This is a genomic window from Paraburkholderia sp. EG287B (genome assembly GCF_040965595.1).
Taxonomy (GTDB): domain Bacteria; phylum Pseudomonadota; class Gammaproteobacteria; order Burkholderiales; family Burkholderiaceae; genus Paraburkholderia.
In genome coordinates, this window is sequence record NZ_JBFRCG010000011.1 from 1 (window position 1) to 57,671 (window position 57,671).

Genomic DNA, 57,671 nt, shown 5'->3' on the forward strand with positions numbered 1-57,671 from the left:
TTACCCTCAGTGGTCGTTTTGACACCACCACTTTGGCACTCTGATGCCGTCGGGTACAGCGAGGGCTCCGCCGTTCCTACTGCCTCTCCGTTCCGACGCGGGAGGGAGGCGTCCATACCATCTCCTTGTCGTTTTACGTTCGGATGCTGCGTGCTTCTACGGCTCGTACCTTGACTGGTCTGCCCGATGCCCTCGCAGAAAAAGGGCGTTCGCCAGTGTAGCCGCACGCGTGGCGCGCGGCATCCGGCGAAACCCTTCAGCGTTTGTGTGTCACTGCTCGCCGTGCAGCGACGCCACAGCCTGATCGATCGCGCCGAAAATCGACTTGCCCGCTTCGTCGAGCATCTCGATCTTCACGCTGTCGCCGAACTTCATGAATTCGGTGCTCGCCTGCCCGCTTTCGATCATTTCGAGGCAGCGCTTCTCGGCAATGCAGCAGTAGCCGCGCTTTGCATCCTTGTTCGAGACCGTGCCCGAACCCACGATGGCGCCCGCGCGCAGATTGCGCGTCTTCGCGGCGTGCGCGATCAGCTGGCCGAAGTGGAACACCATGTCCATGCCGGCATCGGGCTGGCCGACCTTCCTGCCGTTCCAGTGCACGATAAGCGGCAGGTGCACGCGCCCTCCGCGCCAGTGCTCGCCGAGTTCGTCGGGCGTGACCATCACCGGCGCGAATGCGCTGGCCGGCTTGCTCTGGAAAAAGCCGAAGCCCTTCGCGAGTTCCGCGGGAATGAGATTGCGCAGCGAGACGTCGTTGACGAGCGTGACAAGGCGCACGGCCCGCAGCGCTTCGTCGGGGCTCGCGCCCATCGGCACGTCGCCGGTCACGACGGCCACTTCGGCCTCGAAGTCGATGCCGAACGCCTCGGACGCGCACACGATGTCGTCGCACGGCCCGATGAAGTCGTCGCTGCCGCCCTGGTACATGAGCGGGTCGGTCCAGAATTCGGCGGGCATCTCGGCGCCGCGCGCGCGCCGCACGAGTTCGACGTGATTCACGTACGACGAGCCATCCGCCCATTGGTACGCACGCGGCAGCGGCGCCATGCAATCGCGCGCGTCGAAGCTGAACGCGTTGCGCGCGCGCCCGTAGTTGAGCGCGTCGTACAGCTCGGCGAGCTGCGGCGCGTAGAAGCGCCAGTCGTCGAGCACGCGCTGCAGCGTGGGTGCGATCGCGTCGGCGATGGCGGCGCTGCGCAGGTCGCGGGAAACGACGATCAGCTGGCCGTCGCGGGTGCCGTCCTTCAGCGTGGCAAGTTTCATGGAATCAGACGTGAGTGACGATAAGGGAAATGTATTCTACGATGGTGAATCGGCGGGCCCCAAGCGGGCGCGCCACATGCCCTCAGTCGCCGTACGTTTGAACACCACAACGCATCCATGCCGCCAACCGTCCGATCCGCCTCGCCGCGCGCGAGCGCCCCAGACGCCACGAACGCCGACGATCTCGCCGACACCCTCGACACCGCCGACGCTGCGGAAGGCGCCGAAGCCGGCGAAGAAAAACTGCGCTCGGGCATCCAGTCGATCGAAGTGGGTTTTCGCCTGCTCGAAGTGCTCACCAGCGAGCCGCGCGCGATGATGCTGCGCGACCTCGCGCAGCGCGCGGGCATGAGCCCGGCGAAGGCGCACCGCTATCTCGTGAGCTTCATGCGCCTCGGCGTGGTCGCGCAGGACCCGCTCTCGGGGCGCTACGAACTGGGCGGCTTCGCGTTGCAGCTCGGACTCGCGCGCCTCGCGCGCGTGGACGGCGTCAAGCTCGCGCGCCTCGCGCTCACCGAATTGCGCGACACGCTCGACATCACCGTGGGCATCGCCGTGTGGGGCAACCAGGGGCCGACCGTCGTGCACTGGCTGGAGTCGAGCCACCCCGCGAAAGCATCGCTCAAGCTCGGCGACGTCATGCCGATGCTCAGTTCCGCCACCGGCCTGCTGTTCGCCGCCTACCTGCCGCGCAGCAAGACCGCCCCGATGATCGAGCGCGAACTCGCGGGCGCGCAGCACTACTCGTACGGCTCGACGCCGCGTACGGCCGAAGCGCTCGAACTGGCGCTCGCCGAAGTTCGCGAGCATGGTGCAGCCCGCGTGGAGGGCATGTTGCTGCCGACCATCCACGCGTTCTGCACGCCTGTCTTCGACGCGAGCGGCGAACTCGCGCTCGGGCTCATCGCGCTCGGTCACGAAGGCGCGTTCGATATCGCCTGGAACGGCGCCGTGGACACCGCGCTGCGCGCATGCGCCGAAAAAATGTCGTACGAATTGGGGTACAGTCCAACGCCGCGCTGAGGGCTGTATGTCTGGGCCGGCACACATGTGACCCCGCTCGTGCGCGTCCGCGTTTCTGCAGGCACCCGGCGGGTTGTGTCACATTAACGTACGACCGATACCGACCCACGAACCGCCGATGTCCACTCCCGCCGCCCCGCGCGAGGCACGCCGCCTCGACACCGACTCACGCACGCCGCAGCGCTTGCGCGCGTGGCGCTGGGTCGGTGTGTTCGTCGCGGTCACGGCGCTGCATTGGCTCGCGGCCGAGTGGTTCGAGCGGCATCACGGCGCGCCGGCGCCTGTCGCGCATGTGCGTGTGCCGGTGCAAGTGGCGCTGCTCAAACCCGAGCGCATCGAGCGCGAGGCCAAGCCCGCGGGGCCCGCGGCGGCGCCCGCGCATGCCGCGCCCAAACCGGCGCCCAGGCCCGCCGAGCCGCATACGCTGCACGCGGTGACGCCGCCCAAACCGCATCCCAAAGCGCCGGCCTCGCCGCCGGATACGCAGGCGGCGTCCGCGCCCGCAGCCGCATCGCCAGCCAGCGCGAGCGCCGCCGGCACCAGCGGGACAGCCAGCACTGCGCCGGGCAACGGCAAGCAGCCTTCGGCGCAAGCCACGCAGGCCTCGCATGGACTGAAGTTTTCGGTGCCCCCATCGGGCGAGCTGCAGTACGACACCTTCTATAACGGCGTGCGCAATCAGCCCGGCACGATCCACTGGTCGAGCGACGGGCAGCGCTACGAGATGATCGTGCGTGTGCCGCTGCCCTTCGTCGGCGAGTTCAGCTGGACGAGCAAGGGCCGCGTGGACGCCTTCGGCCTCGCGCCCGATCAGTACATCGAAAAGCGCGGCCATCGTCCTTCGGACGTGACGGTTTTCAACCGCACCGACAACCAGATCGTGTTCACGCGCACACCCAATTCGCTTGCGCTGCCCGATGGCGCGCAGGACCGCTTCAGCATGGTGATGCAGCTCGCGAGCCTCGTGCGCGGCGACCCCGATGCGTACAAGCCCGGCGTCACGCGCGAGTTCTATGTCGCGGACAACGACAGCGGCGAGACCTGGCCCATCACCACGATCGGCGACGAAACCGTGAGCACGGATCATGGCTACGTCACGGCGCGCCACTTCATGCGTCTGCCGCGCCGCGAGGGCGACAAGCGGCGCATCGACGTGTGGCTCGCGCAGTCGCTCGGCTGGTTGCCCGTGCGCCTCGTGCAAACCGAACCGAATGGCAACCAGTTCGAACTGGTGTGGCGTGGCGCGCTCACGGTGCCGGACACATCGAACGCGCCCGCGCCGGCGCCCGACTCCGCAGCGGCCGCGACCGCCACGACGCCCGGCGCCGCATCCGACACAACCTCGGCACAATCCGCAACGCCGGAAGCGGCGCCGGCTTCTGCGCCCGCTGCGTCGCAACCGCAACCGCAACCGCAACCGTCGGCGCAGCCGGCGCCGCCCGCCAATATGCAGACAGAAACGCCAGCCGAAGCACCGCCGCCACCGTCCACCGGCGACGCGCAACCGTCGCCCGCTTCGCCGGGCCCGGCGCCCGAGCATCCCTGAGCGCGCAAGCGCACGCAGCGCGCGATCCGGACGGCCCGCTTCGCAACACAAATTCGCGGAATAGCGCATACTGGACTCGAGCCATGCGTCAAGGATCGCAAGGCATCGCGCGCAGCACGAAGGGCCAAAGAACAAGCAGACGAAACACGGCAGCACGACACGGCGCGCAGACAACGGACCAGCGAACGGACCGACAAACGGACCAACACGAACAAACCGATACAACGCTGCACAAGACGGACAAAATCGGCACGGCACAATAAACAGCGCAGCAAACAGGGACGCGACACACAAGCTAACGAACATCGCATCGCGCATCGTCTGCGCGCTCTCCAGGCGCGCGGATTGCTCCACCAGCATCGCGTGCATGCAGTACCTCGCAAACGGCTTGACTCCCAGCCTGGAAGGCGAAGGAGGAACCCATGCAAGTGACTGTCAACGGCATCGATACGCACTATGTCTTCGACGACAGGAGCGGTGGGCCCGCGCTGGCGTTCATTCACCAACTGGGCGGCGACCTTGGCGTGTGGGACACGCTCGCCGGACATTTCCGCCATCGCCACAGCGTGCTGCGCTATGACGTGCGCGGCCACGGCGCGAGCGCCGTCGCGAGCGAGCCCTTCGGCTTCGCAGATCTCGCCGCCGACCTCGATGCGCTTTTCGACGCCACTGGCATCGAGCATGCGCATCTCGTCGGTATGTCGATGGGCGGCATGATCGCGCAGCAGTTCGCGCTCGATTATCCGGAACGCGTGACGACGCTCACGCTTTGCGACACCGCGAGCCATACGCCGCCACAAGCACGCGGAACATGGAACGATCGCGCCGCCACAGTACGCAGCGAGGGTCTCGGGGCGCTCGTCGACGCGACGATGGCACGCTGGTTCACCGCCGACTTCCGGCACGCGCATGTGCCGACTGTCGAGCGCATTTGTGACGTTTTATTACGGACCCCTTCAGAAGGCTATGCGATGGCCTGCGAGGCGCTACGCGATTTCGACGTGCACAAGAGGCTCGCGCAACTGCGCGTGCCGACGCTCGCAGTCGCGGGCCGCCACGACAGCGGCACGCCGATGGCCATGACGCAGGCCCTTGCAAGCGCGATAGAAGGGTCGCATTTCGTGGTGCTCGATGCCGCGCATCTGGCCCCGGTAGAGGAGTCGCACCGTTTCACCGCTTTGCTAGAAACGTTTCTCAAGCAGTTGGTCTAAGTAGTTCGAAGTAAAAGCATCATGGCAGTGGCAGCAGACACAGTTGAGAAGTGAAGTAAAAAGGGAGAGCAGTCCACATAAGAGGTGATGCGGGACCCACCCCTTGAATTCCAGAACGAACGCTCCATGTATTGACCTGAGAAGGTCAGGGAGCACAGGAAAAAGGAGTGTCGCCATGCAAATGATCTACAACAGTCCCAACTATTGCGTCGTCGAGTTCCCACCGCAGGACGGCCACAGCGCGATGCGCGCAGGCGGCTACGAGATCGTCGACAAAAACGCGCGCCGCGAGATCTTCATCGACGGCGTGATGGCGGCACGTTTTCGCGAAGACGTGCAAAAGCTGATGGACGAAGACCAGTCGCTCGACGAAGTCGACGAATTCCTCGGACAGTTCGACAGCCTCATGCAGCAACCCGTCGTGCTTCACTGACGCTAGCGCACCCCGCGGCACTCAACGCGCAGCGTCCTTCACACGAAACCCCGTCCGGCTTGCCGGGCGGGGTTTTCTTTTGGCCGTCCGGCGCGCGCCACAGCGGTTGCCGGCACGCGACGCCGCCCGCAGCGGCGGGTTGCCGCAGCGGCTACAATGTGGAGTTTCCCAGTTCAACCGGCACCACGCCCGCTCGCGATCCATGAACCAGCCCGCAGCCCTTGCCTCGCGCCCCGCCGGGGACGCCAAATACACGCGCGGCGCAGCGCTTCCCGCGCTGCTCGCCTCGCGCATCGTGATCCTCGACGGCGCGATGGGCACGATGATCCAGCGCTACAAGCTCGACGAAGCCGCCTATCGAGGTAAAGGCGGCGTCGAACGCTTCAAGGACTACCCGCGCGATATCAAGGGCAACAACGAACTGCTCTCGCTCACGCAGCCGCAGATCATCAGCGAGATTCACGAGCAGTATCTCGCGGCGGGCGCGGACATCATCGAGACCAACACGTTCGGCGCGACCACGGTGGCCCAGGACGACTACGGCATGGGCGATCTCGCCATCGAGATGAACGTCGAGTCGGCGAAGCTCGCGCGCGCCGCATGCGAAAAGTATTCCACGCCGGACAAGCCGCGCTTCGCCGCGGGCGCGATCGGGCCGACGCCGAAAACGGCGAGCATCTCGCCCGACGTGAACGATCCGGGCGCGCGCAACGTGACGTTCGAAGAGCTGCGCCATGCGTACTACGAGCAGGCGAAGGCGCTCATGGACGGCGGCTGCGACCTGTTCCTCGTCGAGACGATCTTCGACACGCTCAACGCCAAGGCCGCCCTGTTCGCGCTCGACCAGCTCTTCGAAGACACGGGCGAGAATCTGCCGATCATGATCTCGGGCACTGTCACCGACGCCTCGGGCCGCATTCTCTCGGGCCAGACCGTCGAAGCGTTCTGGAACTCGCTGCGCCACGCGAAGCCGCTCACGTTCGGCCTGAACTGCGCGCTGGGCGCGGCGCTCATGCGCCCGTACATCGCCGAGCTTGCGAAGCTCTGCGACACCTACGTCTCGTGCTACCCGAACGCGGGCCTGCCGAACCCGATGAGCGACACGGGCTTCGACGAAACGCCCTCCGATACCTCGGCACTGCTCAAGGAATTCGCGAGCGCCGGCCTCGTGAACGTGGCGGGCGGCTGCTGCGGCACGACGCCCGAGCACATCGCGGCCATCGCCAGGGCACTCGCCGAGATCAAGCCGCGCCGCTGGCCCGGCCAGTATCGCGACGCTGCCTGACGCCACATTCGATCGCCGCTTCCGAGTCCCGCTCCCACACCCTACGATCCGGTCCCACGCCATGACTGACCATACCCTGCGCCTTTCCGGCCTCGAACCCTTCAACGTGACGGAAGGCACGCTGTTCATCAACGTGGGCGAGCGCACCAACGTGACCGGCTCGAAGGCCTTCGCGCGGATGATTCTCAACGGCCAGTTCGACGAGGCGCTCGCGGTGGCGCGCCAGCAGGTCGAAAACGGCGCGCAGGTCATCGACGTCAACATGGACGAAGCCATGCTCGACTCGAAGGCGGCGATGGTGCGCTTCATGAACCTCATCGCCTCCGAGCCCGACATCGCGCGCGTGCCGATCATGATCGACTCGTCGAAGTGGGATGTGATCGAGGCGGGCCTGCAGTGCGTGCAGGGCAAGGCCATCGTCAACTCGATCTCGCTCAAGGAAGGCAAGGAGCAGTTCCTGCATCACGCGAAGCTGATTCGCCGCTATGGCGCGGCGAGCGTGGTGATGGCGTTCGACGAGCAGGGCCAGGCCGATACATTCGCGCGCAAGACCGAGATCTGCAAGCGCTCCTACGACATTCTCGTGAACGAAGTGGGCTTCCCGCCCGAGGACATCATCTTCGACCCGAACATCTTCGCGGTGGCCACGGGCATCGAGGAGCACAACAACTACGCGGTGGACTTCATCAACGCCACGCGCTGGATCAAGCAGAACCTGCCCTACGCGAAGATCAGCGGCGGCGTGTCGAACGTGTCGTTCTCGTTCCGCGGCAACGACCCGGTGCGCGAGGCGATCCACACCGTGTTCCTCTACCACGCCATTCAGGCGGGCATGGACATGGGCATCGTCAACGCGGGCCAGCTCGGCGTGTACGCCGACCTCGACGCCGAGCTGCGCGAGCGCGTGGAAGACGTGGTGCTCAACCGCCGCGCCGACGGCACCGACCGTCTGCTCGAAATCGCCGACAAGTTCAAGACCGGCGCCGCGAAGAAGGAAGAGAACCTCGAGTGGCGCAACCAGGCCGTGGAAAAGCGTCTTGCGCATGCACTCGTGCACGGCATCACGAACTTCATTGTCGAGGACACCGAAGAAGCGCGCGAGAAGATCATGGGCGGCGGCGGCCGGCCGATCAACGTGATCGAAGGCCCGCTCATGGACGGCATGAACATCGTCGGCGACCTGTTCGGCCAGGGCAAGATGTTCCTCCCGCAGGTCGTGAAATCGGCGCGCGTGATGAAGCAGGCCGTGGCGCACCTGATTCCGTTCATCGAGGAAGAAAAGCGCCTGCTCGCCGAATCGGGCGCCGACGTGCGCGCGAAGGGCAAGATCGTCATCGCGACCGTGAAGGGCGACGTGCACGACATCGGCAAGAACATCGTCTCGGTGGTGCTCCAGTGCAATAACTTCGAAGTGGTCAACATGGGCGTGATGGTCCCGTGCAACGAGATCCTCGCGAAGGCCAAGGTCGAAGGCGCGGATATCGTCGGCCTCTCGGGGCTCATTACGCCGTCGCTCGAGGAAATGGCGTACGTTGCGAGCGAAATGCAGCGCGACGACTACTTCCGCATCAAGAAGATTCCGCTCTTGATCGGCGGCGCGACCACCTCGCGTGTGCATACGGCCGTGAAGATTGCGCCGCACTACGAAGGTCCGGTCGTGTACGTGCCGGACGCTTCGCGTTCGGTGTCGGTCGCGTCGAGCCTGCTTTCCGATGAAGGTGCAGCGAAGTACCTCGACGAACTCAAGGCCGACTACGAGCGCATTCGCGACCAGCACGCCAACAAGAAGGCCACGCCGCTCGTGACGCTCGAAGAAGCGCGCGCGAACAAGACGAAGATCGACTGGGCGAACTTCCAGCCCGTGAAGCCGAAGTTCATCGGCCGCCGCCTGTTCAAGAACTTCGACTTGAACGAACTCGCGCATTACATCGACTGGGGTCCGTTCTTCCAGACGTGGGATCTCGCCGGTCCCTATCCGCAGATCCTCAACGACGAGATCGTGGGCGAGTCGGCGCGCCGCGTGTTTTCCGACGCGAAGTCGATGCTTTCGCGCCTGATTCAGGGCCGCTGGCTGCAGGCCAACGGCGTGATCGCGCTGCTGCCCGCGAACACGGTGAACGACGACGACATCGAGATCTACACCGACGAGTCGCGCAGCGAAGTCGCGCTCACGTGGCGCAACCTGCGCCAGCAGTCGGTGCGCCCCGTGGTGGACGGCGTGATGCGTCCGAACCGCTCGCTCGCCGACTTCATCGCGCCGAAGGACTCGGGCGTGGCCGACTATATCGGCATGTTCGCGGTGACCGCGGGCATTGGCGTGGACGTGAAGGAAGCGCAGTTCGAGAAGGACCACGACGACTACAGCGCGATCATGCTCAAGGCGCTCGCGGACCGCTTCGCGGAAGCGTTCGCCGAAGCGCTGCACGCACGCGTGCGCCGCGACCTGTGGGGCTATGCGGCGAGCGAAGCGCTCGACAACGACGCGCTGATCGCCGAAAAGTACGCGGGCATTCGCCCGGCTCCCGGCTACCCGGCCTGCCCGGATCACCTCGTGAAGCGCGACATGTTCGACTTCCTGCAGGCGGGCGAGGTGGGCATGAGCGTGACGGAATCGCTCGCCATGCTGCCGGCCGCGAGCGTGTCGGGCTTCTATCTCGCGCACCCGGACAGCACCTATTTCTCGGTGGGCAAGATCGGCCAGGACCAGCTCGCCGACTATGCAAAGCGTATGTCGCTCTCCGACGAAGACGCCCGCCGCGCACTCGCGCCGCAGCTCTAAGCCGCACGGCGCGCCGCCGCGGGCGGCGCGCTTTCTCCCGTCGCGCTACCCCCTGTTGTCGCCGCCCGACATACGCCATCCGGCAAGGTGAAGATTACGCGCGCGCGATTTTTCGGCTTTGTAAGATGGCCCGGCAAGACCCGGTATCACCTGCATGACACCCGGCCCCATGCGGCAACGCCGCGCCGGCTCGATCATCAGCAAATCCTAAAAACGCAAAATCGAAGCAACCTCGACGGAGAAATCGTATGAAGAAGCTGATGTTGATGTTGACCGCCTTCGGCGTCGCGGCGCTTGCGCAGCCGTCGTTCGCCCAGCCGGCCGCGCCGGAGCAGGCAAGCCCGGCGACGTCGTATTCGGCGCCCACCGAAAAGCACGTGAAGAAGCCGAAGAAAAAGAAGATGAAGCCGGAGGCTTCCGCTGCCGAACCGGCGGCCGCCAGCCAGTAAGGTGAGCCGACGGTGTACAAAAGCAAAGAGCCCACAACATTGCGGGCTCTTTGCTTTTGGAACGTCGAATTGGGCGGGTCAATCAGGCGCAATGGCGCGCTCGCCCCCAGTCATGTCACGCAAGGACGTCAAGCACGGACCTCAAATGCCCCACAAAACGTCGTTGTCTTCCTTCTTCGCGGCGCGCAGCATATCGAGGAAAGGAAAGGCGCGCTGCGCGAGGCCGACCGGCAGTTCGTGATGCATGTGGTCATCCTCGCCTTCGTGAAAGTGGCCTTCCTGCTCGTGGCGCTCTTTCTTGTCCGTGGCGATGGCCGCTTCGAGCTTGGTGATGGCGGTATCGAGTTCGTCGTGGGTAATCACGCCGCGCGGGCCAAGCCGCTTGCCGATGATGCCGAGAAGGTACTGTGCGAGGTTCTCCAGCATCGTGACGTCAGGCGCCGCGTGGCATTTAAAAGTAACCAGCATGTCTGTTCCCTTTATGATTTTTTGGATCTGCGCGTGACGTTCCGGCCTGCGAAGCCAGATGGGCCAAGGCGGTCCCTGTCGCGCTACCTCATTTCACATATTAGCACCTGCTAAAATCCGTCAGGACGGAATTACCCGCAGGGTGCGGCGCCCGGACGTTCTGGCGTCAGGTGCGCCGCCACGCCGCCTGCCGCAACGAGGCCCCCCGTGCATTGGCGCATGGCAGGTGGCCCGCCGCGAGGCTGGCGCCCTCACCGTATTAGGCGGTCAGCGCCGGCAAGCCAGGGGCCATGCCCCCGGTTACGCCCCCAGGCGCCGGCCCCGCATCCCATTACCCGCACAGGACTTGCAACCAGCATGCTGCCCGCACAGAAACACACCCTGGAGACCCTGCTCGCGCAAGCCGTAGCCCAGGTGGCGAAGGCCACCGAAGGCGCGAGCGAAGCCGCATTCGTCGTGCCCGCGATCACGCTCGAGCGCCCGAAGGTCGCCGCCCACGGCGACGTCGCCTGCAACGTCGCGATGCAGCTCGCCAAGCCCATGCGCGCGAATCCGCGCCAGCTCGCCCAGCAGATCGTCGACGCCGTGCTCGCCCAGCCCGAGGCCGCAGGCCTCGTCGAGGCGGCCGAAGTGGCCGGCCCCGGCTTCATCAACCTGCGTCTGACCGCCAGCGCCAAGCGTGCCGTGATCGGCGCCGTGTTCGAGCAGGGCGAGGCATTCGGCCGCTCGCAGCGCGAAGCCGGCAAGCACGTGCTCGTCGAATTCGTCTCGGCCAACCCCACGGGCCCGCTGCACGTGGGCCACGGCCGCCAGGCCGCACTCGGCGACGCCATCTCGAACGTGCTCGGCTCGCAGGGCTATGACGTGCACCGCGAGTTCTACTACAACGACGCGGGCGTGCAGATCGGCAACCTCGCCGTCTCCACCCAGGCACGCGCGCGCGGCTTCAAGCCCGGCGACGCGGAATGGCCGGAAGCGGCCTACAACGGCGAATACATCGCCGACATCGCGCGCGACTACCTTGCGGGCGAAACGGTCGCGGCCAAGGACGGCGAGCCCGTGACGGGCGAGAAGGACCCCGAGAACCTCGAAGCGATCCGCCGTTTCGCCGTGGCCTATCTGCGCCACGAGCAGGATCTCGACCTGCAGGCGTTCGGCGTGAAGTTCGACCGCTACTACCTCGAGTCGTCGCTGTACACGGAAGGCCGCGTCGAGAAGACCGTCGAGGCGCTGGTCGCTTCGGGCCAGACCTACGAGCAGGAAGGCGCGCTGTGGCTCAAGACCACCGACTACGGCGACGACAAGGACCGCGTGATGCGCAAGTCCGACGGCACCTACACCTACTTCCTGCCGGACGTGGCCTACCACGTCACCAAGTGGGAGCGCGGCTTCACGAAGGTCATCAACATCCAGGGCTCCGACCACCACGGCACCATCGCGCGCGTGCGCGCGGGCCTGCAGGCGCTCGGCATCGGCATTCCGAAGGGCTATCCCGACTACGTGCTGCACAAGATGGTCACGGTGATGCGCGACGGCCAGGAGGTGAAGATCTCCAAGCGCGCGGGCAGCTACGTGACGGTGCGCGACCTGATCGAATGGTCGGGCGGCGCGAACCCGGGCAGCGAAGTCTCGCCCGACCTGCTCGACGAGGCGACCATCCGCCGCGGCCGCGACGCCGTGCGCTTTTTCCTCATCTCGCGCAAGGCCGACACCGAATTCGTGTTCGACATCGACCTCGCGCTGAAGGAAAACGACGAAAACCCGGTGTACTACGTGCAGTACGCGCATGCGCGCATCTCGTCGATTCTCGGCGACTGGCAGGGCAAGTTCGGCGGCGATCCGGCCGCGCTGCCCAAGGTCGATCTCGCGCCGCTTGCGAGCGAGCGCGCGCTCGCGCTCATCGCGAAACTCGGTGAATTCCCCGACATGCTCACGCATGCGGCCAGCGAACTCGCGCCGCACGCGGTGGCGTTCTACCTGCGCGAACTCGCCGCTGAGTTTCACTCGTTCTACAATGCCGAACGCGTTCTCGTCGATGACGTCGCCGAACGCGACGCCCGCGTCGCACTCCTCGCGGCCACGCGCCGGGTGCTCGCGAACGGCCTCGCCGTGATCGGCGTGTCCGCGCCGGAGCGCATGTAACGAGACGCGCGAGACCCGCGCGCAGCAGCTTGTTTGGGGCCGCCGCCTCGCGCGGACGGCCATTCCAGGATTCTCTTGTTTGCAGGTGATTCAGACGATGGCAAAACCGCGCCGCACTACAAAACAGCAGTCGAAGCAGTCCGGGGGAACCTTTCTCGGCATCGTGCTGGGCCTGATCGTCGGCCTTGCGATCGCGGTGGTGGTGGCGCTGTACATCACGCGCGCGCCCACGCCGTTCGTCTCGAAGGTCGCGCCGCCGGCCGCTTCCGACGTCGGCCAGAACAACGAGCAGGTCGACCCGAACCGCGCGCTGCAGGGCAAGTCGCCGGGCCAGCCGGTGCCGCAAGCCGCGCAAAGCACGCCGCCCAACACGGCGCCGGGCCAGACCACGAACCAGTCGCAGTCCTCGGGCATGCTCGAAGAGCCGCAGATCGTGGAAGTGCCGCCCTCGGGCTCGAACAGCAACGCCGCCAACAACGGCGTGGCCGTGGCTCCGCAACCGTCGACGGGTGAAAACGTCACGAGCGGCACAGCGATCGCGAAGAAGCCGCAGTCGGCCAGCAACTCGACGAGCAACCCGGCGCAGATCCTCGCGAACAACCAGCCGCAGAAGCCCGCCAACGCGGTGCCGACGCCCCCGGGCGCCAAGCCCGGCAGCGCCGCGCCCGCACCGGGCGACGCCAACACCGGCTATTTCCTGCAGGTGGGCGCGTACAAGACGTCCGGCGACGCCGAGCAGCAGCGTGCGCGCCTCGCGTTCCAGGGGTTCGAATCGAAGGTGACGCAGCGCGACGCCGGCGGCGTGACCTATTTCCGCGTGCGCATCGGTCCGTTCACGAAGTTCGACGACATGAACTCGACGCGTCAGCGCCTGTCCGACGCCGGTATCGATACGGCCGTCATCCGCTTCACGAAGCAGTAATCGTCGTCCGCGCCGCGTACCGCGCGCCCGCCCGCCGAAGCCGCAGCAGCGCGGCGTTCGCGTGAGGCCTGGCCGCGGCGCGCGGCGCGGCGTCCATCAACAAGCAATACCCGCGCAGCACCCGCACGCGCCTGGTTCGCGCCAACGGCGTCCTGCGGCAGACAACCGGCCGCCGCCGGTCCAAGAACAGTGGATTCCAACGCCATGAAACGACTTCTCGGTACGCTTTTTCTCTCGCTTTCGCTGATCGCTGGTGTGGCCCACGCCTCGGCCGCGGCACCCGTGGCCGGCAAGGACTACACGGTCCTGAAGGCCCCCCAGGCGCTCGACGTGCCCGCAGGCAAGATCGAAGTGATCGAGTTCTTCTGGTACGGCTGCCCGCACTGCAACGCGTTCGACCCGTATCTCGAGGCATGGATCAAGAAGCAGGGCCCGGACGTCGTGTTCAAGCGCGTGCCGGTGGCGTTCCGTGACGATTTCATCCCGCACTCGAAGATGTACTACGCGCTCGACGCGCTCGGCCTCGCCCAGAAGCTCACGCCGGTCGTGTTCCACGAAATCCACGTGAACAAGAACTACCTGCTCACGCCGGAAGACCAGGCGAAGTTTCTCGCCACGCAAGGCGTGGATGCGAAGAAGTACATGGAAGCGTACAACTCGTTCTCGACGCAGAGCGCGCTGCAGCGCGACAAGGCCCTGCTCGATGCCTACAAGATCGACGGCGTGCCGACCATCGCGATCCAGGGCAAGTACGAGACCGGCCCGGCCATGGTCCAGGGTCCGGAAGACAAGGCACTGCCGGGCACGGCACAGGTGATGGACTACATCATCTCGCAGATCCGCGCGAAGAAGATGTGAGGAACCGCGCCATGCAAGACGCGCCACTGAAGGTCTTCATCACCGGCGCGTCGAGCGGCATTGGCGCCGCGCTCGCTGCCGAATACGCGCGGCAGGGCGCCGTCCTCGGGCTCGTCGCGCGCCGCGGCGAGGCCCTTGCCGGCTTCCGGCAGTCCCACCCCGGCCACCCCGTCTCGATCTATCCCGCCGACGTGCGCGACGCCGATGCGCTCGCCGCCGCCGCGCGCGACTTCATCGCCCGGCACGGCATGCCCGACATCGTGATCGCCAATGCGGGCGTGAGCCGCGGCGTGCTGACGGGCGAAGGCGATCTCGCCACGTTCCGCGACGTGATGGACACCAACTACTTCGGCATGGTCGCCACCTTCGAGCCGTTCGCCTCGGCCATGGCGCAGGCAAGGCGCGGCACGCTCGTGGGCATCGCGAGCGTGGCCGGCGTGCGCGGGTTGCCCGGCTCGGGCGCCTACAGCGCCTCGAAGGCCGCGGCGCTCGCCTATCTCGAAGCGCTGCGCGTGGAAATGCGTCCGTTCGGCGTGCCCGTGGTCACCATCGCGCCCGGCTACATCCGCACGCCGATGACGGCGAAGAACCCCTACCGCATGCCCTTCCTGATGGACGCGGACCAGTTCGCCGCGAAGACCGCGCAAGCGATCGCGCGCGGCACGTCGTTCGCGGTGTTCCCCTGGCCGATGCGCGTGGCCGCCACGATGCTGCGCGCGCTGCCGCGCTGGGTCTACGACCGCGTGTTCGAAAAGGCGCCGCGCAAGCCGCGCACGGCGAGCCACTGAGCCGCCCCGGCTCACCGCGCGGCGCCCCCATGCCATATGGGTATGTCGATTAAATTGTTGTCTCGGCAATTTCCCTTCGATAAGCTTGGCTCGTCCGGGCGCCCTTCTGAGCCTTCTCGCCTCTCCTGAATCGAACAAAACGGGGCGCCGCCCGCCACCGAAGAACCACGGAGATCCCATGCGCTTCACCTCGCCCTCCGCGCGCACGCTCGTGCCTGCTTTCGTGCTCGCGGCCGCGCTTGGCGCCACGTTCGCGGCCACGCCCGCGCTCGCCAAACCGCTGACGGTCTGCACCGAGTCGAGTCCCGACGGCTTCGACGTCGTGCAGTTCAACTCGCTCGTCACGACCAACGCGTCCGCCGACGTCATCTTCAATTCGCTCGTGGCCTATGACGAGACGCAGAAGAAGGTCGTGCCCGCGCTCGCGGACAAGTGGGAAGTGAGCGCCGACGGCCTGACCTACACGTTCCATCTGCGGCCCGACGTGGCGTTCCAGACGACCGAATGGTTCAAGCCCACGCGCACGCTCAGCGCCGACGACGTGGTCTTCACGTTCGACCGCATGCTCGACGCGAACAATCCGTGGCACAAGGTGGCCGGCGCGAGCGGCTTCCCGCACGCGCAGTCGATGGGCCTCGTGAAGCTCGTGAAGGCGGTCACGAAGGTCGACGCGAACACGGTGAAGTTCGAGCTCAACGAGCCGAACGCCACCTTCCTCTCGATCCTCACGATGGGCTTCGCGTCGATCTACTCCGCCGAGTACGCCGACCAGCTGCTCAAGGCCGGCAAGCAGGTCGACCTCAACGCGAAGCCGGTGGGCACGGGCCCGTTCGTGCTCAAGAGCTACACGAAGGACGCGGTGATCCGCTACGACGTGAACCCGACCTACTGGGGGCCGAAGCCGAAGGTGGACCGCCTGATCTACGCGATCACGCCCGACGCCGCCGTGCGCGCGCAGAAGGTGAAGGCCGACGAATGCCAGATCGCGCTCTCGCCCAAGCCCCAGGACGTGGCCGCCGCGAAGGACGACAAGTCGCTCAAGGTGGTGGAGACGCCCGCGTTCATGACAGCGTTCGTCGCGCTCAATACGCAGAAGAAGCCGCTCGACAACCAGAAGGTGCGCCAGGCGCTGAACATGGCGTTCGACCGCACGACGTACCTGAAGGCGATTTTCGACAACACCGCCACGCCCGCGACCAACCCCTGGCCGCCCATCACCTGGGGCTACGACAAGTCGATCCAGCCGTATCCGTATGACCCGGCGAAGGCGAAGCAGCTGCTCGCCGACGCGGGCTTCCCCAACGGCTTCGCGACGACGATCTGGGTGCGTCCGAACGGCAGCGTGCTGAACCCGAACCCGCGCGCGGGTGCGGAGCTGTTGCAGGCCGATTTCGCGAAGATCGGCGTGAAGGCCGAGATCAAGGTGATCGAGTGGGGCGAGCTGATCAAGCAGGCAAAGCAGGGCCAGCACGACACGCTCTTCATGGGCTGGGCCGGCGACAACGGCGACCCCGACAACTATCTCTCGCCGCTCTTCAGCTGCAATGCGGTGCAGTCGGGCATCAACTTCGCGCGCTTTTGCGATCCGCAGCTCGACAAGCTGATCGCCGAAGGCAAGGCCACCGCCGACCAGGCGAAGCGCGTGAAGCTCTACGAAGCCGCCCAGCAGATCATCCGCGACCAGGCGCTGTGGATTCCGCTCGGCTACCCGACCGCCTCCGCCATCACGCGCACAACCGTGAGCGGCTATCAGGTGAGCCCGTTCGGACGCCAGAACTTCGCGAGCGTCGCGGTGCAGTAACGGCTGGAACCGCGCCGGGCTTCCGCGCCCGGCGCGCCGTTCGTTTACAGGCCTGCCCTCACGATCACGAATTGAAACAGGCCCGCCTGCGCCAAACATGCGGGAAGCCCGCGACAGGCGGGCGAGCGCCCTTTCCTCCCATTACCGCCCGTAAAATTCGCGCGCAGTTTGTTGCAGTTTGGTAACTCAAGCCGGCGAGCGCCCGGCTACATTGAAGCCATCGAATCTTCAACCGAAGGGGCTCAAAATGAAAACCAAACTCTTTGCCGCGCTGGGTGCTGGAGCGCTCGTCCTGGCCGCCTCGCAAACCGCGATGGCCGGCGTGGTGGTCGGCCTGAACGTCGGCGTGCCCGCTCCGGTTTATGTGGCTCCCGCGCCGGTGTATGTCGCGCCGCAGCCTGTTTATGTCGCGCCGCGCCCGGTCTACGTCGCGCCGCCCGTGCGCGTGGCCTACGCGCCGGCTGTCGTGATCGGCTGGCACGGCGACCGCTACTGGGACGGCCGCCGCTGGTACGGCCGCAACGAATGGCATGGCCGTCGCGGCTGGTACTAAACCCATAGCCTGAGAAATGCAAAGCGCCTCGCCAATTGCGAGGCGCTTTTATTTTAAGCGCTGTCCTTACGTGCCGCCCGGATCAATTGCGGTTCGCGACGATCTGATCGAACGTGCCGCCATCGGCGAAATGCGTCGCCTGTGCGTTTTGCCAGCTGCCGAACACCTGCTCGACCGTGAAGGTCTTGATCGGCTTGAACTCGCTTGCGTGCTTCGCGAGCACCGCGGCATCGCGCGGACGCAGGTGATGCTGCGCGATGATCTCCTGCGCGGCGGGTGAATACAGATAGTCGAGATACGCCTGCGCGCTCTTGCGCGTGCCGCGCTTGTCCACGACCTTGTCGACGATCGTCACCGGCGGCTCCGCCAGCAGGCTCACCGAGGGATAGACGGCTTCGAAGTCCTTCGCCCCCACACCCGTATCGATGAGCGCCACTTCGTTTTCGAACGTCACGAGCACGTCGCCGATGCCGCGCTGCGTGAAGGTCGTCGTGGCGCCCCGGCCACCCGCGTCCAGCACCGGCACGTTCTTCAGCAGCGCGCGTTCGAAGTCGAGCGCCTGGGCGTCGCTTGCGCCCTGCTGCTTGCGGTAGCCCCACGCAGCCAGATACGCGTAGCGTCCGTTGCCCGACGTCTTCGGGTTGGCGATCACGACCTGTACGCCAGGCTTGGCGAGATCGTCCCAGTCCTTGATGTGTTTGGGGTTGCCCTTGCGCACGAGGAACACCATCGTCGTCGTGTACGGCGCGCTCGCGTCGGGCAGGCGCGTGCGCCAGTCGGCCGGCACGAGATGACCTTGCTGCGCGAGCAGGTCGATGTCGTTGGGCTGGTTCATCGTCACGACATCGGCTTGCAGGCCTTGCAGCACCGAGAGCGCCTGCGCGCTCGACGCGCCGTGCGACTGCTTGATCGCCAGGGTCTCGCCGGTCTTCTTCTGGTAGTCGGCGATGAAGCTCGCGTTGATGTCCTTGTACAACTCGCGCGTCACGTCGTACGAGACGTTCAGCAGCGACGTTTCTGCATGCGCCGCCGCCGCGCTCAATGCGATGATGCCCGCGCCGAACCAGCGCGCCGTGCGTCCCAACCCTGCCATGGTGATCCCCGTCTGTCGTTGAAAGGCGTTTCGGCCTGCCTGCATGATTTTCGTAAGCAGACCGAACGCTCGATTCTAGCGAGCCGGGGCGCACGGCTTATACCGATGCGAGCTTTGCTTTGCGGCTTTCGTGCTAAGCCATGATGTGCGCGCCACCGTCGATGTACACGGTGTTGCCGCTCATGCGGCGGGCGTAGCGCGTGGCGAGATACGCGGTGGCGTAGCCCACGTCCATGATGTCGACGAGTTCGCCGAGCGGCGCGCGCTCCACGGCCTCAGCGAGCATGCGGTCGAAGTCGGGCAGCCCCGAGGCCGCGCGCGTCTTGAGCGGCCCGGGCGAGATCGCGTGCACGCGGATGCCGATCGGTCCGAGTTCGTACGCGAGATAGCGGCACGACGCTTCGAGCGCCGCTTTCACCGGGCCCATCAGGTTGTAGCTGGGCACGACGCGGTTCGCGCCGTCGTAGCTCATCGCGAAGAGCGTGCCGCCGTGCGGCATGAGCGGGACGGCGCGCTTCGCCATGCGGATGAACGAGTGGCACGACACGTCCATCGCATACGCGAAGCCCTGCGCCGACGAAGCGAGCAGGCCGCCCTGCAGATCCTCTTTCGGGGCATAGGCGATGGAGTGCAGCACGATGTCGAGCGATCCCCACGTATCGCGCACGGCGTCGAACACGGCGTCGAGCTGGCCGTCTTCCTCGACGTTCAATGGCAGCAGCAATTGCGCGCCCAGTTCGTTGGCGAGCGGCTCGACGTAGGGCTTGGCCTTGTCGTTGAGATAGGTGATGGCGAGTTGCGCACCGAGGTCGGCGAACGCACGGGCGCAGCCGTAAGCGATCGAATCGGCGTTCGCCACGCCGGTGACGAGCGCGCGCATGCCGGCAAGCGGCCGTTCGGGAGGAGTATGCATGGCTGACCTCGCAGTGGAAGACGGCCGGTGATGGCCGCGAATGCAGTTGCCGATCTGGCTGCCGATGTGTCGGCCTCAAAGCGACGCGCCGCATCGGTGGAGATGCGGCGCGTGCGGGGTGACACGGGAACGGGCTTCGTTACTCGCCTGCGCTGCGCGTCGCGCGGCGGCGCGTGGCCGTCGTGCCCGCGGCCCGCGTGGAGGTGGGCGTCGATGCCGCGCGCGAGCGGCGCGCCGCCGTCTTGGCTGCAGCCGGCGCCTTCTTCGCTTCGGCCGGCTCCGCGCTCTTCACCTTCACGCCGGCGCGCGCCGCACGCATGGGTTTCGCGGGCGCGGCGTGCTCGCCCGCAACGGCGGCCTTCGCGCGGGAGGACTTCGCGGGTGCTGCCGGGGCTTCAGCTTCTGGTTCCGCAGCTTCTGCGGCTTCTGCGGCTTCTGCGGCTTCTGCGGCTTCTGCGGCTTCTGCGGCAGAGTATGCCTTGACGCCCTGTTCGGAACCGCCGTCGCCAGGCGTGCCGCCGCCAGCGCCCGAAGCACCGCCGCCTTCCGACGACGACCCGCCGCCATCGAGCGGCGGCAGTCCCGTCTTCTCGCTGCCCGGCTCGACGCCGAGCGCGCGCTGTACGTGGCGATAGCGCTCGCGACGCTCGCCTTCGAGCGGCCCGGACACGGTCGCGATGCGGTACACGGCCGCGAGCAGCGCGCGGCGTGTCTTCATGTCGGGCACGATCTCGGGCAACGCGTCGATCGCGGCCTGCGGATCGAGCTGCACGATCGCGCCCTGGCGGCGCGCCGATTCCTTCAGCTCGGCGATGCTTGGCTGGCGATCGCCGAGATACTCGCGCGCGAGCTCGCGCATGCGCTGGAACGGCCGGTACTGCACGGTATGCATTTCATCGACGATATATGCGGCGATGCGCATGAACGCGTCGACGAGCGTGCCCTTCGCGAGATGCGCGCGCGCCGCGCGCAGGCGGTACTGTGCAAGCTCCTTGCGCAGCGCCATGAGCGGCGGCGCGATCGGCTCGAGCGGCTGGTTGGGCGCCACGCCCACACAGGCCTGCACCCACGGCGCGGTGTACACGTTGTAGAAGGTGCTCTCGACCCACGCGTCGCGCGCGTCGCGATACGCATCCAGCGTTGCCTCGATGGTCGCCGAAGCCTGCTTTTCGAGCAGCGTGAACGGATTGTCGGGCGCGGCCGGCTTGCGATGCGCGCGCACCGTTTCCGCCATGGCGGGCAGCACGCCCAGCGTCGGATTTGCGTCGCTCAGCACGCTGCGCTCCACGCGCGACGGATGCGACTCGCGCAGCGCATGCGCGCTGAACGCGTTGCTCGACGCCCGCACGAACGGCGAGACGAACAGGTCATACAGGCGCTGGTTGTTCTCCGCGAGACGGCGCACCACCTCGAAGGGCTGCTCGTCGTCGCGGCCGTCGTCGAGCGCGAGAATATCTTCGATGGTGCGCAGCTCGAAGCGGATCTCGTAGCGCCCTTCGAGCGCTTCGAGGCGCGCGGCTTCCGGCGTCGAGTCGGTGATCTTCGCTTCGTAGAGGCCCGGCGGCAGCACGTCGATCAGGTCGAGCGCCGAGAATAGTTCGGTGTGCTCCTTATTGGCCACGCTCGCCGAAACGAAGATGCCGAGATGCCCCACCTTGTCGTGCAGGCAGTACACGATCACCTGCTCGTTGGCGACGATCTCGTCGACGCTCGCGTAGAGGTCGGGAATCCAGTTGAGCGCCTGCTGCGGCGGCGTGATGTTGTCGCCCCACGAGGCAAGCACGATGATCGGCGTGCGGATGTTGCGCAGGTCCACCGGCGAGCGCGCATTCTTCGCGAATACCTCGTTGCGCGTGAGGTGGTTGCCCACGAAGAGGTTCTGCACGATCCAGTCGATCTCGGCGCGGTTCAGCTGAAAATGGCCGCCCCACCAGCGCTCAAATTCGAGGAAGCGCTCGCGCTCGGAATCGACCTTCGAGTAGAGGTTGTAGAGCTTGCCCCAGTACGTGTTGGCCGGATTGAGGTACTCGAAGTTCTGCACCAGATACGCGCCGTCGAAGCGGCCATCGCCCAGATCCGCCGCGAGCGAGGACATCCACGAACCGCCCAGCATGCCGCCCGAATAGCGCATGGGGTTCTTGCCGCGCACGCCGGCCCAGTACGACAGCGGCGAGCCCGCGAGCATGAGCGGGCCGACCAACCCGGGCGCGGAAGCCGCGAGCAGCGCCGCGGCCCAGCCGCCCTGGCAGTTGCCGATGATGAACGGCAGGCCGTCCGCGTCGGGATGCAACTCGCGCACGCGTTGAATGAAGACGGCTTCGGCCTGCGCGACCGACTGGATCGTCTGCGTTTCGCAAGGCAGCGGGAAGAACGTCACGAAATAGCACGGGTGGCCCTTGCGCAGCGCGATGCCTACTTCGCTGTCCATCTTGAAGCCGGCAATGCCGGGGCCGTGGCCCGCGCGCGGATCGATCACGACGAAGGGGCGCATGCGCGGATCGGTCGGCACGCCCTCTTCGGGCTTGATGCGCAGGAGTGCGTAGTTGCACGGATCGTCGAGTTCGCGGCCGTCGACGATCACTTCGTAGTCGAACGCGAGCACCGGCGGCATGCCCGCCTGCTCGTGCACATAAGTCTGGTTGCCGCGCTCGCGCAGCACGTCGAGGAACAGCACGCCGCGCTGCCAGGCGTCGTAGAGGTAGTCGTAGAGCGGCTGTGCGACCGTTGGCGCAGATTGCGCCGTTTCGATTGCCTGGTTCACGGCCGAGGACACGGCCGAAGCCGCGTCGGTCAGCGGCGTGTGGGGCGATGACTCCTCGTCGGTTGCGCCCGCGAGGGGCCAGAAAGGCGCAAAGGGCCAGAAAGACGTGCCCGATGCGAGCGTGGGCAGAAACGAAAACGGCGACGAAACGAGCGGCGAGGAGGTGGGAACTGCCACGAGACGAATCTCCTTTAAGGGAGCGCCTGCTCGCCTCGCGGCAAGCAGGCGCCAGGCCGGCGCGGGCCGTGGACGCGCGCCTTCACGACGAATGACGCGCGGGGCCTTGGCCGCTGCCCCTGTTCTGCCGCCCTCACAGCGGCGGCATGGCGGGCAACGGGGCCGGCAAAAGAGTTTCGCGGCCGCGTGCGCGTTTCGTGCGCCTCGCGACCGCGACGTGAAAAGAGTCAGATCATGTTGCACTGCGGCATCTAAAAACTTAGGCGGCGGCCCTGCGAAAGTCAAGGTTCGCGGCGGGCCCCGGTGCCTCCCCGATGATCGCAACGCCCTGTGAACGAAGCATGACAGGCGCGACCGCCGGGCCTGAGCACCGCGCGTCACGATGCCGCGCCGGCCACGCGTGCATCCAGCCGACTGCCTCGTTCGCGCTGGTCTACACTGTTACGGCTTTGCGCGCCGCAGCATGGTCCAGATACACATCCTGGAGGAGACCGTCATGACTTCATCGCCTGACAAGTATTCGGTTCTGCTCGCCCGCTGCGGCGGCCTCGCGCCCGTGCCCACCGCCGTGGCGCATCCCTGCGACGTGTCCTCGCTCACCGGCGCGCTCGACGCCGCGAATCTCGGCTTGATCGTGCCGATCCTCGTCGGCCCGGAAGCGAAAATCCGCGCGGTAGCCGAGGAAGCCGATCTGCGCCTCGATGGCATCACCCTCATCGACGCGCCGCACAGCCACGCCGCCGCCGAATTCGCCGTGCGCGCCGTGCGCGAGGGCCAGGCCGAACTGCTCATGAAGGGCAGCCTGCACAGCGACGAACTGCTCCACGAGGTCGCGATCGGCGCCAATGGCCTGCGCACCGAGCGGCGCCTCTCGCACGTATTCGCGATGGACGTGCCCTCGTACCACAAGCCGCTCTTCATCACCGATGCGGCCGTCAACATCTTCCCCAAGCTCGCCGACAAGGCCGACATCGTGCGCAACGCGATCGACCTCGTGCAGTCGCTGGGCGTGGGCACACCGAAGGTCGCCATTCTCGGCGCCGTGGAAACGGTGTCCGAAAAGATGCCCTCCACCATCGACGCCGCCGCCCTGTGCAAGATGGCCGACCGCGGCCAGATCACGGGCGGCCTGCTCGACGGCCCGCTCGCCTTCGACAACGCGATCAGCGCCGAAGCCGCGCGCATCAAGGGCATTACGTCGCCCGTTGCAGGCGACCCCGACATCCTGCTCGTGCCCGACCTCGAAGCGGGCAACATGCTCGCCAAGCAGCTCACCTTCCTCGCCGGCGCGGAAGCGGCCGGCATCGTCCTGGGCGCGCGCGTGCCCATCATCCTCACGAGCCGCGCCGACAGCGTGCGCTCGCGCATCGGCAGTTGCGCGATCGCCGTACTGCTCGCGCATGCGCGGCGCGCGCGCAAAGCAACGGAGATCCTGTGAGCAGCGTCCAAGCCCAGCCGGCCGTGGAAGGCCATGTCGTGCTCGTCGTGAATGCGGGGTCGTCGAGCATCAAGTGTTCGGTGTTTCGCGTGATCGAAGACGACCACGTGGAGGGCGGTGCGCGCGCACTGCATGGCGCGGGCGGGCAGATCGAGGGCATCGGCGTCGCGCCGCGCGTGGTCGCGCATATGGCCGACGGGCGCCTGATCGTCGACGAGAAGTTTCCGGTGGCCCAGGTCGCCGATCACGACGCCGCGTTTCGCCTCCTGCGCCTCGTGCTCGCCGTGGGCCTGCGCGACACGCCGCCCGCCGCGATCGGCCACCGCGTGGTGCACGGCGGCGCGCGCTACGCCGACGCCGTGCTCATCGACGACGAAGTGATCCAGGAGCTCGACGCGCTCACGCCGCTCGCGCCGCTGCATCAGCCGCACAACCTCGCCGCGATTCGCGCGGTGCGTCAGGCCGCGCCCGAACTGCCGCAGGTGGCGTGCTTCGACACCGCGTTCCACGCGGGCAACGACATCATGGCGCAGCTCTTTGCGCTGCCGTACAGCTATTACGGCGAGGGCGTGCGGCGCTACGGATTTCACGGTCTCTCGTACGAATACATCGCCAGGCACCTGCATCAGGTCGCGCCCGACGTTGCGCGCGGGCGCGTGGTCGTCGCGCATCTGGGCAATGGCGCGAGCCTGTGCGCGATGAAGGACGGCAAGAGCATCGAGACCACCATGGGCCTCACCGCGCTCGACGGCCTGCCCATGGGCACGCGCTGCGGCGCGCTCGACGCGGGCGCCGTGCTCTGGATGATGGCGAAGGGCATGGACTACCACGCCATCGAGAAGGTGCTGTATCAGGAGTCGGGCCTGAAGGGCCTGTCGGGCCTGAGCAGCGACATGCGCGAGCTGCTCGCGAGCGGCAGCGACCGGGCGAAGCTCGCAATCGACTTCTATACGTATCGCATCGCGCAGGACGTGGGCAAGCTCGCCGTGGTGCTGGGCGGGCTCGACGCGCTCGTGTTCACGGCCGGCATCGGCGAGCATGCCGCGCCCATTCGCGCGCAGGTATGCGAGCGGCTCGCACCGGTGTTCGGCACCGTGCTCGACGCGCAGGTCAACGAGGTGGGCAGCAGCAACGGCAACGAACGCGTGAGCTCGCGCGAAAGCCGCGTTCCCGTTTTCGCGATCCGCACCGACGAAGAAGGGATGATCGCGCTCCATACGGCACGGTTGTTGCGGGCTGCGCTCAGGCACTGAGCGGGCATCAAACGTCTTCGCGGGAGGAGTCTTCGCCAGAGAACAGCGCAGGCTCGCCAGTTGCTACTGCATTGCGGGTCTGTGCAACCTCACGCGCGCAAGGACCGCTGAGCCGCCGCACGGCGCTGCGGTTCGCCGCGCCGCGTATCAGGCGTACGCCGGACCACTCTGGTCGAATGCCGCGTCGCGCAACCGGCCCGGCACGGCGCCATGAACGAGCGTATCGACGAAATACTTCGCGCGCGGCCACGGCCCGAAGCCCGCCGCCGTGTTGATGTGTCCCGCATCGCCGAGGTTCACGAACGTGCTGCCCAGTTGCTGCGCGAGCGCGCCGGCGCCTTCGAGCGGCATCCACGGATCGGTTTCGCTGCCGATGAGGATGGACGGCACGGGCAACTGCCGCGCCTCGAACGCGCCGGCAAAGCGGAATTTCTGGGGACTCGCGGGCGCGACGAACAGCACGCCGGCAACGTCGGCGCCGCTTTCCCCCAGCATGCCGGTGTGCAGCGCATGCGCCGCCACGAGGCAGCCGAAGCTGTGCGCGGCCAGCAGGAACGGCCCGCGTTCGCCCGCCAGCCGCCGCGCGAGCCCCCCGCCCCAGACCGCGAGATCCGGCGCGTCCCAGTCGTCCTGCTCCGCGCGCAGCGAGCGCGCGAACTGGCGTTCGAGCCAGCTCTGCCAGTGAGCGCCGTCGCTGCCGTGCAGGCCCGGCACGGTGACGAGGCGGGGCGGCCAACGCATTTGCGCGCACGAAAGCATGATTTTTTCCTCGCTGGAACACGGCGTGAATCGATTGTGGTCTGCGAGCCGCGCGCGCCGAACCAATTTTTTTTGCTTAGCTTTTCGGCGCCACCGGCCTGGTTCGGCCCGAGACAGGCCGCGGGCAGGCGCGCCGCGATTTGCCCGGCGGCCCCGGGCCTGAAAAAGTAGAATGGTGCCGGTGCACGCGGCGCTCACGGGCCGCACGCAATGCAACAGCGCGCGTAGGTTCGAGGCGCGCAGCCGTTACCAGGGACAGGTTCACCCATCATGAAGATCATTTTCTGGTTCCCGCAGACCGACGCCTCCACGTGGCTCCACGGCCTCGCGCGCGCCCTGCCCGATGCCGAGTTGCGCGAGTGGCAGCCCGGCGACACCGACCCCGCCGACTACGCGGTCGTCTGGCACCCGCCGCGCGAACTTTTCGGCGTGCCGGGACTTCGCGCCATCTTCAATCTGGGTGCGGGCGTCGACGCGATCCTCGCCCACGAACGCGAGCGGCCGGGCACGCTGCCCGGCACCGCCATGCTCGTGCGGCTCGAAGACTCGGGCATGGGCCGGCAAATGAGCGAGTATGTGCAGCATGCCGTGCTGCGCTACCTGCGCCGCTTCGACGAATACGCGCTCGCCCAGGCGCGCCGCGAATGGCACGTGCTCGCGCCGCATCCACACGAGACCTTCACGGTGGGCGTGCTGGGTCTCGGCGTGCTGGGCGCGCAGGTCGCGCACGCGATCGCCTCGCTCGGCGTGCCGGTGCGCGGCTTTTCGCGCAGCATGAAGACGATCGAGGGCATCGAAACGTATTCGGGCGAATTGCACGGCGAGCAGTTCGACGCCTTCCTCGACGGCGTGAAACTGCTCGTGAACCTGCTGCCCGCCACGCCCGACACCGAAAGCGTGCTCAATGCGCGCACCTTCGGCAAGCTCTCGCGCGGCGCGTATCTCGTGAACGTGGCGCGTGGCACGCATCTGGACGAACCGGACCTGCTCGACGCGCTGGCCAACGGCACGCTCGCGGCGGCAACGCTCGACGTGTTCCGCGAAGAGCCGCTGCCGCCCGATCACCTGTTCTGGCGCGAGCCGCGTATCACGATCACGCCGCACAGTTCGGCGCTCACGTTGCGCGACGAGGCGATCTCGCAGGTCGCCGACAAGATCGGCGCACTGGCTCGCGGGGAGACCGTGAGCGGCGTGGTGCATGTCGGGCGCGGTTACTGAACGTCGCGGCAGCACATCGCGAAGCCTTTTCAAAATATCGTTGGAGACACGGCAATGGCATTACCCACCGCAGTGAAAATCGTCGAAGTCGGCCCGCGCGACGGCCTGCAGAACGAGAAGGAATTCGTTCCCACCGCAACCAAGATCGAACTGATCAACCGGCTCTCGGCCGCGGGCTTTCCGAACCTCGAGGCCGCCTCGTTCGTCTCGCCGAAATGGGTGCCGCAGATGGCCGACGGCGCCGAAGTCATGGCCGGCATCGAGCGCCGCAGCGGCGCGATCTATTCGGTCCTCACGCCGAACATGCGCGGCTTCGAAGGCGCGCTCGCCGCGCGCGCGGACGAGATCGTGATCTTCGGCGCGGCAAGCGAGGCGTTCTCGCAGAAGAACATCAACTGCTCGATCGCGGAAAGCATCGAGCGCTTCGCGCCCGTGGCGCAAGCCGCGAAGGAGCACGGCGTGCGCATTCGCGGCAGCGTGTCGTGTGCGCTCGGTTGCCCGTATCAGGGCGAAGTGCCGGTCGCTTCGGTCGTCGATGTCGTGGAGCGCTTCGCCGCGCTTGGCTGCGACGAGATCGATATTGCCGACACCATCGGCGTGGGCACGGCGAAGCGCGTGCACGAAGTGTTCGAGGCGGTGACGAAGGTGTTCCCGCGCGAGCGCCTGTCGGGCCACTTCCACGACACCTACGGCCAGGCGCTCGCCAACATCTACGCGGCGCTCGAAGAAGGCATCGCCATTTTCCACGCCTCGGTGGCGGGCCTCGGCGGCTGTCCGTATGCGAAGGGCGCCACGGGCAACGTCGCGACCGAAGACGTGCTGTACCTCATGAACGGCCTGGGCATCCATACCGGCGTCGACCTGAACCAGGTCGTCGCGGCGGGCGACTTCATTTCGACCGCCATCGGCCGGGCCAACGTCTCGCGCGCGGGCAAGGCCCTGCTTGCGAAGGCCCGCAGCGAAGCCGCCTGCGCGTGACGCGCGACCCATCGAATCGTAGTACGAAGGAAATCAACTCATGACGGAAACCCTCGACAACCTCGACGCCCTGCCCGAGTCCGCGCGCCGTGTCGCCCTGATGCTGCGCGAGCGCGGCCACGCCAGACCCGTCGTGATGCTGCCCGAGACCGGCAAGACTTCTGCCGAAGCCGCCGCGGGCCTTGGCTGCGAAGTCGCGCAGATCGCCAAGTCGATACTGTTCCGCCGCCGCGCAGACGACGCGCCCGTGCTCGTGATCGCGAGCGGCGCGAACCGCGTGGACGAAAAGAAAGTGGCTGCGCACGTGGGCGAGATCGGCCGCGCCGACGCGAAGTTCGTGCGCGAGAAAACCGGCTATGCCATCGGCGGCGTGTGCCCGATCGGCCACGCCACGACGCCCGTCACGCTGATCGACGCCGATCTGTTCGAGCTCGAAAGCCTGTGGGCCGCCGCCGGCCATCCGCATGCGGTGTTCAACCTCTCGCCACAGGAACTCGAAGCGCTGACCGGCGCGCCCGTGGTGGACGTCGCGCTGCGCGACGCGTGAGCATGACCGCGAGTCACGCCACCGTCACGCCGCCGCCCTCGCCTTGCATCAACATCTGCCGCATGGATGAGCGCAGCGGCTTGTGCGAGGGATGCCTGCGCACCATCGACGAAATTGCCGGCTGGTCCACGTTCGACGACGAGGCGAAACGCGCCGTCTGGGATGCGATCGAGACGCGGCACACCGAATGGGTCGCGCAGCGCTTCGCATCGGCGTCGCAAGGAGAAAAACAATGAACGCGCCCGCCCGCGTCGTCACGGTCGGCGAGACGTTCCGCTCGACGCTTCAGCTCACGCCCGAATCGGTGAAATCGTTCGGACTGCTCGTGAACGACCTGAACCCGTTGCACCACGACGAAGCCTACGCGGCGCAAAGCCGCTTTGGCGGCCTGATCGCATCGGGCACGCAACCCACCGCGCATTTCATGGCGCTGCTCGCCACGCACTACTCGCAGTATGCACAACCGCTCGGGCTCGAATTCGACATGAAGCTCAAGCGCGCCGCCCACGCGAACGACACGATCACGTTCGAGTGGCGCGTGGATGAAGCGTGGTGGAAGCCGAGCCTGAACGGCGATCTCGTGAAGCTCGTGGGCGAGGCCGTGAACCAGAAAGGCGAAACGCTCGTGGTCGGGCGCGCGACGATCCTCGTCATGCCCAAGGCCGGGCACACACCGGCGCATGCACCGGCATGAGCGCCGCGCCCGCACTGCCTGAATCGATCCGCGTGTTCGAGCGTGGCTGGCTGTCGTCGAACAACGTGCTGCTCGTCGATGAGGCGCGCGCCGCACTCGTCGATACCGGCTACGCCACGCACGCCGAACAGACGCTCGCGCTCGTGCGCCACGCGCTCGGCCCGCGCGCACTCGACCTCATCGTCAACACGCACCTGCACTCCGACCATTGCGGCGGCAACGCACGGCTGCAGGCGCAATGGCCCTGCGCGACGCTGATCCCCGCGGCGAGCGCGCCGATCGTGCGCGACTGGGACGAGGCGCGTTTGAGCTTTCTCGCCACCGGGCAGACCTGCGACCGATTCGCGTTCACAGGCACGCTCGCGGCGGGCGAACGGCTCGCGCTAGGCGGCTTCGAATGGGAAGTGATCGGCGCGCCGGGGCACGACCCCGACTCGGTGATGCTCTACGCTGCCGGGCCGCGGCTGCTCATCAGCGCCGATGCGCTTTGGGAGCACGGCTTCGGCGTGATTTTTCCCGAGCTCGAAGGCGAAAGCGGGTTCGCCGAGCAGCATGCGGTGCTCGAAGCCATCGCGAAGCTCGACGTGCGGGTGGTGATTCCGGGCCACGGCAAGCCGTTCACCAACGTCGAGGCGGCGCTGGAGCGCGCGTTCTCGCGCCTCGCCTGGCTGCGCGCCGACCCGGCCCGCAACGCGAAGAACGCGCTCAAGGTGCTGATCGTCTTCAAGCTGCTGGAAGTGCGCACGATGACCTTCGACTCGCTACTGGCGATGCTGGAAAACGCCGCCTCCCTGCACGCCGCGGCGCAGCAACTCGCCTCGCGCGGCGCGTGGCCGGCGCTGCTGCGCGAACTGGCTGGGGAACTGGCGAAGAGCGGCGCGCTGGTCGTGGACGGCGAACGCCTCGAAGCCCCGGCGGCCGAGGTCTAGCCGGGCTGCAGCGAAAAGCGGGAAAAGCGCGAAAAAAAACGCTCGTCCGTTTCCGGACGAGCGTTGGAATTAGCTCTGACGTGATCAAACTGTCGAGCCGATGATACTCGCGCCAGAATTCCCGAAGCATCGGTGATTTCCCTACAGATGACCTACGAGCGCAGGCCTGACGCATGCTCACAGGACCCATTCATCTGGAATCCGAATCAATCTCACTGCCCGAGCTTGAGCCGCACCAGCTCGAACAGATGCGAACACAGGTAGAGTCCGAGCCCGATCGCGCCGCCGATCACCGTGCCGTTCACGCGGATTTTCTGCAGGTCCTTGCCGATTTTCAGTTCAATGAGCCGCGACGTCTCGCGCGTATCCCAGTTCTTCACGGTGTCGCGAATGTGATGCGTGAGGTAACGCGCAAAGTCGGGCGCCATGGCGCGCGCGGCGTCTTCGAGATGGCCGTTGAGCGAGGCGCGCAGGTCAGCATCGGCGGCGAGCGTCTCGCCTAGCCACTGGCCCGTTGCGGCGACCTTCGCGTGCAGCGCCGAGTCTTCGCGCTCCAGATCGTCGCGCAGCCACGCGCGCAGGCTGTCCCACAGCGCGCGCGTGTAATCGTTGAGCGCGCCGCCCTCGCGCAGGCTCGCCTTCAGTTCCTCGCCCTTGCGCAGGAACGCCGGATCGCTCTTGAGCTTCACGATCAGCTTTTCCACGACCTCGTCGAACTTCTGGCGCAGATGATGCTCGCGATCCTCGCTCACCTGCAGCAGCAGCCGGTTCACGGCGCTTTCCACCACGCGCGCGCCGCTCTCACCGATCCACTCACTCGGCAAAAACTTCTCGGTCGTCGGATAGTCGCTCTTGAGCCAGTCGACGATGGCCGATGCGACGAAGGCGCGCGTGCCGTCGTCGCGCAACACAATGGCGAGCTGCTCGAGCATCTGGTCGAGCAGCTCCTGGTGGCGGCCGTCGCGGGTGAGCGTGTCGAGAATCGCGCCCGCCGACTTCGAGATGTCGACGCGCGCGAGCGCCGCGTGCAGGCTGTCGCGGATGAAGCCCTGGATGCGCGCGTCGTCGGTGAGGCCGAGCACGCCCGACATCATGCGCACCGCGTAGTCGCCCAGGCGCTGCGCATTCTGCGGCGCGGTGAGCCAGCCGGAAAGCCGCGCCACCGGATCGTGGCGCCGGATCAGCCCGACCAGCGAACCGACGTCGAGAAACTTGTCGCGCACGAAGGCGGCGAGTTCGTCGGCGATGCGCTCCTTGTTGCGCGGAATCACGCCCGTATGCGCCGAAACGAACGGTATCGGAACGCGCCGGAACAGCGCGACCACCGCGAACCAGTCGGCGAGGCCGCCGACCATGGCGGCTTCGCTCACGGACTTGACGCCGTCCGTCACGACGCCAGGTGGAAAAAAGAGTGCCGTGCCGGCGAACACGAGTGCTGCAGCCAGCAGAAACGCCAGCGCCTGGCGCTTGGCGCGCGCGAGTTCGGCTTCGTCCCGGGGGGCGTGCAAAGGCGTCATGAGGAGCAGGGAGTCGCGGATTCGAATCGCGACATTATGCTGCCCGCGCGCCAACCGCTGCTCGCCGGAACGCCCCGTCAGCGCTGCACGCTCGCTACGCCTCAGGCCGAACGCGCGCTTCGGCGGTGCGGCACGATGCGCCAGCCGAGATTCACGCCCGCCGCCGCGACGAGGATGAGCGCGGCGCCCACCACCTGGATCCACGCGAGACGCTGGCCGAACGCGAACCAGTCCACGAGGATCGCGACCACGGGGTAGATGAACGAGAGCGCGCCCGTCATCGCCGTGGGCAGCTTCTGGATCGCGCCGTAGAGCAGCACGTACATGATGCCCGTGTGTACGATGCCGAGCGTGACAAGCTGCGCCCAGTGCAGCGGCGTAGCGGGCAGCGTGCCGTAGTGGATGAACGGCGCGAGCGCGAGCGCGCCGAACGCGAGCTGCACGAGTGCGATGAGGTGCGGCGGCGTGGCCTTGAGATGGCGCGTGATGATCGACGAAATCGCGTAGAGAAACGCCGCGCCCGCCGCGTAGGCCACCCCCTGCAGATACTCGCCGGGCACCGCGAGCACGGCGGGCTGCACCTCGACCACGCACACGAGGCCGAGGAAGGCCACCGCCAGCCACGCCACCGTCGACGCGCTCACTCGCTCGCGCAGAATGACCACGCCGAGACCGACCAGCATGAACGGCTGCGTGTTGTAGACGGCCGTGGCCATGGAGATCGACGCACGCGAATAGGCCGCGAACAGCAGCACCCAGTTCGCGACGATGGCCGCGCCACCCAGCACGGCGAGCGCGAGCGTGCGCGGCGGCAGGTGCTTGCGGCGCAGCAGGCCGAGCGCGGCGCACACGAGCGTGAGCGTCGCGCCGCCCAGCACGCAGCGCAAAAAGGCGATGTTGATCGGGGCCTGCCGCGAGGCGACCACGAGCCAGCCGATGGTGCCGGACATCAGCATCGCGACGATCATCTCGGCGGCGCCGCGGCGAATTTCAGGAGTGTTGGAAGACATGAGCTTGCATCCTCGTTGTAGCGGACGAAGGGCGCGCAGCCCTTCGCATCTGCAAGCCAGTTTATCGGCTGCAAGGCGAGGAATACATGGCTAAACTTAGGCGAGAGGCAAGACTTGCCTTCGATTGAAAGGCCAACCTGGCGGAGCACCCGCGCAATCATGAACCGACGTCCGAACCCCACGCCCGCCGCTGCCCCGCTCGACGACATCGACCGCATGCTGCTCGCGGCGCTCGCCGAGGACGCCCGCACGAGCGTCGCCGAACTCGCCAAGCACGTGGGGCTGTCGGCGCCGAGCACGTCCGAGCGGCTGCGCCGGCTCGAAGCGCAAGGCGTGATTGGCGGCTATACGGTGCAGATCGATCCGCGCGCGCTCAGCTACACCTTGCAGGCCATCGTGCGCGTGAAGCCGCTGCCCGGACAGTTGCATCTGGTGGAAGAGGTGCTGCGGCGCATTCCCGAATTCGTCGAGTGCGACAAGGTCACGGGCGACGACTGCTTCATCGCCCGGCTCTATCTGCATTCGATCGAACAGCTCGACGAGATTCTCGCGAAAGTCACCGAGCGCGCCGAAACCAGCACCGCCATCGTCAAGTCCACGCCGGTGCCGCGCCGCCTGCCGCCGCTGCGCTGAAGCCCGGGCGCGGCAGCCCGTCAGTGCTCCGTGGCCTCGAAGAACGCCAGCATCTCCTCGACCAGCGCCTCGCTCGCCTCCTCGGGAATGTAATGGCCGCACGGCAGCGCGCGCCCGCTCACGTCGCGCGCCACCTTGCGCCATTCGGCGAGCGGGTCGAAGCAGCGCTCGATCACCCCTTCCGCGCCCCACAGCACGCGCAGCGGGCACGCCACCTTGTTGCCGCGCTCGAGATCGGCGCGGTCGTGCTCGAGGTCGATGGTGGCCGAGGCGCGGTAGTCCTCGCACATCGCGTGCACGGCGCCCGGCTGGCGCAGCGCCGCGCGATAGGCGCCCAGCGCCTTCGGCGCGAACGGTGCAAGACCCGCGTGACGGCTGCCCATGACGCGCTCGATATAGACGTCGGGGTTCGCTTCGATCAGCGTCTCCGGCAGCGGCGCGGGCTGGATCAGGAAGAACCAGTGGAAGTAGAGCGTGGCGAACTCGCGGTCGGTTTGCTCGTACATGGCGAGCGTGGGCGCGATGTCGAGCAGCATGAGCCGTTCGACGGCGTCGGCGTGGTCGAGCGCCATGCGGTGCGCGACGCGCGCGCCGCGGTCGTGCGCGCACACGAGAAAACGCTCGTAACCGAAATGGCGCATGACTTCGACCTGATCGGCCGCCATCGCGCGTTTCGAATAGGCGGCGTGCGTGTCGTCGCTGGCCGGTTTCGAGGAGGCGCCGTAGCCGCGCAGATCCGTCGCGATGACGGTGAAGTGCTGCGCGAGCGAGGTGGCGCACCGATGCCAGATCATATGCGTCTGCGGATGGCCGTGCAGCAGCAATAGCGGCGGTCCGTCGCCGCCCTTCACGCCGCAGATGTCTACGCCGCCCGCAGTGCGAACGGTGAAAGGCTGGAATCCGTCGAAGGGCATGGGGCTAGTCTCTTGTGTTTGTTGGTCTGCGGTCATTGTATGAGGCGCACGCGACTCGAAAATGTGCTTTTGGGCCCACAGCGATAGAAACCGAGCACTCCCTCGAAAACCGCACGAGCGACCCGCACGTGCGATGCCCGATCGGCCCCACGCCTATAATCGAACGGCCGATTTCGCGCCCCCGCCATCAATCGAAGCGCCGCAAGGAGACCTCCCCATGGCACTGCCCGCCGTCCTGCAAAACCTCTCGCTGCCCGTCGTGGGCTCGCCGATGTTCATCGTCAGCTATCCGGATCTGGTGCTCGCGCAGTGCAAGGCGGGCATCGTCGGCTCGTTTCCGGCGCTCAACGCGCGCCCCGCCGAGGAGCTGGGCGTCTGGCTCACGCAGATCCGCGAGGAGCTCACCGCTTACCAGAGCGCGAACCCCGAAGCCGTCATCGGGCCGGTCGCCGTCAACCAGATCGTGCATCAGTCGAATGCGCGGCTGGAGCACGACGTGCGCGTGTGCGTCGAGCACCATGTGCCGATCTTCATCACGAGCCTGCGCGCGCCGCCGCGCGAACTGCTCGACGCGGTGCACAGCTACGGCGGCATCGTGCTGCACGATGTCATCAACCTGCGCCACGCCGGCAAGGCGCTCGAAGCGGGCGTGGACGGCCTGATCCTCGTGGCCGCGGGCGCGGGCGGCCATGCGGGTACGACCTCGCCGTTCGCGCTGGTGGGCGAAGTGCGGCGTATCTTCGACGGCCCGATCGTGCTGTCGGGGGCGATCGCCAACGGCGGCTCGATCCTCGCCGCCCAGGCCATGGGCGCGGACCTCGCCTACATGGGCACGCGCTTCATCGCGACGAAAGAGGCGCACGCCGTGGACGACTACAAGCACGCCATTCTCGAAGCGAAGGCCGCCGACATCGTCTACACGAACCTCTTCACGGGCGTGCACGGCAATTACATTCGCGAGAGCATCGTGAACGCCGGGCTCGATCCCGATGCGCTGCCCGAGTCGGACAAGTCGAAGATGGATTTCGGCGCGGGCACCTCGAAGGCGAAGGCCTGGAAAGACGTGTGGGGGGCGGGTCAGGCCGTGGGCCTGATGGACGACGTGCCCTCGGTGGCGGATCTCGTGGCACGCCTGAAGCACGAGTACGAGGCGACGAAGGCGCGGCTGGGCGTGGGCCGCTGAACGCAGGCGGGCCTGGCTTCAATCCCGGCCGGACGCAATGCGTGCGGCATCGGCATTGAGCGCCGCCGCGCGGATCGCCTCCACGCCCGGCCACAGCTCGCGCTCCGAAAAGCGCGCGGCCAGGAAATCGACGAACGAGCGCACCTTCGCCGACAGATGGCGGCGGCTCGCGTACACGGCGTAGATCGGCAGCTCGCGCGGCGGCAGTGCGTCGACGAGCAGCGGCACGAGGCGCCCTTCGGCGATATCGTCGCCCACCACCTCGGTGCCGAGCATCGACAGCCCGCCGCCTTGCAGCACCACCACGCGCAGCGCTTCCAGGTGATTGACGATGAGGTTGCCGCCTGGCTTGGGCTTCACGCCGCCCGCGCCCTCTGCGAACGGCGCGAGTTCCTGGGCCGAAGCCCCCGCGTACTGAACGAAGTTGTGCCGCGCGAGATCGGCCACGCTTTTCGGCGCGCCGTGGCGGCGCAGGTACTCGGGCGAGGCGCACAGCACGATGTGCGCGGTGGCGAGCGGCCGCGCGATCAGCGACGACGACTTGAGCCCTGACGGCGCGGCGCGGATCGCCACGTCGAAGCCCTCGTCGATCAGCTCGACCACGCGGTCGGACAGCGTGATGTCGACGGTCACCTGCGGAAACCCCGCGGCGTAGTCGGCGACCGCGCCCATCACATGACGCAGCCCGAACGCCGTGAGCGACGACACGCGCAGCCGCCCCTGCGGCACCACGCTCGCCGCGCCCACCGCCTGGCCGGCCTCGTCGAGTTCGGTGAGCGCCTGGGCCACGCGCTCGTAGTACTCGCGCCCCGCCTCGGTGGGTGCGACGCGGCGCGTGGTGCGGTTCAACAGGCGCGCGCCGAGTTGCTGCTCCAGATGCATCACATGCTTGCTCGCCATCGCGGCGGACATGTTCATGCGCTCGGCCGCCGCGACGAAGCTGCCCGCCTCCACCACCTGGCGAAACACTTTCATGCTGACGAGGGTATCCATTGCGCGGCCTTCAACTCGAACATAAATGAACGGGAATCAATCGACGATATTTTCCTCGTTTTATCAAATACGGGTGTTGAAACGCGCAGGCGTGCTAGGCGTGCTTTATGTCAGGCGGCCCGGAAAGCAAAAACCCCGCGCTGCACGCAGCGCGGGGTTTTCGCGTCGAACTTCGAACTGACAGGCTGCGCCGCCTAGAACTTCGCGCGCATGCCCACGCCGTAGGTCTGGCCGCTCGACATGTTGTCGAAGTGGTCGTACATGTACGCGGCGTAGATATCGGTGCGCTTGGAGAGCGGGTAGTCGTAGCCGATCGCCGCCGTCTGGCGCGTCTGGTTCAGGCCGCCGCCGTCGCGCGAGTACGCATACGAGGCCATGACCGTGCCCGGGCCGGCCGGGACCGTCACGCCGCCCTGGGCCGTGTTGACGTGCCAGCTGCCCACCTGCTGCCAGTTCGCCGTGTACATGTACTGGCCGAAGAACTTCACGTACTTGAGGTCGTACGAGAGGCCGACCTGCGCCACGCCCTGGCTCTTCAGGCCGATGATGGTCGTGTCGCCGCTCACGATGCTGCCGATGTCGCCCGGCGTGTTGTTGAAGTTCACGTACTGGTAGACCGCCGTGGCCGCGAACGGGCCATGGAAGTACAGACCCTGCACGCTCCACTTCTTCGAGCCGTTCTGGCCGGCCTGGTTGCCGAATGCATACATGGCCGAACCCGAGAGGCCGTTGAAGTTGGGCGTCGAGTACTGCACGGCGTTGTTCCAGCCCGAGTCGCCCACCACACCCTGGTCGGTCGTGTAGGTCGGGAACGTCGAGAGGCCGAGGTACACGTGGTAGACCATCGGCGAGAAGGTGTACGAATCGATGAACGGGTTGAAGAGAATCGTCGAGACGAACAGCTGCGTCGTCAGGCGCCCCGCTGTGACCGTGCCATACGGCGATTCGAGGCCGACGTACGCATTGCGCGCGAAGAACGTGTCGCCCGCGAAGCGGCCGTACTGGCCGTTCTGCGCGCGGAAGAAGCTTTCCAGCGTAAAGATCGCCTTGTAGCCGCCGCCCAGATCTTCCGATCCCTTCATGCCCCAGTACGACGTGGACATGCCCCCGCCGCCCACGTTCCAGGCGGTCTGGCCGCCCGGAAATTTCGTCGCCCCGACCCACTCGTCGACCTGGCCGTAGAGCTGGACGCTCGACTGCGCAAACGCCGACGACGACGCGGCGGCAAGAACAGCGGCGAGCGCGCTCGCCTTCAGGGTAGTGCGCAGCGCGCGGCTGACCGTTGTATTCATGGGTTCTCCAGTCTTTGTCAAAAAAGGGTGTCGGGCGGCTGAGGCGCTCGCGCAAAGCTTTATTTTTCGTCGTTCGCAGGCGTGGCCGTTCTGGGCGGATCCATCTTTGCGGACCATTTTTATGGTCAAAAATAACCGGTGTTATTGCCGGTATATCGGGCGGATTAGTTTGCCGCCGATCGAACCCGGTTTGCCGCTGTCGACTCTGCTTTGCGCTGCGCTGCGTCACGGTTAATCGCGGCCTGCCGGGCCGCGCCCAGTGGGGCGCTCCCACACGCGCGTGGCTGCGAATGACGCGCCGCCGAAACGAAAGCGAGATTTGAGACGAAAGGGTTCTGTATGACGAGAGTTTTCAAAAAAAGTGTGGTATCCACGCGTCAGTTTTCGCGGCATGGACGAACGCAACTTGTTTTGGACGTGTTTCGGCGGCGCTAACAGGTCAATACCTGAAGCGAATCCTGAGGAGAATCAAACGAAGCAAGCGGGAAAAAGCGTGCGGAGGGAAGAAAACAAAAGCGGGCCGCGAGGCAGCGCTCAATTGCGGTAAGGCGAAGGCATGGGCGGACGCGGCACCTCGCCGCCGTTGCGCGGGTATTGCCGGTAGCTGCCGCCGCGCTCCTCGTTGTAGCGGGCGACGTCTTCGCGGATCGAGCCCGCGCGCACCGGCGAGTCGGCCGGCGGATGCGGCACCGGGCGCGATTCCGCGCTCACGGGCGTGATGGGATTGCCACCACGATAGCCACCGTAGCCGCCGAACGGCGTGCCGTAGCTGTAGTCGCGATGGGGCGCCTGCTGCTGGACCTGACCTTGCCACTGGTTCGGCGCACGGTTGCCGCCGCGCTCGTACCGGCCGCCCTGGTCGGCCACACGCATGGGCGAAGCGGCACCGCGGTAAGCGGCGGGGCCACGGCCGCGTTCAGGGCCGCCGTGATAGCCGCCGCCCCACGCCATGCCGCCACCGCCGCCGCGCGGCGCGGGCATCGAGTGCATGGTGGGCATCGTCGGCATGGAAGGCGCGCGCGCGAAGCCGCCGCCCCCGCCGTGCCCTGGAAAACCGGGCTGAGCATGGGCGAGCGCAACGAGGGCCGCCAATCCAGCCCCCAAGACCCACTGTCCCAGTTTTGACAACCCTACGTGCATTGTGACGTTTCACCTGCCCGACATTTGCGCCTGGCACCCGCCACTCGGGCCATGGCGGGCCAGTCCCGGGACGCTCGCCGCGCGAGCGCGTAACGATTGCCGCCACAACGGTCCGGGCGTCCCTTTGACGGTAATTTATGGGCGTGCCGAATGGGTGTCGAGCCAAAAGATGTTATGCCGCCCGAAGGGTTGTAACACCATGTTACTGCTGGGTTTTCTGGCTTCGGGTGCACCCTGGGAAGGCCGCCTGGCAAGGCTCTGATGGCAGGTCTGGGAACGGTTCGTTTTATGCTTGATTCCCGTCTGAAGATCTGAAGAATACGCGGAGTCCTGACGACTTTTGCGGCCCGGGAATACCCCTCGCACGTCGATGAGGAATCCCGCAGAAAGGGGCATCGGTACTGGCGATACATGCGTATCCTTCATTAATCAATGCTTCAAATGAATTTGCTTTTTCAATCGGCTTGCGCCGACAATAGACGATCCGATTCACCCGTTGCACGCACATCGATCTGCGTGCAGCCAGGCGCCCAGGCGCGCATTTGAGATTGTCCGATGGCACGTCCGAAATTCCTGCCCGATAACTTCACCCTTTGCCTCGTCGGCACGGTGATTCTTGCGAGCCTGTTCCCGGTGCACGGCCAGGCCGCCACCGGTTTCAACTGGCTGACCAATGTGGCCGTCGGCCTGTTGTTCTTCCTGCACGGCGCCAAGCTCTCACGCGAGGCGATCATCGCTGGCGCGACGCACTGGCGGCTGCATATCGTCGTGCTGCTCAGCACCTTCGTGCTCTTTCCGGCGCTGGGCCTCGCGCTCAAGCCCGTGCTTTCGCCGCTCGTCACCCCGGCGCTCTACGCGGGCGTGCTGTTCCTCTGCACGCTGCCGTCCACGGTGCAGTCGTCCATCGCCTTCACCTCGATCGCGCGCGGCAACGTGCCCGCCGCCGTGTGCAGCGCTTCGGCGTCGAGCCTGATCGGCATCTTCGTCACGCCCGCGCTCGTGAGCCTGATCGTCACGAACCAGAGCGCGAGCGGCGGCTCGGCCTGGCACACCGTGTGGAACATCGTGCTGCAACTGCTCGTGCCGTTCGTGGCGGGCCAGCTGCTGCGCCCCGTGATCGGCCGCTGGATCGAGCGCAACAAGGGCGTGCTCAAGTTCGTCGATCAGGGCTCGATCCTGCTCGTGGTGTTCGGCGCGTTTTCCGAGGCCGTGAACGAAGGGCTCTGGCATCACATTCCGCTCACCGCGCTCGGCGGCCTGCTCGTGGTGAACGCCGTGCTGCTCGCGCTCGCGCTCGGGATCACGATGTTCACGAGCAAGAAGCTCGGCTTCTCGCGCGTCGACCAGATCACCATCATTTTCTGCGGCTCGAAGAAGAGCCTCGCGGCCGGCGTGCCGATGGCAAAGGTCATCTTCGCCTCGAACGCCGTGGGCGCGGTCGTGCTGCCGCTCATGCTGTTCCACCAGATCCAGCTCATGGTGTGCGCGGCGCTCGCCCAGCGCTGGGGCGCCCGCGACATGAGCGCCGAGCGCGCCGCCAGCGCGGGCGACGAATCGCGCGCCGGCGCGAGCGAGCGCAGCGCCGCCGCCGCGCGCCGCTGAGCGTCGCTCAATCCATCTCAATACGTCATGCGGCGCGGCGGCTTCTCGCCGCCCCGCTGCAGCCAATGCCGCGGCTAGTGCCCGGCGTCTCCCCCTCCCCCTCCCCCGCCTGCCTCCCCTCCCCGCGTCACGCGCGCATCCGCCGCACGCCCAAAGATTGGGCATCCCCGCGCTGTCACCAAAATTTCATTTAATTCATCCGATGATATGCCGTTAAGTTCATCGTCTTCGCCCGTTCCGGCCTGTCCATGTCTGCTCCCGCGCCACTCCTGCACGCGGCGCCCGGCGTCGGGGCGCTGATCGCCCAGCGCCAGCTGCGTGCCGTCTTCCAGCCCATCGTCGATTTCGAGGGTGGCGCGATCCTCGGCTACGAAGGCCTGATTCGCGGGCCGGCCGGCTCGCCGCTCGAAACGCCCGCCGCCCTCTTCGCGCGCGCCGGTGACGAACAGTGCACCGCCGCACTCGAGCGCGCAGCCGCCCGCACCTGCATCGAAACGTTCGCGAGACTCGACTGCCCCGGCAAGCTGTTCCTCAATTTCAGCGCCGACGCGCTGCGCCAGCTCACCGCCGACGGCGACGCCGCGCTCGCCCTCTTCGACGGCCCGATCGACCCCACGCGCGTCGTGATCGAGCTCACCGAGCAAAGCGCCATCCACGACCTGCGCAATTTTTCGCCGGTCGTCGAAACGCTGCGCGCGGCCGGCGCCCAGTTCGCGCTCGACGACTACGGCACGGCCAACGCCAGCCTCAACCTCTGGGTGCAGTTGCAGCCGGATGTCGTGAAGATCGACCGCTTCTTCATCCACGACATCGCCAACGACGCGCTCAAGTTCGAAGCCGTGCGCGCCGTGCAGCATTTCGCGCAGGCGAGCGGCACCCGTCTCGTGGCGGAAGGCATCGAGAACGCGGCCGACCTGATCGTGCTGCGCGACATGGGCATCGACTGCGGCCAGGGCTTTTTCTTCGGCCGCCCCAACGTGGAGCCGCTGCGCGTGCTCGCCCGCGAAGCGCGCGAGGCGATTCGCGCAGACCATATCGCCGTGTTCCCCGAGGCCACGCGCAGCGCCGCCACGCAGCCCGCGGGCGGCGGCGCCCCCGCCAGCAAGATGCTCGTGCGCGCGCCCGCGCTGCCGCGCCAGGCGACCAACAACGACGTGCTCGAACTGTTCAACGGTCAACCCGACCTGCACGCGGTGGCCGTGGTGGAAGACGAAGCGCCCATCGCGCTCATCAACCGGCGCGCGTTCATGGACCGCTATGCGCTGCCGTATCACCGCGAGCTGTTCGGCAAGAAGGCCTGCCTGCAATTCGCCAACGCGCAGCCAGTGCTGATCGAGCAGTCGATGACGGTCGAGCAGATGGCGACGCTGCTCGTCAGCGACGACCAGCGCTATCTCGCCGATGGCTTCGTCATCACCGATAACGGCCGCTACGCCGGGCTCGGCACCGGCGAGAGCCTCGTGCGCGCCGTAACGGAGGTGCGCATCCAGGCGGCGCGCTACGCCAATCCGCTCACCTTCCTGCCGGGCAATATCCCCATCAGCTCGCATATCGAGCGTCTGCTGTCGCACGACGCGGGCTTTCACGCGTGCTATGTCGACCTGAACCAGTTCAAGCCCTTCAACGATCAGTACGGCTACTGGCAGGGCGACGAGGTGCTGAAGTTCGCGGCGACAGTGCTCGCCGATGCCTGCGACCCCACGCGCGACTTCCTCGGCCACGTGGGCGGCGACGACTTCCTGATCCTGTTCCAGAGCGAGACATGGCGCGAGCGCGCGCGCCAGGCGATCGAAACGTTCAACGAGGGTGCGCAGCGCTTCTACGCACCGGGCGACCGCCTCGCGGGCGGCATCCACGGCGAGGATCGCCACGGCAACGCCACCTTCTTCACCTTCGTGACGATGGCGATCGGCTGCGTGCACATCGCGCCGGGCGAAGGCGCGCAGCACAGCAGCGACGCCATCGCCTCGCTCGCGGCCCTCGCCAAGCGCCGCGCGAAACAGGAAGCGAGCGGACTCGTCGTGATCGACGGCAGCGCGAGCGCCAACCTCGTGCCCACGCTCAGCTCGGCAGCAGGCGAAACCGCCGGCACAGCATAGCGGCCTGAACCTCCCCTGCGGCAGCCCAGAACAGGAACGGGCCGGCCGCGCGGCTCATGCCGCGCGCCGGCCCGTTTTGCTTGCGTTGCCTGACCGCTGCGCTGTCGCTAGATCGTCCCCATCAACACCAGCACGACCACCACGACGACGATGATGCCGAGCGTGCCCGAAGGCGCGTAGCCCCAAGAGCGGCTATGCGGCCACGCTGGGAACGCGCCAATGAGCAGCAGGATCAGAATGACCAGAAGCAGGGTGCCGAGCATGATGCCTCCGTAAGTCGACTGTTGGTGTCCGTCTTTCCGCAACCGTCGTGCCCGCGCGCGTTTAGTTGATTTTACTAAACATGAATGTTTGCGTTTATTTCATTGTTTACTGGTATTTACCTGGAATTCGAGACGTAGATTCGGGTTTTTCGAACAGATTTTTACTATACAATCGCCGCACACCTGACCATACCCGGAACGCTCACTGCGCCACCGCCAGCCAGGAATCATGGGGACAACCATTCGTGACGTCGCGCAAGCCGCCAACGTGTCGATCGGCACGGTGTCGCGCGCGTTGAAGAACCAGCCGGGCCTCTCCGAGGCCACGCGCGAGCGCATCGTCGGAGTCGCGCGCACGCTCGGCTACGACTGCGCGCAACTGCGTCCGCGCATTCGCCGGCTCACCTTCCTGCTCCATCGCCAGCACAACAACTTCGCGGCCAGCCCGTTCTTCTCGCACGTGCTGCACGGCGTGGAAGACGCCTGCCGCGAACACGGCATCGTGCCCGCACTGCTCACCGCCGGCCCCGCCGACGACACCGTCCAGCAGTTGCGCCTGCACGCACCCGACGCCATCGCCGTGGCGGGCTTCGTCGAGCCGGAAATGCTCGCCGCGCTCGTCGCGCTGCAACGGCCGCTCGTGCTGATCGACCTGTGGGCGGCGGGTCTGCGCTCGGTGAACATCGACAACGCGGCGGGCGCCGCGCTCGCCATGCAGCATCTGTTCGAACTGGGGCGGCGGCGCATTGCGTTCATCGGCGGCTCGCTCGCGCACTACAGCATCGCGCAGCGCGCGCTCGGCTACCGGCGCGCGTTCTTCGAGGCAGGCCTGTTGTTCGACCCGTCGCTCGAAACGACGATCGACGGCGGGCTCGATCCCGACACGGGCGCGTCGCTCGCCATGCAGCGCTTGATCGATGCGGCGAACGCCGCCTCGCGCCCGCCGCCCGACGCGCTCTTCGCCTACAACGACGCCGCCGCGCTCGCGGCCATGCGCGTTTGCCTCGCCAATGGCCTGCGCGTGCCCGAGGACATCGCCATCATCGGTTTCGACGACATCGCGGGCGCCACGCACGCCACGCCGCCGCTCTCGACGATCGCCGTCGACAAGGAAGCACTCGGACGGCGCGGCGTCGAGCTGCTGCTCGAAGAAACGCCTGCCGCGAGCGAAATCCGTTTGCCGGTCCAGCTCGTCGCACGTGCGAGCACGCTGGGTGCGGCGTCATCGAATCTCGTTGCCGCGCACGCTGTCCATCATGCTGCAAGCGCACCGCAAAGCGCCTGACGCGCGCCGTCGAAACACGCCGAACACACATCGAAATTACGCTGAAGCCACGTCCAGGACAGAAGAGAAAGCCATGACGATGACCGCCGACACCGCCACCTCCGCCTTCGCACAACCCGTCGCCGTACCGGGCGTCGCGAGCTTTCGCGACCGCGGCTTCCTGCTCGGCCACGTGCAGGACACGCTGCGCTTTTACGCGCCGAACGTGCTCGATCCCTCGGGCGGCTTCTTCCACTACTTCCGCGACGACGGCTCGATCTACAACGCGCACTCGCGGCACCTCGTGAGCAGCTGCCGCTACGTCTTCAACTATGCGATGGCGTATCGCGAATTCGGCGATCCGCAGCACCTCGAATACGCGCGCCACGGCCTGCAATTCCTGCGCGAGGGTCACTGGGACCCGCAACTGCAGGGCTACGACTGGGAGCTCGACTGGCGCGACGGCAAGAAGCGCGTGCTCGACGCCACGCGCCACTGCTACGGCCTCGCGTTCGTGCTGCTCGCCTACGCGCATGCGGCGATGGCCGGCATCGAGGAAGCGCGGCCGATGATCGGCGCGACCTTCGATCTGATGGAACACCGCTTCTGGGACGGCGCGGCGGGCCTCTACGCCGACGAGGCGAGCCCCGACTGGATCGTCTCGGGCTATCGCGGCCAGAACGCCAACATGCACACGACCGAGGCGCTGCTCGCGGCCTACGAGGCGACGGGCCACCTCGTCTATCTCGACCGCGCCGAGCGCGTCGCTTCGAACATCACGCTGCGCCAGGCGAAGCTCTCGCAAGGGCTCGTGTGGGAGCACTTTCACGCGGACTGGTCGGTGGACTGGCACTACAACGAGGAAGACAGCTCGAACATCTTCCGCCCGTGGGGCTTCCAGCCGGGCCATCAAACGGAGTGGGCGAAGCTGCTCCTGCTGCTCGAACGCCACCGGCCGCTGCCCTGGCTGCTGCCGCGCGCGATCGAACTGTTCGACGCCGCCATGGCGCACGCCTGGGACAACGATCACGGCGGCCTCTACTACGGCTTCGGCCCGGACGGCACCGTGTGCGATCACGACAAGTACTTCTGGGTGCAGGCGGAAACTTTCGCCACGGCGGCGCTGCTCGGCAAGCGCACCGGCAACGAGCGCTTCTGGGACTGGTACGACGAAATCTGGCGCTACAGCTGGGCGAATTTCGTCGATCATCGTTACGGTGCGTGGTATCGCATCCTCACCTGCGACAACCGCAAGTACAGTGACGAGAAGAGCCCCGCCGGCAAGACCGACTATCACACGATGGGCGCGTGCTACGAAGCGCTGAACGCGCTGCCCGGACGCGGCATGGCGCCGGTGGTGGGGCGCGAGGAAGCGACCGCTGCCGACGCTGGTGGCGCGACCGGCATGACGGGCACGAGCGGCCAGAACTAGAGAGAGGAACACGACGATGAGCACCTGCAGCACCGGTCCGGACTTTTCGTCCGGCTTCCCGGCCTTCATCTCGGCCGGCGACATCCTCACCGATCTCGTGCGCACCCCCGCGCCCGAAGGCACGCCGCACACGTCGCAACCCGGCGCACCGGGCATGGACTCGCACTGGCGCGCGCATCCTGGCGGCGCGGGCTGGAACGTCGCGCGCGCGGTCGCGCGCCTCGGGCTGCCCACGGCGAGCGTGGGGGCGCTCGGCGTCGACAACTTCTCGGACGAACTCTGGAACGCGAGCGTGGCCGCCGGTCTCGACATGCGCTTCATGCAGCGCGTGGAGCGCGCGCCGCTGCTCGCGATCGTGCATCAGACGCATCCGCCCGCGTACTACTTCATCGGCGACAACAGCGCCGACCTCGCCTTCGATCCCGCGAAGCTGCCCGAAGGCTGGCGCGCGCACGCCAAGTGGGCGCACTTCGGCTGCATCAGCCTCGTGCGCCAGCCGCTCGGCGAAACGCTCGCCACGCTCGCCGCCGAGCTGCGCGCGGCCGGCGTGAAGATCAGCTTCGATCCGAACTACCGCAATCTCATGGCGCACGGCTACGAGCCGATCCTGCGCCGCATGGCCGCGCTCGCCGATCTCATCAAGGTCTCCGACGAAGACCTGCGCATGCTGTTCGCGGGCAAGAGCGAGGCCGAAGCCATCGAAGCGGTGCGCGCGCTCAATCCGGCCGCCACGCTGCTCGTCACGCGCGGCGCGCAGGCGGCCACGCTCTATGTGGGCAACGAGGTGATCGAGGCGGCGCCGCCGCGCGTCGAAGTGGCCGATACGGTGGGGGCCGGCGACGCGTCGATCGGCGGGCTGCTGTTTAGCCTCATGAGCGCGCCGCAGCGCAACTGGCGCCAGCATCTCGCCTTCGCGCTCGCCGCGGGCGCGGCCGCGTGCCGCCGGCCCGGCGCGCATTCGCCGACGCTCGACGAAGTCGTCGCGCTGCTCGCCGACTAAACTCGCCCGCGGCGCGCCGTCTGGCGCGCCGCCCGGACACCGCGCGGGGCTGACACGAAAGCGCCGCGCCGCCGTCATATGCGTGTCCCGCAGCCGCGCGGGCAACGTGCTAGCATGGAATCTCCCTCTTGCGGGTCGGGCGCGACGCTTGCGCGCCTTCATCCACGTGACCCGTCGAGGGGAGTTTCCTTCCGCGAGGAGCACGTTATGGAAGACGTCAGCTACACCAAGGGGATCTACACGGCCGTCGCCACAGTGCGGCCCATGAACGCCGGCCAGTACCAGGGCCTGGTCTCCCTGGCGCGCGACGACGGCGAGGAACTCGAAAACGCGGTGTATGAAGTCGAAGCCGCATCGGGCACGCCGGAAGAAGCTCTCGAAGAAGCCAAGGCGCTGGCGCATCGCATTCTCGGCGAACTCGAACTGTAAGTCGCCGCGGTGAGCCCGGTGCCCGCTCAGGGACTGCCGGCAGCGCTGCATGAGACGGGGGTGCTCTGCATGGGGCCGCACGACGTGCGGTCGTGAGGAGAGGTTAGCCATGTCCGAACAGCTCTTTCTATACGGCGTCTACGCCATCCACGTGCATCCGCTCGAACTGCAGGGCGCTCGCTGGGACGCCGAGTATCAGATCACGCATCGCGACAAGGCCGTCCAGGCGTGGGTCACGGTCGGCGGCAACGCGGGCTTCGAGGCGCCCACGCAAGCCGTGGACGCCGCGCGCCGCCAGGCGATCGCCGATATCGAACACGGCGCGGGCATTCCGAAGCCGCACGGGTTTCCGTAAGCCTTTCGTTCGACGCCGCTCCTGCCGCGTCTCATTCCTGCTCTCGTCGCGCCAGCCCTGCGCCCTGCCAGCGCGCGTTGGCGCGTGCCCGCTTGTCCTGCCCCTGCGCCATTGCTACGCTCTTCTCCTGACTTCAGATCCGCAGGGACCATCATGACGTCCGAGACGCCGGAGCGCTTCGCCAACCAGGAAGCGGCCCAGCAAGCCGATGCGGCATCCGCGGCTTCGCCGGGCGTTGATGTGGACGCCTGCAAGGCCGAAACGCCCGCGGGGCCCAAGAAAAAAGCCAGACGCGGCACGCCGCGCAAGCTGATGATCGGCACGCGCGAGGTGCTCGTCTACGGCATGCCGCAGTCCTGGGGCGACTTCTATCACACGGCGCTCACCATGCGCTGGCCCACCTTTTTTGCGTCGCTCGCGGCCCTCTTCCTGCTCATGAACGGCGTGTTCGCGTGCCTCTACCAGCTCGGCGCCGCGCCCATCGCCAACCAGTACCCGCAGGGCTTCCTCGGCGCGTTCTTCTTCAGCGTGGAAACGCTCGCCACCGTTGGCTACGGCGACATGCATCCGCAAACGCTCTACGCGCATATCGTCGCCACGCTGGAAATCTTCGTCGGCATGTCGGGCATCGCGTTGGCGACCGGCCTCGTGTTCGCGCGCTTCTCGCGCCCGCGCGCCAAGATCATGTTCGCGAGCCAGGTGGTGGTGCACCCCATCGAAGGCCGCATGACGCTGATGGCGCGCGCCGCCAACGCCCGCCAGAACGTGATCGCCGAAGCGGGCGCGAAGCTGCGGCTCATCCGCATCGAAACCTCGTCGGACGGCTTTCGCGCGCGGCGCATCCACGACCTCAAGCTCGTGCGCGACCAGCATCCGCTCTTCACGCTGGGCTGGAATCTCATGCACGTGATCGACGAGTCGAGCCCGCTCTACGGCGTCACACCCGAGATGCTGGCCGAGCAGCACGGCACGCTGCATGTCGTGATCGAGGGCTCCGACGAGTCGACCGCGCAGACCATGCAGGCGCGCTTTAGCTGGTCGGACCGGCAGATCCGCTGGGACTACCGCTACGTCGACCTGATGAGCGATGCGGACGGCGTGAGCACGATGGACTACACGCATTTTCACGATGTCGTGCCGTTCGATCGGGCGAAGCCCTACGCGCCTCGGACGATCTGACGGATTGTCCCGAAGGCCGATCCGGACGGGATCGCGTCGAGGCAGAGAAAATCTCTCTCCAAAATCGCCCGGCACGGGCAGGCTCTCGCGCGAATAGGCGGCAGCGCCGGAGAGTTAGCAAAAAATTTCCGTCATTGGCGAGAAAAAATAGAGTCTCTTGCGCCGCTCTCCTCGGAGGGCGTACGACAGCAAAGCTATACATGGGATCGCAGCCAGCGCTGAAGCGCTCACTGCGTTCGACAAATGGAGACTCCCCCAATGACCGCGCGCCCCGCGTTCGGCGACACGTCCTCGCCGCTTGATACGCCGCCCCTCGCTGATTACAAGCTCACCGACAACCTCACCGCCACGCGCGGCCGCATCTTCCTGACCGGCACCCAGGCGCTGATCCGCCTCGCGCTCATGCAGCGCGCGCTCGACCGCGCGCACGGCCTGAACACCGCGGGCTTCATCAGCGGCTATCGCGGCTCACCGCTCGGCATGGTCGATCAGCAGGCGTGGAAGGCGAAGAAACTGCTCGAAGCCGCCGACGTGCGCTTCTTGCCCGCCATCAACGAGGAGCTGGGCGGCACCGCCGTGCTCGGCACACAGCGCGTGGAAGCGGACTCCGAGCGCACCGTCGAAGGTGTGTTCGCGATGTGGTACGGCAAGGGCCCGGGCGTCGATCGCGCCGGCGACGCGCTCAAGCACGGCAACGCCTACGGCTCGTCGCCGCACGGCGGCGTGCTCGTGGTGGCCGGCGACGACCACGGCTGCGTGTCGTCGTCCATGCCGCATCAGAGCGACTTCGCGCTGATGGCGTGGCACATGCCGGTCGTGAATCCGTCGAACATAGCGGACATGCTCGAATTCGGCCTGTATGGCTGGGCGCTCTCGCGCTACTCGGGCGCGTGGGTGGGCTACAAGGCGATTTCGGAAACGGTGGAGTCCGGCTCGACCGTCGATCTCGATGCCATCAAAACCGACTGGCAAGCGCCGGAAGGTTTTACGCCGCCGCCAGGCGGCCTGCACAACCGCTGGCCCGATCTGCCGAGTCTCGCCATCGAGCAGCGCCTCGCCGCCAAGCTCGACGCCGTGCGCCACTTCGCGCGCATGAACAGCATCGACAAGTGGATCGCGCCGAGCCCGCACGCGAACGTGGGCATCGTCACCTGCGGCAAGGCGCACCTGGACCTGATGGAAACGCTGCGCCGTCTCGATCTCACCGTCGACGATCTCGATCGCGCGGGCGTGCGCATCTACAAGGTGGGCCTGTCGTTCCCGCTGGAGATGTCGCGTATCGACGCGTTCGTCGCGGGCCTCACCGACGTGCTCGTGATCGAAGAGAAGGGGCCGGTGATCGAGCAGCAGATCAAGGACTACCTCTACAACCGCAAGGAAGGCGCGCGCCCCTCGGTGATCGGCAAGCACGCCGAGGACGGCACGCTGCTGCTCTCGGAGCTTGGCGAGCTGCGCCCCTCGCGCATCCTGCCCGTGTTCGCCGCGTGGCTCGCGAAGCACCGGCCCGCGCTCGACCGCCGCGAGCGCGTGGTCGATCTCGTCGCGCCGCAAATCCTCTCGAACGCCGCCGACGCCGTGCGCCGCACGCCCTACTTCTGCTCGGGCTGCCCGCACAATACGTCGACCAAGGTGCCCGAAGGCTCGATCGCGCAGGCCGGCATCGGCTGCCATTTCATGGCTTCGTGGATGGAGCGCGACACCACGGGCCTGATCCAGATGGGCGGCGAAGGCGTGGACTGGGCCGCACACTCGATGTTCACGAAGATGCCGCACGTGTTCCAGAATCTCGGCGACGGCACCTACTTTCATTCAGGCATCCTTGCGATTCGCCAGGCGGTGGCCGCGAAGACCAACATCACCTACAAGATCCTCTACAACGACGCCGTGGCGATGACGGGCGGTCAGCCCGTGGACGGCAGCATTTCCGTGCCGCAGATCGCACGCCAGGTGGAAGCCGAAGGCGTCTCGCGCTTCGTGGTGGTGAGCGACGAGCCCGAGAAGTACGACGGCCATCACGGCCTGTTCCCGAAGGGTACGACGTTCCATCACCGCAGCGAACTCGATACGGTCCAGCGCGAACTGCGCGAAACGCCGGGCGTGACCGTGCTGATCTACGACCAGACCTGCGCCGCCGAAAAACGCCGCCGCCGCAAAAAGGGCGAATTCCCCGACCCGGACAAGCGCCTCTTCATCAACGAGGAAGTGTGCGAAGGTTGCGGCGATTGCGGCGTGCAGTCGAATTGTCTTTCGGTCGAACCCGTGGAAACGGAGCTGGGCCGCAAGCGCCGCATCGACCAGTCGTCGTGCAACAAGGACTATTCGTGCGTGAACGGCTTCTGCCCGAGCTTCGTGACCGTCGAAGGCGGCAAGCTCAAGAAGGCCGCGGGCGCCGCGTTCGACCCGCAGGCGCTCGCCGCGCGCGTGAACGCGCTGCCCATGCCGGCCACGCATCTCGACAACGCGCCCTACGACATCCTCGTGACGGGCGTGGGCGGCACCGGTGTCGTGACCGTGGGCGCGCTCATCAGCATGGCCGCGCATCTGGAGGGCAAGAGCGCTTCGGTGCTCGACTTCATGGGCTTCGCGCAGAAGGGCGGCTCGGTGCTCTCGTTCGTGCGCTTCGCGGCGACCGACGCGCTGCTCAACCAGGTGCGCATCGACACCCAGCAGGCCGACCTGCTGCTCGCCTGCGACATGGTGGTGGGCGCGAGCGCCGATGCGCTGCAAACCGTGCGGCACGACCGCACGCGCATCGTCGTGAACACGCATGAGATTCCGAACGCGTCGTTCGTGCAGAACCCCGAAGCGAACCTGCACGCCGATGCGCTGCTCGCGAAGATGCGGCACGCGGCGACGAATGGTGCAACATCAGCGCAAGATCCGCTCTCGGCCTGCGACGCCCAGGCGCTCGCGCAGCGTTATCTCGGCGACACGATCGGCGCGAACATCGTGATGCTTGGCTTCGCGTGGCAGCTTGGCCTCGTGCCGGTTTCGCTCGCGGCGCTCACGCGCGCCATCGAACTGAACAACGTGGCGGTGAAGGCGAACCTGTTCGCGCTCTCCATCGGCCGCATGGCCGCCGCCGATCCCGCCGCACTCGAAGCGCTCGACACGCAACGTGCGGCGGCCGCGAAGGCCACGGCGCGCAAGCTCACGCAAACGCTCGACGAACTGATCGCCGATCGCGAAGTGCGCTTGCTCGCTTATGGCGGCGCGAGCTACGTGAAGCGTTATCGCACGCTGGTCGACGCGGCACGCAGCGCCGACAAGAGTGCGGAGAAAACGCTCGCGCGCGCCGTCGCGACCACGTTCTATCGGCTGCTCGCCGTGAAGGACGAATACGAAGTCGCGCGCCTGCACGCCGACCCGGCGTTCCGCGCCGCGCTCGAAGCGCAGTTCGAAGGCACGGCGGGCAGCGACTTCACCGTGAAGTTCAACCTCGCGCCGCCGCTCATCGCGCATGAGAAGAACGGCCAGCCTCCGCGCAAGATGCAGTTCGGCCAGTGGATGTGGAGCGCGTTCGGGCTGCTGAAGAAGGGCCGCAGCGTGCGCGGCACGTGGCTCGATCCGTTCGGCAAGACGCTGGAGCGCCGCATGGAGCGCGCCCTCGCCGGCGACTACGAGGCGACGCTGCGCGGAGCGTTCGCGAGCCTCACCGCCGAAAACGCCGACGACATCGCCAAGCTCGCGAATCTGCATCAACGTGTGCGTGGCTATGGGCATGTCAAGCTGGCGAACCTCGCGGCGGTCAAACGCAGCGAGCGCGAACTGGCGGCACGCCTTGCCATCGACGTGAAGACGAGCGCCGCCGTCCAGGAAGCCCTCGCGTCGTTCAAGGGTGCTGGCGCATTGCGCGGCATTCCGGTGGTCGTGGCGAAATAAGGTGAAGTGAAGCCGGCAAGCGCGCGCCGTTCATCTGAATGGCGCGCGCTTTTTTTATGGGTCAGGCGTCGAGCAGGTTCCGCACGCGACGCACCCTGTTTTCGTCGACGGGAGCGAGTGACTTACCGTCGGTGCGCACGCCCGAGCCGAAGTGAACCGCACGGACCCGCGTCGCGCTCACGAATGGCGCCACGCGGTCGAGCGTCAGTCCGGCGCCCGCCAGCACCGTGCAATGCATCTGCGCCGCACGCTGCACGAGCATTTCGATTTGCATCTGCGCGTCGAGCACCGAAGGTTTGCCGCCCGAGGTAAGGACGTTCGTCACGGCGTCGAAACCGAGCAGCACGTCGAACGCTTCGTGCAGATCGCGCGCTTCGTCGAACGCGCGATGAAACGTGAGCGGCATGCCGTCTGCGGCCGCGATCGCGCGCTGCAGTCCTTCGCGATCCACTTCATGCGAAGGCGTGAGCATGCCGATCACGGCCGCATGCACGCCCGCGAGCTTTGCCGCGCGCACGTCGCGCAGCATCACCGCGTAATCGCTCGCATCGTAAATGAATGAGCGGCTGTGCGGCCGCACGATCACGTTCACGGGAATCGCCACCGCCGCGACCACGGCTTCGATCATGCCGATGCTCGGCGTGAGGCCGCCCTCGCCCATTGCGGTGACGAGTTCGAGACGATCCGCGCCGCCGCGTTCGGCGGCTTGCGCATCGGCGACCGTCGTCGCGATGACTTCCAGCAGGACCCGTTCGTGTTGCATGTTGGCGCGCCATGTCGTGAAGAACACGACATGATCGCAGATGCACGCCTACTCGAACCAGTCGATGTCGCCGCACAGCACGCACAGGCGCTCGCCGACCTGCACCGCCATCGAAAGCGTCAGGCACGGCAGGGCCTCGTTGATCGACAGATACGGCCCGGTCACGTGCACACGCCCCGGCGTGACGAGCGCCGTGCGGAAGTACGGCCTGCGCAGCCAGCTCGCGCCTTGCGCGTCCTCGAGCGGCAAAAAGCGCGCGTCGCGCTCCGCGCGGTCGACGCGCAGCACCACGTTGCGGCCCGCCTGCCGGCCGTTCGAATCGAGCAGATAGCAGCGCGCCGCATGATCGAGCGCGAGGAAGTTCCAGCACACCTCCTCCATCGATTCGCCGGCCGAAAGCCGTTCGGCCGCGCGCTCGAACGCACGCAGATAGGGCACGAGGCGATTCGTCTCGCCGCGCTCGCGCGTTTCGGTCTGCTGACGAAAGCGCTCGGTCGCCTCGGCGATCACGCCTTGCGCCTGGGCGGCGTCGGCGAGTCCGGGCGCGGGCCGCGCGAAGAAGAAGCCCTGCACGAAGTCCGCGTTGCACGCGAGCGCGAGCTGCGCCTCGTGTTCCGTCTCCACGCCTTCGATCAGCACGAGCTTGCCCGCATCGTGCAGCAGCGCCACGAGCGCGGGCAGCGTCGCGGCCATGTCGGCACGATGCTGCGCATGCATGAGCATGATGCGGTCGAGCTTCACGATGTCGGGATTGAGCTGCCACACGCGGCCGATGTCGACGTTGCCCGCGCCGAAGTCGTCGAGCGCCACGAGGAAGCCGCGCTCGCGAAACGTCGCCACGGCCTGCGCGAGGGCGTCGAGATCGGTCGCGTCGTCCTCCAGCACCTCGAGCACGATGCGCCGCGGCGCGATGTTCAGCCGCCGCAGGTTCGCGAGCAGCGCCGCCGAGTGATACGGCTCGATCAGCGTGCCCGGATGCACGTTGAGAAAGAGCCACTCGCGCTCCGCGCCGAGCAGCGCGAAGTTCTCCAGGTGCAGCCCCTGGGCGAGCCGGTCCACCAGCAGCGCTTCGCCCACGCGCGCGGCGTCGCCGAACACGTCGAGCGGCGAAACCGGGCGGTCGAGCGGGTCGTGCGCGCGCAGCAGCCCTTCGTAGCCCACCGCACGCATGTGCGAGAGGCTGAACACCGGCTGGAACACGCTCGTGAGCGTGAGGTCGCCGTGGTGTGCGCTGTAGCGCTGCAGCCCCGAAGTGACGCTGAGATCGAAGCCGTGAGGGGCCACGGCTGTTTTGTCCTGTTGCTCTGTGATCATGCCATCCTCTAGCGCGTAGGAAGGACGCTGCAGTCCGCACAGCCTGTGCACGGCCCGCGCTTGTCCTCCGTAGCCTGATTTTCGTTGCGTCAGAGGAGGGATCAAGCAAGGTCCGTGCTCGCTCGCACTGCGATCTGGCACGCATCGGCAAATGCGTTCGCGCCCATCGCGTGCGCCGCGAAGGGGCACGCCGTGCACCGCGCGAGACATCGCACGGCGCACCGATATCGTGCGCCTTTCCACGCGCCTTTGCTTCGGTGGTGGCGCACACATGGCGGACAAATTGCCGCGTTTTCGGCACATATCGGGCTCGCCGCGCATTCGCCCTGCGCGCTTCGCGGCGGCTTACAGACGCGTCAGGCTACACTGTCCCTCGACCGGCGCGCCCTTCTCTAATGCGCGCCAGAACGCAGTGCCGCACCGCGCGTGAAAAGAGGTGGCCGCCCCCTCTTCAACGCTTCCCCGCCTGGCCCCGTTTGGCCCCCGCTACGTTTTTCGATGGACATTCTCTTCACCGTTCTCATTCTGCTGCTTGCTGTCGCCGTGTCCGGCATCATCGCGCGCACCGTGCCCCTCAAGCTGCCGCTGCCGCTCGTGCAGATCGCCATCGGCGCGCTGCTCACGTTCCCGCTCGTGAACCCGCACGTCACGTTCGATCCCGACATCTTCATGGCGCTGTTCATTCCGCCACTGCTGTTCGCGGACGGCTGGCGCATGCCCAAACGCGAGTTCTTCATGCAGCGCCGCGCGATCCTCATGCTCGCGCTCGGCCTCGTGCTGCTGACGGTCGTCGCCGTGGGCTATTTCGTGCACTGGCTCGTGCCGCAGATCTCGCTGCCCGTGGCGTTCGCGCTCGCCGCCGTGCTCTCGCCGACCGACGCCGTCGCGCTCGCGGGCATCGCCGGCAAGGACCGCATTCCCGCGCAGCTGATGCACATCCTCGAAGGCGAAGCGCTGATGAACGACGCCTCGGGCCTCGTCGCGCTCAAGTTCGCCGTCGCGGCCGCGCTCACCGGCTACTTTTCGCTGCGCTCGGCGGCGCTCAGCTTCGTCGTGATCGCGGCGGGCGGTCTGGCGCTGGGGGCGGCGATCGGCTGGCTCTTCAGCTTCGTGTCGGCGCGCTTTCTCAACATGACCGAAGAGGGCGACCCCGCGCCCGGCGTCGTGCTCACCTTGCTGATTCCGTTCGCGGCGTATCTGTTCGCCGAGCATCTCGAGGTGTCGGGCGTGCTCGCGGCCGTTTCCGCCGGCATGACGATGAACTTCACGAGCGTCGCGCACAAAGGACCGGTGTCGACGCGCGTGCGCGCCACGAGCACCTGGTCGATGATCGAGTTCGTCTTCAACGGCATGGTGTTCACGCTGCTCGGCCTGCAGTTCCCGGGCATTCTCGGCAAGGCGCTGCTCGACGCGCACCACACGAGCAACGTGCAGATGCTGCGCCTGATCGGCTATATCGCCGCCGTGCTCGCGGCGCTCTACGCCATGCGCTTCGGCTGGGTCTGGCTGCTGCGCTGGGTGGCGAGCCGCGGCGCCGCGCGTCACGGCGTGGCGAACGCGGTGCCGGGCCTGCGCACCGTGGCGATCACCACGGTGGCGGGCGTGCGCGGCGCGGTGACGCTCGCGGGCGTGCTTTCGCTGCCCGTGGCGCTCGCCAACGGCAGCCCGCTGCCCGGGCGCGACAGCGCCATTTTCATCGCGACGGGCGTGATCCTCGCCTCGCTGCTGGTGGCGATCGTGGGCCTGCCGCTCCTGCTGCGCGGTGTGCGGCGCGGCGCGCAGGGACCGCACGCGGCCGAGGAGCGCGCGGCGCGCATCCAGGCGGCGCAAGCGGGCATCCGCGCCGTGGACGCGGTGCACGAAAAGGTCAGCGAGGATCTCGACGAATCCCAGGCCGCCTACGCCGCCGACACGACCGCGCGCGTGATGGACGCCTACCGCCGGCGCCTCGCCTCGCTCGACGCCGACCGCGACCGCAGCGCGAACGCGCGCCGCTCGGACGCGCTGGAAATGGAAATGCGCCTCGCCGGCATGCGCGCCGAACGCGCGACGCTGCTCAAGCTGCGCAACCAGATGCAGATCAACGACGAAACGCTGGCGAAGCTGATGCGCGAAGTCGATCTGTCGGAAACCGCGATGACGACGCGCGGGCGCAATCGCAACTGAGCACTTAGGCGCAGTTGGGGGGGAACGAGAGAGAGGGAAAAACGCGGCGCCGAGGACCGGCGCCGCGTGCAACGGTGAGGCTTAAACCGCCGCTTCCTGCGCCGGTTTGCGGCGCAGCAGCGCGTAGAGAATGATCGCGCCGAACGTGGCGGTGCCGATGCCGCCCAGCCCGAAGCCGCCGAGCTTGAGCGAGAAGTCGCCCGCGCCGAGCACGAGCGTGACCGCGGCGACGATCAGATTGCGGTTGTCCGAGAAGTCCACCTTGTTGACGACCCAGATACGCGCGCCCGTTACGGCGATCAGACCGAACACGACGATCGAGACGCCGCCCAGCACCGGGCCCGGAATCGTCTGAATGACCGCGCCGAACTTCGGCGAGAAGCCGAGCACGAGCGCGATGAGCGCGGCGATCACGAACACGAGCGTCGAGTAGATCTTCGTCACGGCCATCACGCCGATGTTTTCCGCGTAGGTCGTGACACCCGTGCCGCCCGCGAAACCCGAGACGATCGTGGCGAGGCCGTCGCCGATGAACGCGCGGCCCACATAGCGGTCGAGGTTGTAGCCCGTCATCGCGGAAACGGCCTTGATGTGGCCGAGGTTCTCCGCCACCAGAATCACGGCGATCGGCACGAGCAGCGTCATGGCGTGCGGGTCGAACACCGGCGCGGTGAACTTCGGCATGCCGAACCAGGCGGCGTTCGCGACGATCGAGAAGTCGATCGGCTTGCCGAGGCCCATGCCGTTCGTGACGATCGCGTAGATCACATAGGCGATCAACAGGCCGACGAGAATCAGCAGACGCTGCAGCATGCCGCGCGTGAACACGGCCACGCCGCCCACGCAGAGTACGGTGACGATGGCCATCCACGAGTCGAAGATCGAGCCGCTCACGCCCTTCACCGCGATGGGCGCGAGATTCAGCCCGATCACGCAGACGATCGAGCCGGTCACCACCGG

The 57,671-nt window shown here is 66.9% G+C and carries 49 protein-coding genes (1 of these 49 running past the window's edge); 33 read left to right on the top strand and 16 right to left on the bottom strand.

Going from position 1 to position 57,671, the window contains the following annotated elements; genetic code table 11:
- Positions 1–270: 270 nt before the first annotated feature.
- A complete protein-coding gene (locus AB4Y40_RS20535) occupies positions 271–1,263 on the bottom strand; it encodes a fumarylacetoacetate hydrolase family protein (RefSeq protein ID WP_368689347.1) in 993 nt (330 codons plus the stop codon).
- A 117-nt stretch (positions 1,264–1,380) separates the two neighbouring features.
- Between AB4Y40_RS20535 and AB4Y40_RS20540 the strand changes: the two genes are divergently transcribed.
- The 7 genes from AB4Y40_RS20540 (at position 1,381) to AB4Y40_RS20570 (ending at position 9,989) form a co-directional block, all read left to right on the top strand.
- Positions 1,381–2,286 carry an IclR family transcriptional regulator gene (locus tag AB4Y40_RS20540; RefSeq protein ID WP_368689348.1) on the top strand — a complete coding sequence of 302 codons (906 nt, stop codon included), beginning with the start codon at positions 1,381–1,383 and terminating at the stop codon, positions 2,284–2,286.
- A gap of 118 nt (positions 2,287–2,404) precedes the next feature.
- On the top strand, positions 2,405–3,832 hold the full coding sequence (locus tag AB4Y40_RS20545) for a DUF3108 domain-containing protein (protein WP_368689349.1): 1,428 nt from the start codon (positions 2,405–2,407) through the stop codon (positions 3,830–3,832).
- 422 nt (positions 3,833–4,254) lie between these two features.
- Positions 4,255–5,043, top strand: coding sequence for a 3-oxoadipate enol-lactonase (gene pcaD / locus AB4Y40_RS20550; protein ID WP_368689350.1), 789 nt, complete (start codon positions 4,255–4,257; stop codon positions 5,041–5,043).
- A 175-nt stretch (positions 5,044–5,218) separates the two neighbouring features.
- Entirely contained in the window at positions 5,219–5,476 is a 258-nt protein-coding gene (locus AB4Y40_RS20555; RefSeq protein WP_028201771.1) for a DUF3567 domain-containing protein, read from the top strand.
- Between the two features lie 202 nt (positions 5,477–5,678).
- On the top strand, positions 5,679–6,761 hold the full coding sequence (locus AB4Y40_RS20560; protein WP_368689351.1) for a homocysteine S-methyltransferase family protein: 1,083 nt from the start codon (positions 5,679–5,681) through the stop codon (positions 6,759–6,761).
- 61 nt (positions 6,762–6,822) lie between these two features.
- Positions 6,823–9,540: a methionine synthase gene (metH, locus tag AB4Y40_RS20565; protein WP_368689352.1), complete on the top strand. Its 2,718-nt coding sequence runs from the start codon at positions 6,823–6,825 to the stop codon at positions 9,538–9,540.
- Positions 9,541–9,788: 248 nt separating this feature from the next.
- Complete coding sequence (locus tag AB4Y40_RS20570) at positions 9,789–9,989, top strand: acid-shock protein (RefSeq protein WP_342919521.1); 201 nt, start codon at positions 9,789–9,791, stop codon at positions 9,987–9,989.
- A 141-nt stretch (positions 9,990–10,130) separates the two neighbouring features.
- On the opposite strand, the gene AB4Y40_RS20575 is transcribed toward AB4Y40_RS20570, so the two are convergent.
- Positions 10,131–10,457 carry a DUF1840 domain-containing protein gene (locus AB4Y40_RS20575; RefSeq protein ID WP_368689353.1) on the bottom strand — a complete coding sequence of 109 codons (327 nt, stop codon included), beginning with the start codon at positions 10,455–10,457 and terminating at the stop codon, positions 10,131–10,133.
- 357 nt (positions 10,458–10,814) lie between these two features.
- Between AB4Y40_RS20575 and argS the strand changes: the two genes are divergently transcribed.
- From argS to AB4Y40_RS20605, 6 genes are all read left to right on the top strand, one after another.
- The gene (gene argS, locus AB4Y40_RS20580) at positions 10,815–12,599 is read left to right on the top strand and encodes an arginine--tRNA ligase (protein WP_368689354.1); all 1,785 of its coding nucleotides are present in this window, start codon (positions 10,815–10,817) and stop codon (positions 12,597–12,599) included.
- Positions 12,600–12,678: 79 nt separating this feature from the next.
- The gene (locus AB4Y40_RS20585) at positions 12,679–13,521 is read left to right on the top strand and encodes an SPOR domain-containing protein (RefSeq protein ID WP_368689355.1); all 843 of its coding nucleotides are present in this window, start codon (positions 12,679–12,681) and stop codon (positions 13,519–13,521) included.
- Between the two features lie 204 nt (positions 13,522–13,725).
- A complete protein-coding gene (locus AB4Y40_RS20590; RefSeq protein WP_254314667.1) occupies positions 13,726–14,379 on the top strand; it encodes a thiol:disulfide interchange protein DsbA/DsbL in 654 nt (217 codons plus the stop codon).
- Positions 14,380–14,390: 11 nt separating this feature from the next.
- On the top strand, positions 14,391–15,167 hold the full coding sequence (locus AB4Y40_RS20595) for an SDR family oxidoreductase (RefSeq protein WP_368689356.1): 777 nt from the start codon (positions 14,391–14,393) through the stop codon (positions 15,165–15,167).
- A gap of 178 nt (positions 15,168–15,345) precedes the next feature.
- Positions 15,346–16,968 carry an ABC transporter substrate-binding protein gene (locus AB4Y40_RS20600; RefSeq protein WP_368689357.1) on the top strand — a complete coding sequence of 541 codons (1,623 nt, stop codon included), beginning with the start codon at positions 15,346–15,348 and terminating at the stop codon, positions 16,966–16,968.
- Between the two features lie 247 nt (positions 16,969–17,215).
- Complete coding sequence (locus AB4Y40_RS20605) at positions 17,216–17,521, top strand: hypothetical protein (protein WP_368618081.1); 306 nt, start codon at positions 17,216–17,218, stop codon at positions 17,519–17,521.
- A gap of 82 nt (positions 17,522–17,603) precedes the next feature.
- Here the strand turns inward: AB4Y40_RS20605 and AB4Y40_RS20610 are convergent, their stop codons facing one another.
- The 3 genes from AB4Y40_RS20610 to AB4Y40_RS20620 form a co-directional block, all read right to left on the bottom strand.
- A complete protein-coding gene (locus AB4Y40_RS20610) occupies positions 17,604–18,614 on the bottom strand; it encodes a sulfate ABC transporter substrate-binding protein (protein ID WP_368689358.1) in 1,011 nt (336 codons plus the stop codon).
- A 133-nt stretch (positions 18,615–18,747) separates the two neighbouring features.
- A complete protein-coding gene (gene fabI, locus AB4Y40_RS20615) occupies positions 18,748–19,527 on the bottom strand; it encodes an enoyl-ACP reductase FabI (protein WP_368689359.1) in 780 nt (259 codons plus the stop codon).
- A 139-nt stretch (positions 19,528–19,666) separates the two neighbouring features.
- A complete protein-coding gene (locus AB4Y40_RS20620; RefSeq protein ID WP_368689360.1) occupies positions 19,667–22,465 on the bottom strand; it encodes a DUF3141 domain-containing protein in 2,799 nt (932 codons plus the stop codon).
- Positions 22,466–22,961: 496 nt separating this feature from the next.
- Between AB4Y40_RS20620 and AB4Y40_RS20625 the strand changes: the two genes are divergently transcribed.
- Both AB4Y40_RS20625 and AB4Y40_RS20630 read left to right on the top strand, forming a co-directional pair.
- A complete protein-coding gene (locus AB4Y40_RS20625) occupies positions 22,962–23,903 on the top strand; it encodes a bifunctional enoyl-CoA hydratase/phosphate acetyltransferase (protein WP_368689361.1) in 942 nt (313 codons plus the stop codon).
- Entirely contained in the window at positions 23,900–25,156 is a 1,257-nt protein-coding gene (locus AB4Y40_RS20630) for an acetate/propionate family kinase (RefSeq protein ID WP_368689362.1), read from the top strand. Before AB4Y40_RS20625 ends, AB4Y40_RS20630 begins: the two co-directional genes overlap by 4 nt.
- Positions 25,157–25,303: 147 nt before the next feature.
- On the opposite strand, the gene AB4Y40_RS20635 is transcribed toward AB4Y40_RS20630, so the two are convergent.
- Entirely contained in the window at positions 25,304–25,915 is a 612-nt protein-coding gene (locus AB4Y40_RS20635) for an RBBP9/YdeN family alpha/beta hydrolase (protein ID WP_368689363.1), read from the bottom strand.
- 270 nt (positions 25,916–26,185) lie between these two features.
- Between AB4Y40_RS20635 and AB4Y40_RS20640 the strand changes: the two genes are divergently transcribed.
- From AB4Y40_RS20640 to AB4Y40_RS20665, 6 genes are read left to right on the top strand one after another with little or no spacing between them, the layout of a single operon-like run.
- Entirely contained in the window at positions 26,186–27,133 is a 948-nt protein-coding gene (locus AB4Y40_RS20640) for a 2-hydroxyacid dehydrogenase (protein WP_368689364.1), read from the top strand.
- Positions 27,134–27,187: 54 nt separating this feature from the next.
- Positions 27,188–28,111, top strand: coding sequence for a hydroxymethylglutaryl-CoA lyase (locus tag AB4Y40_RS20645; RefSeq protein ID WP_368689365.1), 924 nt, complete (start codon positions 27,188–27,190; stop codon positions 28,109–28,111).
- A gap of 40 nt (positions 28,112–28,151) precedes the next feature.
- On the top strand, positions 28,152–28,658 hold the full coding sequence (locus AB4Y40_RS20650; protein WP_368689366.1) for a YbaK/EbsC family protein: 507 nt from the start codon (positions 28,152–28,154) through the stop codon (positions 28,656–28,658).
- Positions 28,659–28,660: 2 nt separating this feature from the next.
- Entirely contained in the window at positions 28,661–28,894 is a 234-nt protein-coding gene (locus AB4Y40_RS20655; RefSeq protein WP_368689367.1) for a DUF1289 domain-containing protein, read from the top strand.
- Positions 28,891–29,352 (top strand): MaoC family dehydratase, encoded by a 462-nt coding sequence (locus AB4Y40_RS20660; RefSeq protein WP_368689368.1) that lies wholly within the window; start codon positions 28,891–28,893, stop codon positions 29,350–29,352. Before AB4Y40_RS20655 ends, AB4Y40_RS20660 begins: the two co-directional genes overlap by 4 nt.
- A complete protein-coding gene (locus AB4Y40_RS20665) occupies positions 29,349–30,281 on the top strand; it encodes an MBL fold metallo-hydrolase (RefSeq protein ID WP_368689369.1) in 933 nt (310 codons plus the stop codon). Before AB4Y40_RS20660 ends, AB4Y40_RS20665 begins: the two co-directional genes overlap by 4 nt.
- 212 nt (positions 30,282–30,493) lie before the next feature.
- Here the strand turns inward: AB4Y40_RS20665 and AB4Y40_RS20670 are convergent, their stop codons facing one another.
- Complete coding sequence (locus tag AB4Y40_RS20670) at positions 30,494–31,798, bottom strand: DUF445 domain-containing protein (protein WP_368689370.1); 1,305 nt, start codon at positions 31,796–31,798, stop codon at positions 30,494–30,496.
- Between the two features lie 101 nt (positions 31,799–31,899).
- The gene (locus AB4Y40_RS20675) at positions 31,900–32,808 is read right to left on the bottom strand and encodes a DMT family transporter (RefSeq protein ID WP_368689371.1); all 909 of its coding nucleotides are present in this window, start codon (positions 32,806–32,808) and stop codon (positions 31,900–31,902) included.
- 159 nt (positions 32,809–32,967) lie between these two features.
- Here AB4Y40_RS20675 and AB4Y40_RS20680 point away from each other — a divergent pair, with 159 nt between their 5' ends.
- Positions 32,968–33,441, top strand: coding sequence for an Lrp/AsnC family transcriptional regulator (locus tag AB4Y40_RS20680; protein ID WP_368689372.1), 474 nt, complete (start codon positions 32,968–32,970; stop codon positions 33,439–33,441).
- A gap of 20 nt (positions 33,442–33,461) precedes the next feature.
- Here AB4Y40_RS20680 and AB4Y40_RS20685 read toward each other — a convergent pair whose 3' ends face one another.
- The gene (locus tag AB4Y40_RS20685) at positions 33,462–34,355 is read right to left on the bottom strand and encodes an alpha/beta fold hydrolase (RefSeq protein WP_368689373.1); all 894 of its coding nucleotides are present in this window, start codon (positions 34,353–34,355) and stop codon (positions 33,462–33,464) included.
- A 217-nt stretch (positions 34,356–34,572) separates the two neighbouring features.
- On the opposite strand from AB4Y40_RS20685, the gene AB4Y40_RS20690 reads away from it, so the two are divergent.
- Positions 34,573–35,538, top strand: coding sequence for an NAD(P)H-dependent flavin oxidoreductase (locus AB4Y40_RS20690; RefSeq protein WP_368689374.1), 966 nt, complete (start codon positions 34,573–34,575; stop codon positions 35,536–35,538).
- Positions 35,539–35,556: 18 nt separating this feature from the next.
- Here the strand turns inward: AB4Y40_RS20690 and AB4Y40_RS20695 are convergent, their stop codons facing one another.
- From AB4Y40_RS20695 to AB4Y40_RS20705, 3 genes are all read right to left on the bottom strand, one after another.
- A complete protein-coding gene (locus tag AB4Y40_RS20695) occupies positions 35,557–36,531 on the bottom strand; it encodes a LysR family transcriptional regulator (RefSeq protein WP_368689375.1) in 975 nt (324 codons plus the stop codon).
- A 194-nt stretch (positions 36,532–36,725) separates the two neighbouring features.
- Positions 36,726–37,823 (bottom strand): porin, encoded by a 1,098-nt coding sequence (locus AB4Y40_RS20700; protein WP_133185409.1) that lies wholly within the window; start codon positions 37,821–37,823, stop codon positions 36,726–36,728.
- A gap of 534 nt (positions 37,824–38,357) precedes the next feature.
- Positions 38,358–38,915: a hypothetical protein gene (locus AB4Y40_RS20705; protein WP_368689376.1), complete on the bottom strand. Its 558-nt coding sequence runs from the start codon at positions 38,913–38,915 to the stop codon at positions 38,358–38,360.
- Between the two features lie 603 nt (positions 38,916–39,518).
- Here AB4Y40_RS20705 and AB4Y40_RS20710 point away from each other — a divergent pair.
- Both AB4Y40_RS20710 and AB4Y40_RS20715 read left to right on the top strand, forming a co-directional pair.
- Positions 39,519–40,565 (top strand): bile acid:sodium symporter family protein, encoded by a 1,047-nt coding sequence (locus tag AB4Y40_RS20710; RefSeq protein WP_368689377.1) that lies wholly within the window; start codon positions 39,519–39,521, stop codon positions 40,563–40,565.
- A gap of 248 nt (positions 40,566–40,813) precedes the next feature.
- Positions 40,814–42,664, top strand: coding sequence for an EAL domain-containing protein (locus AB4Y40_RS20715; protein WP_368689378.1), 1,851 nt, complete (start codon positions 40,814–40,816; stop codon positions 42,662–42,664).
- A gap of 107 nt (positions 42,665–42,771) precedes the next feature.
- Here the strand turns inward: AB4Y40_RS20715 and AB4Y40_RS20720 are convergent, their stop codons facing one another.
- The gene (locus AB4Y40_RS20720; RefSeq protein ID WP_035512102.1) at positions 42,772–42,927 is read right to left on the bottom strand and encodes a DUF3309 family protein; all 156 of its coding nucleotides are present in this window, start codon (positions 42,925–42,927) and stop codon (positions 42,772–42,774) included.
- 229 nt (positions 42,928–43,156) lie between these two features.
- Between AB4Y40_RS20720 and AB4Y40_RS20725 the strand changes: the two genes are divergently transcribed.
- The 7 genes from AB4Y40_RS20725 (at position 43,157) to AB4Y40_RS20755 (ending at position 52,468) form a co-directional block, all read left to right on the top strand.
- A complete protein-coding gene (locus tag AB4Y40_RS20725; RefSeq protein WP_368689379.1) occupies positions 43,157–44,212 on the top strand; it encodes a LacI family DNA-binding transcriptional regulator in 1,056 nt (351 codons plus the stop codon).
- Positions 44,213–44,285: 73 nt separating this feature from the next.
- Positions 44,286–45,623, top strand: a complete 1,338-nt coding sequence (locus AB4Y40_RS20730; protein ID WP_368689380.1) for an AGE family epimerase/isomerase — start codon at positions 44,286–44,288, stop codon at positions 45,621–45,623.
- A gap of 16 nt (positions 45,624–45,639) precedes the next feature.
- Entirely contained in the window at positions 45,640–46,623 is a 984-nt protein-coding gene (locus AB4Y40_RS20735; RefSeq protein WP_321923026.1) for a carbohydrate kinase, read from the top strand.
- A 207-nt stretch (positions 46,624–46,830) separates the two neighbouring features.
- Positions 46,831–47,052: a hypothetical protein gene (locus AB4Y40_RS20740; protein ID WP_069265166.1), complete on the top strand. Its 222-nt coding sequence runs from the start codon at positions 46,831–46,833 to the stop codon at positions 47,050–47,052.
- 109 nt (positions 47,053–47,161) lie between these two features.
- Positions 47,162–47,407: a hypothetical protein gene (locus AB4Y40_RS20745; protein WP_368689381.1), complete on the top strand. Its 246-nt coding sequence runs from the start codon at positions 47,162–47,164 to the stop codon at positions 47,405–47,407.
- 312 nt (positions 47,408–47,719) lie between these two features.
- Complete coding sequence (locus AB4Y40_RS20750; RefSeq protein WP_368689576.1) at positions 47,720–48,586, top strand: ion channel; 867 nt, start codon at positions 47,720–47,722, stop codon at positions 48,584–48,586.
- A 258-nt stretch (positions 48,587–48,844) separates the two neighbouring features.
- Positions 48,845–52,468 carry an indolepyruvate ferredoxin oxidoreductase family protein gene (locus AB4Y40_RS20755; protein ID WP_368689382.1) on the top strand — a complete coding sequence of 1,208 codons (3,624 nt, stop codon included), beginning with the start codon at positions 48,845–48,847 and terminating at the stop codon, positions 52,466–52,468.
- Positions 52,469–52,529: 61 nt separating this feature from the next.
- Here AB4Y40_RS20755 and AB4Y40_RS20760 read toward each other — a convergent pair whose 3' ends face one another.
- On the bottom strand, positions 52,530–53,231 hold the full coding sequence (locus AB4Y40_RS20760; protein ID WP_368689383.1) for a copper homeostasis protein CutC: 702 nt from the start codon (positions 53,229–53,231) through the stop codon (positions 52,530–52,532).
- 48 nt (positions 53,232–53,279) lie between these two features.
- Entirely contained in the window at positions 53,280–54,545 is a 1,266-nt protein-coding gene (locus AB4Y40_RS20765) for an EAL domain-containing protein (protein WP_368689384.1), read from the bottom strand.
- 498 nt (positions 54,546–55,043) lie between these two features.
- On the opposite strand from AB4Y40_RS20765, the gene AB4Y40_RS20770 reads away from it, so the two are divergent.
- On the top strand, positions 55,044–56,711 hold the full coding sequence (locus AB4Y40_RS20770; protein WP_368689385.1) for a Na+/H+ antiporter: 1,668 nt from the start codon (positions 55,044–55,046) through the stop codon (positions 56,709–56,711).
- A gap of 81 nt (positions 56,712–56,792) precedes the next feature.
- Here AB4Y40_RS20770 and AB4Y40_RS20775 read toward each other — a convergent pair whose 3' ends face one another.
- Positions 56,793–57,671 carry the 3' portion of a solute carrier family 23 protein gene (locus AB4Y40_RS20775; protein WP_368689386.1) on the bottom strand. It continues 426 nt past the right edge of the window, so only the last 879 of its 1,305 coding nucleotides appear in the window; its start codon lies beyond the right edge, outside the window; its stop codon occupies positions 56,793–56,795.

Coding starts and splice junctions, on each gene's coding strand:
- AB4Y40_RS20560 (WP_368689351.1), top strand. CDS start 5,679: ATGAACCAGCCCGCAGCCCTTGCCTCGCGCCCCGCCGGGGACGCCAAA.
- AB4Y40_RS20725 (WP_368689379.1), top strand. CDS start 43,157: ATGGGGACAACCATTCGTGACGTCGCGCAAGCCGCCAACGTGTCGATC.
- AB4Y40_RS20735 (WP_321923026.1), top strand. CDS start 45,640: ATGAGCACCTGCAGCACCGGTCCGGACTTTTCGTCCGGCTTCCCGGCC.
- metH (WP_368689352.1), top strand. CDS start 6,823: ATGACTGACCATACCCTGCGCCTTTCCGGCCTCGAACCCTTCAACGTG.
- AB4Y40_RS20755 (WP_368689382.1), top strand. CDS start 48,845: ATGACCGCGCGCCCCGCGTTCGGCGACACGTCCTCGCCGCTTGATACG.
- AB4Y40_RS20555 (WP_028201771.1), top strand. CDS start 5,219: ATGCAAATGATCTACAACAGTCCCAACTATTGCGTCGTCGAGTTCCCA.
- AB4Y40_RS20660 (WP_368689368.1), top strand. CDS start 28,891: ATGAACGCGCCCGCCCGCGTCGTCACGGTCGGCGAGACGTTCCGCTCG.
- pcaD (WP_368689350.1), top strand. CDS start 4,255: ATGCAAGTGACTGTCAACGGCATCGATACGCACTATGTCTTCGACGAC.
- AB4Y40_RS20625 (WP_368689361.1), top strand. CDS start 22,962: ATGACTTCATCGCCTGACAAGTATTCGGTTCTGCTCGCCCGCTGCGGC.
- AB4Y40_RS20750 (WP_368689576.1), top strand. CDS start 47,720: ATGATCGGCACGCGCGAGGTGCTCGTCTACGGCATGCCGCAGTCCTGG.
- fabI (WP_368689359.1), bottom strand. CDS start 19,527: ATGCATACTCCTCCCGAACGGCCGCTTGCCGGCATGCGCGCGCTCGTC.
- AB4Y40_RS20610 (WP_368689358.1), bottom strand. CDS start 18,614: ATGGCAGGGTTGGGACGCACGGCGCGCTGGTTCGGCGCGGGCATCATC.
- AB4Y40_RS20675 (WP_368689371.1), bottom strand. CDS start 32,808: ATGTCTTCCAACACTCCTGAAATTCGCCGCGGCGCCGCCGAGATGATC.
- AB4Y40_RS20680 (WP_368689372.1), top strand. CDS start 32,968: ATGAACCGACGTCCGAACCCCACGCCCGCCGCTGCCCCGCTCGACGAC.
- AB4Y40_RS20715 (WP_368689378.1), top strand. CDS start 40,814: ATGTCTGCTCCCGCGCCACTCCTGCACGCGGCGCCCGGCGTCGGGGCG.
- AB4Y40_RS20595 (WP_368689356.1), top strand. CDS start 14,391: ATGCAAGACGCGCCACTGAAGGTCTTCATCACCGGCGCGTCGAGCGGC.
- AB4Y40_RS20600 (WP_368689357.1), top strand. CDS start 15,346: ATGCGCTTCACCTCGCCCTCCGCGCGCACGCTCGTGCCTGCTTTCGTG.
- argS (WP_368689354.1), top strand. CDS start 10,815: ATGCTGCCCGCACAGAAACACACCCTGGAGACCCTGCTCGCGCAAGCC.
- AB4Y40_RS20635 (WP_368689363.1), bottom strand. CDS start 25,915: ATGCTTTCGTGCGCGCAAATGCGTTGGCCGCCCCGCCTCGTCACCGTG.
- AB4Y40_RS20745 (WP_368689381.1), top strand. CDS start 47,162: ATGTCCGAACAGCTCTTTCTATACGGCGTCTACGCCATCCACGTGCAT.
- AB4Y40_RS20545 (WP_368689349.1), top strand. CDS start 2,405: ATGTCCACTCCCGCCGCCCCGCGCGAGGCACGCCGCCTCGACACCGAC.
- AB4Y40_RS20760 (WP_368689383.1), bottom strand. CDS start 53,231: ATGCAACACGAACGGGTCCTGCTGGAAGTCATCGCGACGACGGTCGCC.
- AB4Y40_RS20535 (WP_368689347.1), bottom strand. CDS start 1,263: ATGAAACTTGCCACGCTGAAGGACGGCACCCGCGACGGCCAGCTGATC.
- AB4Y40_RS20605 (WP_368618081.1), top strand. CDS start 17,216: ATGAAAACCAAACTCTTTGCCGCGCTGGGTGCTGGAGCGCTCGTCCTG.
- AB4Y40_RS20590 (WP_254314667.1), top strand. CDS start 13,726: ATGAAACGACTTCTCGGTACGCTTTTTCTCTCGCTTTCGCTGATCGCT.
- AB4Y40_RS20740 (WP_069265166.1), top strand. CDS start 46,831: ATGGAAGACGTCAGCTACACCAAGGGGATCTACACGGCCGTCGCCACA.
- AB4Y40_RS20700 (WP_133185409.1), bottom strand. CDS start 37,823: ATGAATACAACGGTCAGCCGCGCGCTGCGCACTACCCTGAAGGCGAGC.
- AB4Y40_RS20710 (WP_368689377.1), top strand. CDS start 39,519: ATGGCACGTCCGAAATTCCTGCCCGATAACTTCACCCTTTGCCTCGTC.
- AB4Y40_RS20730 (WP_368689380.1), top strand. CDS start 44,286: ATGACGATGACCGCCGACACCGCCACCTCCGCCTTCGCACAACCCGTC.
- AB4Y40_RS20670 (WP_368689370.1), bottom strand. CDS start 31,798: ATGACGCCTTTGCACGCCCCCCGGGACGAAGCCGAACTCGCGCGCGCC.
- AB4Y40_RS20575 (WP_368689353.1), bottom strand. CDS start 10,457: ATGCTGGTTACTTTTAAATGCCACGCGGCGCCTGACGTCACGATGCTG.
- AB4Y40_RS20695 (WP_368689375.1), bottom strand. CDS start 36,531: ATGGATACCCTCGTCAGCATGAAAGTGTTTCGCCAGGTGGTGGAGGCG.
- AB4Y40_RS20570 (WP_342919521.1), top strand. CDS start 9,789: ATGAAGAAGCTGATGTTGATGTTGACCGCCTTCGGCGTCGCGGCGCTT.
- AB4Y40_RS20685 (WP_368689373.1), bottom strand. CDS start 34,355: ATGCCCTTCGACGGATTCCAGCCTTTCACCGTTCGCACTGCGGGCGGC.
- AB4Y40_RS20770 (WP_368689385.1), top strand. CDS start 55,044: ATGGACATTCTCTTCACCGTTCTCATTCTGCTGCTTGCTGTCGCCGTG.
- AB4Y40_RS20650 (WP_368689366.1), top strand. CDS start 28,152: ATGACGGAAACCCTCGACAACCTCGACGCCCTGCCCGAGTCCGCGCGC.
- AB4Y40_RS20540 (WP_368689348.1), top strand. CDS start 1,381: ATGCCGCCAACCGTCCGATCCGCCTCGCCGCGCGCGAGCGCCCCAGAC.
- AB4Y40_RS20765 (WP_368689384.1), bottom strand. CDS start 54,545: ATGATCACAGAGCAACAGGACAAAACAGCCGTGGCCCCTCACGGCTTC.
- AB4Y40_RS20645 (WP_368689365.1), top strand. CDS start 27,188: ATGGCATTACCCACCGCAGTGAAAATCGTCGAAGTCGGCCCGCGCGAC.
- AB4Y40_RS20690 (WP_368689374.1), top strand. CDS start 34,573: ATGGCACTGCCCGCCGTCCTGCAAAACCTCTCGCTGCCCGTCGTGGGC.
- AB4Y40_RS20655 (WP_368689367.1), top strand. CDS start 28,661: ATGACCGCGAGTCACGCCACCGTCACGCCGCCGCCCTCGCCTTGCATC.
- AB4Y40_RS20640 (WP_368689364.1), top strand. CDS start 26,186: ATGAAGATCATTTTCTGGTTCCCGCAGACCGACGCCTCCACGTGGCTC.
- AB4Y40_RS20665 (WP_368689369.1), top strand. CDS start 29,349: ATGAGCGCCGCGCCCGCACTGCCTGAATCGATCCGCGTGTTCGAGCGT.
- AB4Y40_RS20720 (WP_035512102.1), bottom strand. CDS start 42,927: ATGCTCGGCACCCTGCTTCTGGTCATTCTGATCCTGCTGCTCATTGGC.